Genomic DNA, 48,790 nt, shown 5'->3' with positions numbered 1-48,790 from the left:
TTTGGATCAATACAAACCCTCGTCCCCATAACTGTGACCAGTTATTTCTTCCTGCTGGAATTCATGAGCTGGTGAAGCACGACAGTTATTTGGATATTTCAAAGGTCGTTTGCCATCCATCTTTCGAACTGGATAAGGCTAAGGAATTTTCCTGCCTATCTAAAGAATGCTGCGAAGCCATCATTGAATTTATTGATGCGGGGCTGGAGGTAATGGTACCGAAGCATGCAGCCCTTATTCGTAGCAATCTCATCACCCTGCTCTGAGCCCACCAGCTGGCACGGTTCTGTCCATTGTGTTTCCTTTCGGCATGAAAAAACCGCCTCAAGGGCGGCTAGTATTGAACACTTCTAATAAACTGCATATCTTCAAACCAAAGAAGATAATCAGGGGCGAAGAAACTTGACATCTGTCAGCGTTATAACACCAAATTACAACTACGGTTTGTATGTTGAAGACGCCATAAAATCAGTCCTTGATCAAACAATCACCCCCGATGAGTATTCTGTGGTTGATGACTGCTCAAATGACGGTTCAATTGACGTAATTCAATCTATTGAAGGCAATTTCAACTTTGTCCAGAACGATAAAAACTTAGGCATCGTTGAGAACTTTCGACGCTGTGTCGAGCGGTCTACATCGGATTATGTCTGTTTTATCGGTGCGGACAATTGCGTTGATCCGTCCTATATCGAAAAGCTTAAAGCCGCTCTTGATGCCAATCCGAATGCAGCTGTCGCTTACAGCGATATCGTGATTTTCGGACCACTTTCTAATGATTTATCAAAGAGAGTAGGCGCTAAAGAGATTGAAAGCGCACCAGGAGACCGCCGTTATTATTGGAAGTTTCCTGAACCGACCGACGAAGCATTGAAAAACCTAGAAAAAGAGAATTTCATAAATGGCTCGGCAATGTTTCGCCGCTCCGTCTATGATGAAGTTGGTGGCTACAGGACAACAGGGTCGCCGGAAGATGCTGACTTATTTCTACGAATGATCCAGAAGGGATATGTTGCGGCATATGTACCTGAAGCACTACTCTTCTATCGCCAGCATTCTGCCGAACAAGCCAACACAGTATTGATACATCAAGCCGAAATTCTAGATCTTCAAGAAGCCCTGAAGCAATCCCAAGAGTGGTCCGAGAAGTTACATACTGAATTGAAATCCTCTCAGGAATGGTCTCAGAAGCTGCACGATGAGCTTATATCTTCGAAAGAATGGTCTAATAAACTTCAAACTGATATTGATGATTTGCGCGGTTATGTCCTAAAGCTCGAGGGTGAGATTGCTGCACAGCACAAACCATAATCTTTAGTGATAAATTGAAGGCAGGGTTCATGTATTTTCGAGATCAGACCAAGGCAGAAGTTCGCATACGCATCAGTGAGCGAATTATTGTTGATGGAATTGATATTCCTGCAGGTGATTATGACGGGTTTGAACGACCTGATTACACTTACTTTATGCGAAATTACGTCCTTGTTGGTAAGAAGACTTCAGTTCTGATGGGTGAACCAAATTCCAAAGAGCTTGGGATAAGCCAACATCTTTCATCCGGCGTTGCGACAATAGTTTAATTCATTAGGGCATAGCTGCCTTTATCGATGTGCTCCACAGAGATGCTGCAGCATTCATCCCGGTTACGCTGAAATGAGTGTTGTCAGGATTTCTATTAGTGCCAGTCAGAGTGTCAGTATCGGGACCGGAAAGAATATCTGTTCCATTGACTATCGCAGCTTGAGCCGCTCGCACCGCACTACTCGTTTCGCCAGCGTACAAAGATCCCTTAGCAATGACCCAAGGTGCAGAAACACCCAGATTTGTCACCTTGCCGATCAGTTGCCCCATGTTATCCAAATACACTGATTGCGACGTGCCCAATCCGGTATCTGTCTCTCCCTGTTGCCAGAGAATACCGTTGACTGGAATGTTTTTGTTAGTGGCTCGCCGGTGCGCAATGACAATTCTCTCATAGAGCTCATCATTCCATTGCTTAACACTTGTCGCGCCGATGCCAACAGGAATGAGAATTACACGATCCTTGTATCCCTGATTTATCATCTGATCAGCCATACGAAAAAACAAGTTTCCAACTTCACCAGCATATCCGTTTTCCGTGCCCAACAGTGGATCGGCGCACTGGTAAACTCCTCCATCGTCTACAAAAATATGATCGAGTTTACTTGGATTTGATGGTGAATAGATTTGGCCAGTTCCACCGCAGTTACATGCGTTAGACTGCCCAGCAACGATGTAACAAGCAGTCCTTTCAGTTGGATCAAGGTAAGGTGTTGAGGCTGTCTTGCTTCTTGTTCGGGTTCCCCAACGACCTTTCCAAGAAGGCGGCGAGAACGTTAATTTGTCATCAGCCGATCCGATTGCATTCTTCACAGTGTTACCTCTCCTGACATCCCGTAAACTGCGAAAAAACGCCAAGTTTGCACGGCTGACGCGTTGCCATATTCAAGCGGGTAGAAATTATGGAAGCCAAGGCCGACCGTGTCATCGAAGTGCGCTACCGGTGTACCCACTACGGAGGGACCTGCGAATGCAAGAGTTCTCTGCGTGGCATCCTCTGCGTTCACTCGATCCAAGCCTATTGACGCTGTGATCTGAGTATTCGCCACAGTACTGGCAACATCGATAATCAGCCTTATGGACACTGGCGTCCCAGGGAGACCACACATGGCGGCAACTTTGTTGTTGCCATTACTGTTAAAGACGCGAAATGCTGCATCTGAGTACGTCCATGTGGTGTTGTCGCCGCGTAGCAATAATGGCCTTGAGACCTGATTATAAGAATTGTAAAGCCCCCGGATATAGCGACTGTCATTAACAGTGCCTGCAACTGGAGCGCCGCCCGTAGAGCCTACATAGGTTGCTTGGCTGGCTGGGACTGTGACTACTTCACCGGAACTTGGTCCGAACCTCAAAGACAGAGCGGCAGAATTAACCCAGATACCGTTGCGCTGTGAAATTTGGCCTCCACGCACAAACTGACCAGACCACGAATTTCCAAAACCAAGACGAACAGTCGTTCCATCTAGAAATACAAACCAATCAACTTGGGCAAATGCACCGAGTGTAGCAGCGCTTAAAGCGACAGAAAGGCTGTTACCGATGGATTGTATGACGAAGCTTGTGCCATCAAAGAGCGGCACCAGATTTCCTATTGCGGGAACATAATATACCACAGTAGCTGCAGATACATCCGATTGAGGAACGGAGACACCGTTCACTAAAGACAACCTGCCTTGCGGCGACTGAATGGACCCATACGCCAGAATGTTAGCCAAGACGCCGTTCGGGTCTTGGATGCCAAATGTCGCAGGATCGACTAGATCCAGTGCACCAGGTCCGGTAAACATCGGGACAAGCCCCGCAGCCCCAACGAGCGCAGCGAATGCTTCAACATTACCGCTGGATATAAGATCGACCAGATTGCGAACAGCGCCCTGATAACGACTGCCGTCTGGCTGGAAGCGGATGCGAAGAGGTAAGTTCGTTCCCGCCGCGCCAGCTGGGCAAGGTAGAAACAGTGTTCCGCTATTCTGTCCTGTAACAGATGCAATAATCAGCACATGCCCTGATGGGGTGATAATCGCGTCACCAGCCTGAACAGCAGCTGTCTGGAGCGATGCGCCTGTCGTGGTGAAGTTTGCGCTGCTCGCAACAAGCGTCACTGTGCCGATATCATAATCAGGACGAATAGCCATTACGCGCTCCTTTTGGTCTTCTGAGCGGCTTCAAGATCATTGTTTCGCTGTTCGAGCTCTTGGCGGAATGCTTCGCACTGAGTTTCCAGCATTGAGATTTGCATCCGCATACCGGAGATTTCATTGGCGAGAAGCAAGTTGCGGTTCTTGTAGAACTCATTCAGAGCCATCGCCTCGCTTGCTGCCGCCATAGGATCAATCTGGACGTGCGAAGGCTGCGCCGGTTTATCCACCGTCGTGTCGGTCATTTCTGATTTCCTGATTTAAACGAGTACGAAGAAGCGAATTGTTCGCGGTACGCCGTCAATGTTTCGGATGCGACAGGTTGTGTAAGGCTCCCACATCTCAGCACAAAAGGTGTCTCTGCCGGGGAAAGTGCCTTCGGATGATCTCATAACCACATAAGGGATTGCGCCAGTCGGGTTAGCGAAACTGAAGTCTTGGCTTCCGCCGCCTGAGAACGTTACCGAATTTGAATGTATGGGCCGCATCGGCTCCATACCCGGATACATCGTGAGATTTTCCAAGCTGGCGACATCGACATCAAAGCCAGGTTTGGAAACTGTCACGCCATTTGGTGAGAACTTTATTCTCTGAGGCATTACAGCAACCTGTTTTTGTAGATGACGTATTTGATCTTAAGCGTTTGCGAGAAGGTGTATCCTTCACATGAGAACCAAACGGCATTGTTCGATATCGCGCAATTAACCGTTACGGGATATCGAGCTGTATTTACCGAGCTATCCCAAGGGAACATAACGCGGTTGTTCAAACCACCTTCACTGTCGATGCAGACGGTGTAGAAAATGAGTGGCAGATAGCCAAGATCAGGGAAAGTCCGATACAGCGTGTAAAGATATCGTCCGCCTGCGCCACCGCTACCAATGTTTGTCATGACCTCGCCAGTTGGACTGGATCGAGTATGGACGCGCAAGAAGTCATTGTCCGACGAATAGACCATCGGTCCATTACCAGCTTCGGCATCCTGCCCCGGAAGCGCCACACGAAACGATGCTTTCGCGCCTTGAAGCCCGCAGAATATTCTTTTGCTCATGCTTCAAACACGAAAAAGTGGGTGATGTAGTTGTAGAAAGTGTTGGTCTGGAGAGGGATATTGTAAATCGACGCTGTACCGATATTCGCCCGACTAGCACCTTCCACTCCGCCGGAAAGAATGATTGTCTTCGCATTTGCCGGGGGTGCAGGAACTCCGCTTTCTATCTTAAGAAGCTTTGCAGGCTCCTTATCCATATCCATGACCTTTATCCCGACAACCGAAGGGATGTAATTCAACGCTATCGGAAAGTTGACGCTCGATGTGTTGAGAGAGTTGGCGGTAAGATGAAACTTAATCCCGCCTCCATAAAACCAGTCGCTGTCGAACGTCTTCTGGTCATCGGCCAATGAGGGAGAGGCATTCTGCCCCGGCTTACTGGTGATAAGCCGAGGCGGATTACCACTGAGAAAGACACGTTGAGCCATGGTTCCTCACGTATTATCGCTGAAGATCAGCGTCTTGTTTCCAAGGTTGAAGACGACCTGATTGTCGGGAGACCGAATTATTCCGGCTGTGATTTCATTAATGCGCGCCAACATCATTGTTGCTTGCCCACCAATGAAAGCGAACGGCGCTTCACTGTTTGTGCCGTTGGTGAGAATAATCTGGTCTGCATTCATAACGATCCGGCTTTGTCCTCCCGTTAGGGCATCAAGGAACAAAGCAGCCTGTGATGTCGTCCCGTTTCCTGACGCTGCTACACTCAAGCCAATACGAGCAAGAGCACCGGCAGGTGTCGCTTCAACGGTTGTTCGGAATAGACCAGATGCCGAGAAATTGCCCACGGTTGCCGTCAAGCCCGTCACAGCGTTAGCTGTAGCAGTCAAAACGCCGTCCATAGTGGTGACTTTGACCTGTAGAAGATCAACTGCGCCAGCAGTCGCTGTGAGACCAGTGTTGAGATCAGTAACTTCCGCTTCTAAGCTCTCAATCCGGGTAACGATTGCCGATCCGGGACCAATGGCCACCTCAATCGCTTCTGTGTACGAAGCCTTGAGGCCTTGAGCCGTGACCGACATTTCCCGACGAAGCGTTTGCTTGTCGAAGTAGTTGGCACTTTCCTGCTCGCTGGCTTCTGCGCCGATACGGTCAAGCTCTTCCTGAACATAACGGAAGCTGTCACCGATCCACGCTAGATTGCGCTGAACATCTTCATTCAGCTGATCAATCGGTATCGGGTAGATATCCAGCGGTCCAAGCCGGATATCGAACATAGTTACAGGTATCCAGTCCGACCATTCAAAAGGCCTGTTACCGGCATATGTCGCGTAACGAGCGCGGATTTGATACGACTTCGTAGGAAGAAGCAGCATACCCGGCGCAACGAGCATCGATCCAACTGACACTCGTTCTGTCCGGCCGGCGAAGATGACCGACAAATCCCATGCCGTTCTGATCTCGTACATGACAAGATCAACGTCTTCCTGATCACCATCCCATCCAAGCAGAATGGCACACCGTCGATTATTGCCGTTGTCATCCTGTGCAACAGCTGCGACGGCTGAAAAATCAATGATCGGCTGTGGTGTAGGCCGAACAACACCAATCGGTGCGAAGACAGGCGGCGTGTAATCGGTATCCGGGTTCCAGTCGTAATCAGATGGATCGACTTCGGTTAGATCAAGGACGATATCGAGATTTGCTTTGTCGATGGTGCCATCAACCCGCATAAGCTTGTTGACATAGCCATTGCGCGCACTGGTCCACGAGATGATATCTCCCGGCTCAAGCGTCCAATATGCAGGCGGCAGTACGAATGTATGACGGCGCGCACGGCGAGCCTCATTCAATGCAGCCTTCATCAAGCGTTGAACCTGACCGGGACGATAGACAAAATCCATCGGAACATCTGTCAGGAGCCTGCGATTGCCGTCTTCTGCTTCATAAGTCGGGTTATAGAGCGGAGGAGCGGCCTTAGTATTCCAGCCCTCCTTCGGTTCAGGATAAACCGCTGTAATGCCGTTCACTGTCTCGGATAGACCGAAGAACGGAGTAAATGACTGTTCCTCAGTCGAAAGGATTTCATCGTCGGTGAAGTAGGCTATCGGCGCATCCGGTTCACCAACACGGATCTTATAGACACCGGCACTTTCAATCAGTCTCGCATTGCCGCCAGTCAGCAGTTTATCGACAGCATCACCAATAGACGTGTTGACCGCGATTTCGCCGCCAGTGACAAACTGTGGCTCTAGACCGTCTGGGCCTTGCACCTGCAGGCGACACTTGTTGACCTGATAAATCCAGTCAGCGGCGGGTAATCGCGCAGCCGTGACCGTCTGCAGGCCATATAGCCATGTGTTCTGCTCAATGAGCCCACGCAACAGGTTGTAAGCCTGTACTGCGAGAAGGTCATCGCCATCGCCACCCCAGGTTGAAGGGGTACTCCAACGCTGAGTTCCAGAACCGCCAGCCGTCGTATCCTTCGAGATGTCATAGAGCTTGCGGCCCTGTATCTCGAATTTGAACGATGGAAAGCCGGTAAACAGCTCGTTGTAGTATTTTGACGTGACAATCGCGTAAGCGACACCTTTACCAACTCTCTTGTTGGTGTAAGGGCGCTGCGATGACGATACACGGTTGTTTTGATCTCAATCTGATCGACATAACCAATGAAGCGATTGATCGCCGGGGAAACAATCTGCCGCGATACCGGAGAGAACAAGCCGCGGTAAACTTCAACACCGCCCTGTTTCAGATCATAACCGCGAACGATGTTCTGAACGCCCTCACTGATCTGGTTCATGTTCACCGTGATCGTCTGAACCGTCAGATTTGCGACCAGTGGAATATCGCTGATCTGGATCAGTGTTCCCGATCCTTCGAAGTTCCTTGTTTCGGCAAGCCCAGTATTTGGGTTCAGAATAGGCGCATTGACATTACCAACGTCAGACCAGAAGCCATAAGAGAACGGCGCTCCTGTGGCTCTATTCCGCGCTGTGAACCAGATAAAGTCACGCGCAACCAACTCACGCGCTTGGAGCGCTGAGTAATTCTCCATCGAAAGATTGCGCATTGCTATCTGCTCTCAATTGTCTGGAACGTCACCACACCGCGCCCCGTTGAAGCATCAGCAGTGGAGTTGATTGAGCCCGGAATGATTGTCATTCGGCACGATGGACGAACAAGCATCACAGCATCACCGACCACCGTTGTGGGCCAGATGTGAGGCCTGATCTCAATCTCTGCACCTGAGACATTCACGACCTGATGCAGATTGTTGGTGCCGATCTGGATATAATCTCCAACGCTGACGACATAGCCACCCGGCAAACCAGACAGGCCAACTGTGTTTCGGTTCGCGCCGATAGATGCCAACGTGACCGCCGAAACATTCCCCATTCCTGTCCCGTTCGGATAGGCAATCGGGAAGCAACGGCTTTTTGGCCTGCCGAGGAGCTGTTTCAACCCACCTTCAAGAGCCTTCAACCGAGCGCGCCAAGCATCCAATTCATTCGGACGCATGGAGCGGGATTGGTATGAAGCCGTCCAGATTGGTGAGCCGAGATCTTTGACGAAAGTCTGGCCAATCGCGGTTCTGCTCATTTCCTGACGATAGAGAAGGTCAAATTCGACGCTCCAGCCCGGAAAGTCCGCAAGGATGTCATAGGGGTATGTGATGGCCACTTAGCTACCCCTCCAGTTCCGAGTTGATTTTGCATTCCGCATTGTCTGAACAACTCGCCCACTGAACTCGGCTTGCTGTTGGGCAACGACCTGTTCAAGCCTTGCCACTGCGGCGACATCAGCGCCGCGAGCGTCGATCACAGGTGCGAAGGTGAATGAGCCGCCCGTCGAACCTGCCGACCTTCCTTGAAGAGTTGGCATCGAAGGTGCCCGCAATTTGTGATTAGGGATAACCTGTTCACCGCCGCCGAACCGAACCAACTCCGGTCCTTCTTCACCGACTACCGCCAATCCGCGTGGTGCTGAATTGGTGCCTCTGGCAAAGCCCGGTATCAAACTACCCAAGCTACTAAAGATGCCACCGAACATACCGCCGCCGGCCCCACCTGAAGACGGTTTGAACAGCGCATCAAATGCCGCATTGATCAGCATATCGGCGAGTTTATCAAGAATATTGGAGAGTGCTTCACTAAGGCTTTCTGCCCCGCGTATGGCACCTGACATGCTAGATTTAAATGTACTGTAGAACTCGTTAGCGGCCTGCTCTGATCTGTCCTGCTGCTCCTGAACGCGGCGAAGTTCATCCGCTTGGCGCGCATATGCATCAGATACTTGATCAATTTTAGCGCGCTGATCATCCGAAATTTTAATGCCTGAAAGATCAGTCTGACCTTTTTTGATCGCTTCATCTCGCAGCTTCGCAAGTGCCTGCTGTTCCAGTTCCAGCGACATGCGCCGCTTTTCTTGCTCTTGATACGATTTACCAACTAACTGAGTTTCAAGCTGCATTGCGGCTATTCTGTCCTGAATAGCCCTTACATCATCATCGATCTGCTGATCAGCGGTCTTGCTTTGGCTTTTTGCTGCCCCTCCTGTTTTTTTAGCCTTAGTAGCTTTTGTAGGCACAGCAAAATCTGCAAGGGATACGGGCCTCACCGGCTCCGCTGGAGCGGTTGCCACTCGATCGCCCTTGGCCGTGCTTAGAGGTCCGAATGCTTCATTAATACGATTGGCTACGTTTTCAGCAACAGCAGCCTGCTTGTTGAAGTCACTAACTTCGGTTGCAGCATCTTCAAACATCCTGCCGACTTCACGCAGACCGGTTTTTTCACCCAACCACGTTCCGAAGTCAGTAGCAGCGTTGTTAATATTGTTAAGAGCTTCCCCGAACCCATTTGCCCACGAAATTGCTTCGTTGAACGCATTACCAATATCCCTAATTAGTGACGCCAAATCAGCAAAGACCGGCTTCATGCCTTCAGCGACATTGGCATTTTCATTAAATTTTACAGCGGTATCGACCAAGACGTTATAGAGCTTTGTGAACTCGTTAGACAATGTTGGCGTGGTCTTAGACGCCAAATCCTGAATTACCGGAGCGCCTGCCTCAAATGCAGCAAAGAAGGCCTTGGATGAGACTTCTCCGCTTTTTACGAGGTTGGTTAGTGTGGCTACATCGCCACCAGCTTCCTTCAACCCAGCAGCAACAGCACGAAGGACATCGATGGGCTCCCCTGATTTGCCGCTTCGGCCTCCCCCACCTTTTCCTCCGGGGCACCCATCAAGCCGGCCGTCAGAATGGCTCTTGCCAACAGAACGTTCTCCATGGGAGGGCGAGCTTCAACGTATTCGCGAACTAAGGTAAGGGCGGCAGCAGGAGCTAAGCCCCCGCCGATCAGCCCATACCGGATAGTTTCCCGGATATCGTTCATTTTCCACGTACCGCCAACCAGTCGGTCGAGGATAACATAAGGACCGGCGTCACAAGCTTCTTGCAGACTGGCAAGCTGGCCCCATCTCAGAGCGAACGTGTAACTGTCATTCCCGAAGTCCGTTGTTAGGCTTGCATCTCGGCTCATGGGGTTACTGGCGTCCAAGTTTCAGTGACTTCGCCGTCTGACTGCATGGAGACATTAATCGTGACGCGTCCGCCACTCTCAGCACCAAGCTCAAAGCTTTCAAACTTGAACTTGCCCAAATAGACGAGCGTACCAGTTGAGAACTCGATCTCGACCCGAACCGAAACCCCGTCCATATTCTGACGAGCAGCCGACCATGTGGGAATAGCTTCAGCAGCAAGGACGCCTTCGCCGCTGATCTGGGCAGACATTGACTGAATGTCTCGCGCCATCCAGAAGGGTGCATCAGGATCATCGCAATCTGGAATTTCGATTTCATTCAAGTTGTTGGAAAGTGTCAACGACTTCGAAGTAAAGCCGCAAGGCATTGCGAACTCTTCTGGTGTGGCCCCGTCCCCCAGAAGGACTAGGAATTTGCCGAAACGTGCAGTTACTGGTCTTGCCATTGTGGTTGCTCCATAAAAAAAGCCGCCCACAATGGACGGCGTTTAAATGCTTTGATTTTCAGTGTTATGGCTGTTCTACAAACGCCTCGAAGGTCATGGCCCCTTGGCTAGTTAAACCGTCAGGGTCACTGATCATTCGCGTAATTCGGTGTGAGAAGGTCACAAGCGCATTATTCGGAAGCTCGATGCCATCTTTTGGCAAAGCTCCCCTGTCTGACCTCAATTAAGAAGTTCAATTATCACATGCAGATGGCCCTTGCTGGCTCTGCATTGGAGCTTCTGACTGGTCGCCGGATCACTGACCATGTTCTGCTGTTTGTCGAAACAAAGCGCCCATACGCCTACAACATCAAGCCTGTTGACGCTCAGTATGTTTGGATTGGTGCGCGGCAGAACCGTGCGGCTCTCGATATTCTGGCTGAATGCCTGAGAACCAAGTTTTGGCCGACCTATTACGGCAGCGGGTACACCGCATCACCATCCGATTACTTTGAAAAGCAGATCGAAAATGAACCTTCGATCCCTGCCGAGGCAGCATAATCATGAAAATTGAACGCGCAGTACGCGAAAAGACATTCACACTCACGTCGATTGCTGGCCCATCAGGATCAGGAAAGACATATAGCGCCCTGCTCTATGCGCGTGGTCTTGTCGGTCAAGAGGGAAAGATCGGCTTTATCGATACGGAGAATAAGCGTTCGCGCTTCTATGCGGACGTTGCAGGCGGCTTTGATGTGATTGACCTCGACCCGCCGTTTACTTCGTCACGATACATTCAGGCAATCAAGGCTTTTGAAAAGGCTGGCTACACTGCGATTATCATCGACAGTATTTCCCATGAATGGGAAGGTATCCGGTCTACAACCACAAATGAATGATGATACCAATTTCGATGAAATGGAGGCTGCAATAGATGCGCGTCTCGCTCAAAGGCGTTCACAGGGTAAAAAAGCTTCTCGCTAACGGCGATGAGCAATCTTACTATTACGCTTGGCGCGGCGGTCCACTGCTTAGAGGGGAAGATGGGAAAATCCTATCCCCCTCTGACAAGGAATTTCATGCAGTGTATAGCGAAGCCTGTAAGCAGCTCACATCAGGCAAGAAACAGACGCTGGCATTCCTGATCAAAGAGTTTTCTACAGCGTCAGAGTTCACCAGAAAATCCGATAAGACCCGCAAAGATTATATCCGATACCTCAAGGAGATAGAGGATGTATTCGGTGATTTGTCATTTGCATATCTGGAAAATCCACGCGCACGAGGCAAATTCAAGCAGTGGCGCGATACAATGGTAGACCGACCACGAACGGCTGATTATGCATGGTCTGTGCTAAGCCGTGTCCTATCATTCTCAAAAGACCGTGGGCACATCTCTGTAAACGTCTGTGAACGTGGCGGCAGGCTGTATAAGTCTGACCGGGCAGAGAAGATCTGGACGCCAGATGTTATCGCCCGTTTTATCCGGGTAGCATCGAAAGAATTGCAGCTTGCGTTGATGATGGGCCTGTGGACCGGGCAGAGACAAGGCGACCTGCTGCGGGTTAGCTGGCCTGCCTATGACGGCAAGACACTACGGATCAAGCAAAGCAAAACCGGAGCACGTGTGACTATCCCTGTAGGCCAGCCGCTTAAGGCACTCCTGGGAGATGGGGAAAAGAGCTTTGACACGATACTGATAAACTCACGTGGCAAGGCTTGGACAGAAGATGGTTTTAGAACATCGTGGGGAAAGGCATGTGCCAAAGCGGGGATCGATGATTTGAACTTTCACGATCTGAGAGGCACAGCAGTGACAAGACTGGCGCTTGCCGGGTGCAATACAAGCCAGATAGCGGCCATTACCGGCCACAGTCAAAAGGACGCTGAAGCAATACTTGATGCACACTATCTGGGTGGAAAAATTGAGCTTGCAGAAATCGCTATTTCCAAGCTAGAACAGTTTACAAACGGTTTGTAAGTCCTTGTTTTTGCTAGAGCGATTTTGTGACCAGTTTAGAAAAAGGTCTAATAAAATCAATATAAAACATAGGTCTCTTAATCAGCGGGTCGTAGGTTCGATCCCTACATCACCCACCATTTTCTCCTCTTCTTTCAAAGAGTTACCGCTGATTACATGATGGCTGGACGATCCCGCCTACATTTGTTGCACCGGCATTTAACGCTCTTTTTACTCCCAAATAACATCAATCATAAATAGCGGCGGCCATGCATAATTAAGCATGGCGAAACCGGCACGGTGGGATTATGAGTTGCCCATGACCCCCAAAAGCCTTGGTTACACATTTACACTTGTTGCCGTCGCCATTTTCGCTGCGCAGGACGGTATCTCGAAGTATCTTGGATCACATTACTCGCCGATCTTTATCACGATGGTGCGGTACTGGGCTTTCGCCGTGTTCGTGATTTTGCTTGCCACACGGTCTGGGGGCATGGCCCGCGCAGCATCAACGAAGAAACCTGCATTGCAGATTTTTCGCGGCGTACTCCTCGCAACAGAAATTGTTGTCTTCGTATTTGGCCTCAGCAGGGTCGGCATGGCGATGGCGCAATCAATCTTCCAGGTTGGCCCTCTGCTCGTCACAATGCTCTCCGTGCCCTTCCTTGGCGAAAAAGTGGGTTGGCGTCGCTGGACCGCTATTGTCGTCGGACTGTTCGGCGTTCTGCTCATTATTGACCCGACGCACGTCTATTTCGACTGGAACCTGCTGTTCCCGCTAACTGCGACAACAATGTTTGCCATTTACGTCATCGCAACGCGTGCGGTCAGCAAATATGACAGCGCGATGACCAGCTTCTTCTATACGGGCATCGGTGGCGCGGTCGTTCTCACAGCCGTTGGTCTGTTTCATTTGGAATCGATTGCCCCGCACGATTGGCCGTGGATGGCAGCGCTCTGCGCCTGTGGTATTGCAAGCCATTACTGCCTCATTCGTGCCTACGACATTCTCGAAGCCGGTGAAGTACAACCGCTCACATATTTGCAGCTCGTTATCGGCGCTTTCATTGCTGTCCTTGTGTTCCAGGAGCAACTAACCTGGAATGTAGTCACTGGCGCGGGCATCGTTGTCGCTGCTGGCCTCTTCTCAATGTTCAGAGAAAGATACCTCGCAAAGAAGCCATCATAACATTACCGATTATTAATTGGCTTGTTCATATCAGGTTCACCTAATATGGCCGACATTACTCACACGCCAATTAGCGGCGCCCTTGTATAGAGTGATGGAGTCAAAACACTATGAAATCGAAGACATTGTATATTGCCGTAATTGCATCGGCATTGCTTTCAGCCCCTGCTTTCGCACAGGACAAATCGAGCGACAATACAGACAAGTCAGCGACGGATACTTCCATTACGCAAACCGATGGAGCCAAGGGCAAACGCGGCCCGATTGATCTTGAAAAGTTTTCTCGCATGGATGAATTGAAAGCCGCTGATACCAATGGCGACGGTGTACTCTCTCGCGATGAAATCGAAGCGCTTGCGCTTAAGCGCATGGTGAGCCGCGCTGCTGATCGTATGGAGCGCCGTCTCGACGTGAAAGGCGATGGTAAAATAACGCTGGAGGCGATTGAGAAGCAACGTCAGAAAGAATTCGCAGCACTCGATCGCAACGAAGACGGCAAACTTGATCGCCAAGAACTACGTGCTGGTAAGAAATTCCACCACAACGGTCCAAAGGGTCCGCACCACGGTGGTAAAGGCAAGATGGAACACCATCAGTCAAAGCCGCAAAACTAATACTGTTCATCACGAAAAAGCCCCGCATTGCGGGGCTTTTTTGTTAAGAGCGAATAACGCCCTTCTTAAAAATGATATTGCCATAGAGGCGCTTCTCGCCTGAGCGAATGACTGCATAGGCAGCACTCGCCCGGTCATAGAATGCGAAACGCTCAATCTGATCGACAGCAATCTTGCGTCCTTCAGCCTTCTCAATGGCGGCTTCAAACTCACCGAAAATCGCAGGGGTTTCATTCGGCGCCGCCATCACAGCCGCTGGCTTGTCAACAAAGTCGTCGAGCGGCAGCAGTGAGAGCACAGCTTCTGCAACATCAGTCGCACTGATGCCCGGAAAGTCCAGCACCTGCACGCCAGAAGCCTGTGCAGGGTAATTGGCGTCAACAATAACCAAATCGTCGCCATGGCCCATATCGGCAAGCACTTCGAGAAGTGATCCGGTGAGCAATGGATTTATGTTTTTAAGCATTAGGTGAATCCGAATGATGGAGGTTGGACACCGTCACCCTATAGCATCGATCTAAAAATCGGAATCGCTTTTTGGAAAAGCACGGTTCATTGATTTAAAACGATAGAGCGCCAATCTGATTCATTAAGATCGGCGCTCTAAAAGCGGCATTAGCGATTTAAAATCAAATAAGGGACAAACCCTTATTCGGCTTTCGCCTCGATATCGACCTTGTCGAGCATTGAGAGTGGATCCTGTGACGCAGCCACCATTTCCAACGCTCCAATACCCTTTTCGGACTTGGACTTGATTGTCAGTTCAAAAACATTCGGCTTCGCGATGAAAGTCGAGAATGCGGTGATCGCATCCTGAAGCTTCGGCTGATCGGCCGCAAGCTCCTGCAGAACGGCACTGGCGATCAGCGTCAGTGTACTGCGCGCTTCATCGACAGTCATATCGTTTTCATCGGCATAGAACTGAAGACCCTTGGCAATGATGCCCTGCTCTTCGATCTTCAGCTTAACTTCACGTGCCTTAAGGCCCAGAAGCGCAACCTGTGCCAGCACCTTGTCACCGGAGAAGAACTCCTTGGTGAAACCACCCATCAGACCGGACATGGACACCTTACCCATATCCTTACCGCTGACCGAAAGGTCTTTGATGACGAGGCTTTGGTTCGCTTCATCCCAATTGGCTTCCAGATTGGAAGAAATATTAACACGGTCATAGCCGAGCTTGCGCAGCTGCTGATACATTTCCTCGTGGCTGTTCGCAGGAACGGGCAAAGACATATCTTCATAAGCAACACGGATATCCGTAGGAATACCATTGAACGGCTTGTTCAAGGCCAGCTCATAGCTCTTCATACTGAACTTGATGCGCTCAGGCAGACCGCTAGCTGGCGGCGTTGCTGTTGTGTCCTGATCTTCATCAACATCAACGTCGTCGTTGCTGTCGCCCGGAAGATCGGCGTCGACACCCTTGACGACCATCGTGCCGAATTCAGGCAGCATCGTCGTAAACGGGAAATTTTCCATTTCCTCGTCGCTCAAGCCTGCAAACTTTGTCACTGCTTCTGCCGAAGGCGCCCAGTTGAAGCCCTTGAGCGAAAATTCGTCCAGCTTCACGAAGTCAGTGCCGTTACCAGCCGAGAAGCCGTTCAGCGACATGTCGAGCTTCTTATTATCGAAGGACATCGCCATCTTGTCGATTTTGCCTTCGCCCTTTTCCGGATCGCCCGGCTGGATCTTCATTCCGAGTAACTCGACATCGCCCTTGCCGATCGTGTCGAAGAGACCGATCAGACGCATGAAGAATTCTTTACGCTCTTCCTGCGAAAGAGACTCAATGTCCTTGGCTGCTTCCAGTTTCTGCAGTGTCTCGGTGAACGGCTCCGCAGGCAGGCGCATGGTAAAACCATTGCTGCGAACTTCATCATAGCTGAAGTTCGACTGCGAGCCCTTTACGACAATATTCTTTGCCGAGAAAGGACCATAAACAGGCTTGGCTTCCGTGTCGTTTGGACCAGCTTTTTCGGTATAAAGACGCGCTATGAACACGCCATCGATATCCTTGCCTTCGGAAGCACCGATTGTGCCAGCCATACGCTCTTCATTGATCGTACCATTTTCGTCAGGCAGCGAAAGGTCAAGATCGAAGGTCGCGCCGGTTGAAGAATAGCGCGCGACATGACCGTGAACGATGTCTTCCAGAGTGACATCCTTATAAGACGTCTTCTGTTCCTTATCGTTCAGCATCTGAACAATGTTGATTTCCGGCACGGTCATACGCTTGGCCGAAACGCGTCCCACGCGCTCGGCGAGGTTCAGTTCGCCATTACCGAAGGTGTCGCGCAACATCTGGATATCGAAATTCGCATCGTCAACACGGACGCTAGGCAGCGAAATCTTGAACTGCGCGATCTGTGTATTGATGCCCTTGGCATCCAGCATGCCATTCAGAAACAGCACTTTTGGACGGCCTTCAATCGAAGCGATTGTTACATTGGCCCCGTCCTTCAGCGGCAGGACCACATCGGTCAGATGAATGCGACCGAGAAAGTCGGCAGAAACCGAAGCAGCCTTGCCACCACGTCTTTCAAGCTGAGCGTTGATAGTTTTCTCGAGGGTAATCTTATATCCGACCGCACCTGCTGCGGCGATGGCGATAACTGCTACAGCTGCCCAAAGCGCTTTGCGTCCGCCTTTGCGTTTTCCGCTCGTTGCCTGCTCCACGATTTCTCATCCTTTTAGCGCAATTTCAACGGTATCTAAGGATTGATTGGTTAATCACAAGAATTTGTAAGAGCAAGCATGATCACAAGAGATTTGAGTTTTTTGACCGTCAGGTGCAAAAATCCTGCACATTTATGAAGGATTTTTGCACAGAATAGTCTGGCAAGAATATCAAAGCGGCGTTTGAGGGTGCGGTGACGAATCGTATGCGCCCCAGATCGACTGATCGAAGTTGACGATAGCGCCAGTCATCAATCCAGACTCTTCAGATGCCAGGAACGCAATCGCGCGGGCAACTTCCGCGGGGTCGATCAAACGACCAAACGGCTGGGCCTTAACCGCGTCATCAAGCCAATTGGCGGGTGCGCCATGAAACTCACGCTGGATACGATCTTCGCCATCCGACGCCATCCAGCCGATATTGAGACTGTTGACGCGGATACGGTTGCGCAATACCGAATAAGCGACATTGCGGGTCAAAGTATCTAGCGCACCTTTGGAAGCGCAGTAGGCCGCAATGAACGGCTGTCCGCCCATGGAAGACATAGAGGATATATTGACAATCGCGCCTTCAACCTTGTCCCGACGGAAGAGCTTGATTGCCTCCTGAATAAGGAAGAACGGCGCACGCGTGTTGACAGCAAAAAGTCGATCAAACAATTCAGGAGTGGTATCGAGTATATCACCGCGATCCGTCAGCCCGGCCGCATTGACAAGAATATCGATACTGCCAAACGACCGATCGGCTGCGGCAATTACTTTGCGGCAATCCTCAACCTTCTCGAGATCAGCCTGAACAAAGACGGCCTTCGCACCCAGCGTTTCCAGAGCATCAGACTGGGCCTTGCCCTTCTCGGTTGAACGCCCGCAGATCACGATGCCCTTTGCACCCCTTTCCGCGAAAAGTCGCGCCGTGGCCGCACCAAGTCCCTGAGTGCCGCCGGTGATGACAGCAACCTTGCCGGTCAATTGTCCGCTCATTGTTAACTCCAATAACTGGCTTAAACACGTCCACCAAGTGCTGACGACAGATCGGCCAGTTCCTGACCGCCCGCCATCAAACTTTGCAACTCATCCATATCAACATCGCTTCTAGTGCGTGTTCCAAGCGTGGCGCCGCGATTGAGCACTGTGAACTTGTCACCGACAGCATGAGCATGGCGCACATTATGGGTGATAAAGATGACGCCGAGCCCACGCTCGCGAACGAGATTGATATATTTCAGCACCATAGCAGTCTGGCGCACACCAAGAGCGGAAGTCGGCTCATCGAGAATCAGCACCTTAGCGCCAAAATAAACCGCACGCGCAATCGCCACACATTGCCGCTCACCGCCTGAAAGCGTTCCTACCGCTTGCTGCGGATCGCGCACATCGATGCCGATCTTCTTCATCTCTTCGCGTGTAACATCTTCTGCGAACTGTGCGTCGAACCAGCGAAGCGGCCCAATACCCTTGGTCGGTTCGCGACCGAGAAAGAAATTCCGCATTACCGACATCAGTGGGATCATGGCAAGATCCTGATAGACCGTTGCAATACCATGATCGAGCGCATCACGGGGACTGTTGAAAGTCACCTGTTTGCCTTCAACGAAGAACTCGCCGCTGGTGGGTTTATGAACTCCTGAAAGCGTCTTGATCAGTGTCGATTTGCCCGCGCCGTTATCACCAAGCAGACAATGCACCTGCCCCGGTTCGACGCTGAGCGATACACCATTCAATGCAATAACCGGGCCGAAATGTTTGACAAGATTACGAACTTCAATGATCGGGGTTGTCATGACTTGCCTTCCCTATCAGCGCAGTTTGAGGAAAAGTAGGAATGGTTTTCCGTTCGAAACTGCGTGAATGCTAAAACCTACCGCTCGCCTGTGGCGCGCTTACGGATGAAGTTGTTGAAGAGAACGGCAATCAGCAGCATTCCGCCGAGGAATACCAGATACCAGTCCTGATCAATGGTCGTGTAAGTCAGGCCAATCAACACCATGCCGAAGATGATGGAGCCAAAGAACGCGCCAATGGCCGAACCGTAACCACCGGTCAGCAAACAGCCACCGATAACTGCTGCGATAATCGCCTCGAATTCTTTCTGAAAGCCGCGTCGTGCATCCGTTGATCCGGCATCAAGAACAGTCAGGATTGCGACCAATGCCGCAGCCATCGCCGTGCACATAAACAGGATCGTCTTCACGCGACGGATCGGCACACCGGAATTACGCGCCGCCAAGGCGTCACCGCCCGATGCGAAAATCCAGTTGCCGAAGCGGGTGCGAACCAAAACATAGGTGGCCAATAAAGCGACGCCAATAAACCAAAGTACTTCTACAGGCACGCCTTTGACAGTTGGCTGACCATTAGGAAATTTCGCAATCAGGTCTTTTTCGGCAAGCCATGCGAACAGGCCCTGAAAAGCATCGCCAGAAAACAATCCGGCAAGATAGCTGGTGCCGACTGCTTCTTTCACACCGCGCAACTGTGTTGCGCCGCCCGTCGCCCATTTGAGGCCGACCAGTGAAAGGCCGCGCAGAATAAAGAGAAATGCCAGCGTTACGATGAAGGACGGCAGTCCGGTTTTGAGAACGATCTGCGCATTGACAGCTCCGATAAGAGCCGCAAATACCAGCGTCAGGATGATCGCGATCACAAGTGGCACCTGCAAGACAACAAGTGCTGCGGCAAATATCAGGCCCGCGAAAGCAATCATCGATCCGATGGAAAGATCGAACTCGCCGCCGATCATGAGAAGTGCCGCGGCGACGGCAAGAATGCCGAGCTGTGAAGCAGGCGCCATGAAATTCATGATACCTGCTGCCGTAAACATCGCTGGATTGGCTGTCGATAGGAAGAAGATCGTGATGAGCACAAGCCCGGACACAGCACCCAATTCAGGCCGGCTCAACATTCGCTGCAGCGGACTGGCATTCTTCAGCCGTTCGTCATGCTGTGCAGCGGTGATTGCCGGGTCATTTGTGGCTGCCTGAGCGGGCTGCTCTGATGAAGTTGGCTCACTCATGCTTTCCTCCTTCAAGCGCATCCATGAAAATACGCATTAAAACAATTCGCAAGTGGTCTGCATGATTCAGACATTTGTCCCACGCCTGTATCCAAGAGATGCAAATGTCGGATTCTGACCACGAGAGCATCATTTTGATTCAATCTGCGAGATATGCACTCCAGCCCATGCTGTACGACGGCCGCGAGTTTCTGAGAATGACTATCCATTCCCGCCCATTTTCATGGGCGGGTGAGTTGTTTTGAATTTATGCCTTGTTTAGCGGATGCCCTTGGCAGACAGCTCAACGACCTGCTTGGCCTTGTCCTTAGTGATCAGGTTCGGACCAGAAGGCACGTTGCCACCTGGCATCAGGCCATATTTTGCATTGAGTGCAAGGAATGCGACCGGAAGATATCCCTGCAGGAACTGTTGCTGATCGATAGCGAAATCCGCTTTGCCGCTTTCAACCGCTTCAAGGAAACCAGCCGACATATCGAAAGTCGCGACGTGAATACCTTCGCGTCCGCTTTCCGAAGCTGCCTTCACCGCCGGTTCACCAGCAAGTGTCGCGTTGAGGGTCAAGATCGTATCAACAGCCGTATCGGATGCGAGTGCTGCACGGACCTTGGATTCGTTTTCAGTCGGATCAGCCGAGGTTGGCAGGACGGTCACATCGCCAAAGCCTTCTTTGAAGCCTGCGCAACGCTGATCAAGGGAAACGTTACCGACTTCCTGATTGACGCAAATGCCCTTCTTGCCGCCAGCCTTTTTAAGTGCCTCACCGGCAACCTTGCCCGCATCGTACTCATCCTGACCCACGTGCAGCAACGCGCCGAGTTTCTTGGACGCGTCAGACCCAGAATTCATCGAAATGACCGGAATACCCGCAGCAACCGCACGTTCAATCGACGGCCCAAGCGCATCCGCGTCAGGGATCGAAACAACAATGCCCTGCGGATTCTGATTGATTGCAGCATCGATCAGCTGCGCCATCTGCACCATGTCGAAGGTTTCAGGCGCGCGATAATCCACCTTTGCGCCTGTATCTTTCGCAGCTTCAGCAACACCATTTTTTACAACCGACCAAAATGGATCAGATGCCTGACCGTGGCTTACGACCACAATGCTGACATCCTGTGCTTGCGCTGCGAAAGACGCAGCCATCAGTGCAACACCAGCAACTGCCGACTTTAAAAGAGATTTCATGTTCACTCCTCCCTGCCCGGCACTCCCCGCCGGTTTGTTAATTTATCTGTACCTTGATCAAAGCTAATTCCGGGGCTGCCTCCACGCATTTGATCCCGGCAATTTCGATCTGACCTTCGCTCTTTAATAGAATGAAACATTCATTAGAAATTTCTCGTGGAATTATAATTCCATTTCTGTTAGCTCATGTCAATCACATAAGCTGCTGTCGAAATACATCCTGAAAAGTAGGAAACCGTTTTCTGAATTTTGCTCTGGGAGGAGAAAATGACTGTTGTAACGGGTCTGATCGGATCGGGCTTCATGGGAAAGACCCATGCTCTTGCCCTGGCGAATGTAAACCGGATTTTCGACCTTCCCTTAACAGTTGAACTGCACACGTTGGCCGATGTTGATGACAAAATAGCCAACCGTGCTGCCCGTCAACTCGGCTTTGCGCATTCGACAGGAAACTGGCACGACCTGATCGCCCACCCGGCCATCAATATGGTCGACATCACCACACCAAACCGCTTTCACAAGGAAATGGCGCTCGCGGCAATTCAAGCTGGTAAGCATGTCTATTGCGAAAAACCTCTCGCGCCCACAGCCGCAGAATGTCTTGAAATGACATTGGCCGCAGAGCGCAAAGGCGTCAAAACCGCTGTCGGCTTCAACTATCTCAAGAACCCAATGATCAAGCTTGCGAAAGACATCATCGACAGTGGTGAAATCGGAGAAATCAGAAATTTCCGCGGCATCCACGCCGAAGACTTCATGGCAGATCACCGCATTCCATGGTCCTGGCGGCTTGATCCGGCAGGTGGTGGCGGCGCACTTGCGGATATAGGCAGTCATATCATTGCAGCCGCGCGCTATCTTGTCGGGCCCATTACCGATGTGATGGGCAAAAGCGTTACCGCGATCGCTGAACGCGCCGACCAAGCCAATCCTTCACAAATGAAAGCGGTGGAAGTCGATGACATCTGCCATGCCTTCGTGTCTTTCGAAAACGGCGCGACGGGCACGCTCGAAGCCAATTGGGTGGCGAGTGGCCGCAAAATGCAGCACGACTTCGAAATATCAGGTTCCAAAGGCTCTATCTACTTCTCGCAGGAACGCTTCAACGAGCTCGATCTGTTTCTTTTCTCAGACAAAAAGGACCGACAGGGTTTCCGCAAGATTTTCGCCGGACCCGATCATGAACCCTATGGCGCTTTCTGCGTGGCTGGCGGACACCAGATTGGCTTCAATGATCTAAAGACAATTGAAGTGCGCGACTTTCTGTTGAGCATCGCGGGTCAGAATACCGGCCATGCGGATTTTCGCGAAGGTTATGAGGTGCAAAAAACCATCGAAGGCATCTATGCTTCCAGCCTCGAACGGCAGTGGAAGACGGTATGAACTACCGGAGACGTTTGCGCGTATGTAGGATGAATTCGCCGTCGATCTTCATCAGTTGCGCGTCAATTCCATAGACATCTCTAAGAAGCGCCGATGTGAGCACATCCTCCGGCGTGCCATCCGCAATCAGCCTGCCATCATCAAGCACAATCAGCCGGGTGCAATATTTCGCGGCCAAACCAAGATCGTGAAGTGAGGCAATCACCGTTCTATTCTCTTGAGCAAGTCCGGCAAACAATTCCATCAGTTCAAGTTGATGTGCCGGATCGAGGCCCGCTACTGGCTCGTCGGCCAGAATGATCGATGTATCCTGTGCCAGCACACGCGCAATCAAGACCCGCGCTCTTTCCCCGCCCGACAACTCGTTGGCAGGACGAGAGGCAAGCTCAGCCACACCCATGCGTTTCATTGCGGTTTCAACGACGGTTTCATCAGTGTGGTCAAACCCGGCAAAGGCCGGTTTCAGCGCCGAGCGCCCAAGCGACACCAGCGTTTTGACTGTGACCGGCCAGGCAACATCACGCTCCTGCGGCAGATAAGCAATGATTTTGGCGCGATCAGCCACCTGCATTCGTCTGAGGTCAGAGCCATCAAGCAGAATGTTACCTGTTGATGACGTCAGCCCCAGAATCGCACGTAAAAGCGTGGTCTTCCCTGCACCATTCGGACCGATAAGACCAATTAGCTCGCCCTCACCTGCTTCAAACCCAACGGCTTCAAGCACAGGCTTGCGCCCAAGCGACACATCAAGATTGTCGATGGAGAGAACGCTCATACCAGCCGCCTCCGATATTTGAAGACCAGCCAAAGGAAGAAGGGAGCGCCGATAATGGCCGTCAGCACACCAAGTTTCAATTCGCGTCCTGGCATGATGATCCTCACCAGCACGTCGGCTGCGAGCAGCAATGCGGCACCGCCAAAGGCACTCGCAACAAGCAGGCGCGACGGTCGAGCACCGACCAACGGGCGCAGAATATGCGGCACCACCAGCCCAACGAAACCGATAGCACCTGCGACCGCCGTTGATGCTCCAACTGCAGCGGCGGTTCCAACCACAGCCAAGACCTGAACGCGGGAAAGATTGACGCCCATGCTTGCGGCAGCATCCGAACCCAATGTGAGACTATCGAGCGCACGGCCCAACGAGAACAACATCACCCAGCCAATCAGAATGAAGGGGGCAGCAAGCCAAACATGGGTCATGGATCGATCAGCAAGTGAGCCGAGCATCCAGAATACAATCTCCATCGCGGCAAAAGGATTGGGTGAAAGATTGAGCGCTAAAGCTGTCATCGCACCCGCAAGGCTGGTCACGGCAACGCCAGCGAGAATGACGGCAAGTGTTCCCGCATGGCGTCCGGCAAGCGCTTTCACAAGAAAGACCGATGCAAAAGCACCAACTAATGCCAGCAAAGGCAGCGCCAGCGGGAAAACCTGCGACAGCCCTGTATAAATTGCAATCACCGCACCAAGCGACGCAGAAGAACTCACGCCAAGAAGCCCCGGTTCCGCCAACGGATTACGCAGATAACCCTGAAGAGCAGCTCCTGAAAGGCCGAGCGAAGCGCCAATCAGAAGAGCGAGCAACGCACGTGGCAGACGGATTTCGCGCATAACCAACACGATGACATCGCCCTGCCCGGCAAATAGCGCCTGAACACTATCACCAATGCTGATCGATGCCGGTCCAACCAACAGCGAAAGCGCGAACAACACCAGCACCAACATGCCAAGTACAAACAGCAGAAGATAAAAGCGACTTGATTCAGTCACGCGCAGCCTCCGCGAGTTTCGCCACAGCCTCAACGCTGAACGGCCCGCCACACACTGTCAGATTGTCGTTGAGTGCCACTGTTCGTATATATCCTTCCAGCGCGCGCAATGCGGGATGCTCGAAATTCTCGAAAGCCAGAGCTGGTGGTCGACCGCGTGATCCGCGCACCAGAATATCAGGCCTTTCCATAATCAGCATTTCGAGCGGCAGCATGGCCGAGCCGCGAACACCGGCTTTGTCGGCGATATTATCAAGCCCGGCCAGACGGATCGCCTCATCAATCAGCGTACCGCGCCCTGACGTATAGCTGTTCGCATAATAAAGCGCGACGGTGCGCTTATGTTCGGGCCGTTGGATTACTGAGAGTGCCGCGTCCATCGCAGCAATTTGTTGATCTGCTTCTTCTTTGCGCCCCAACAATTCACCCATTCGCTTCATATGTGCCCTGATATCTTCAAAGGAACGTGCAGGCGCAAACTCCTCAACCCGCACGCCGAGTTCACGCAGCAGTCCAACTGTAGCCCGCGAAGAGAACGTGCCCGCCAGCACCAGATCAGGCTTCATGAGAAAGACCTCTTCCGCCTGTCCATGATTAATCGGAAGCTGCTTTGCCTTCTCGATCATCACCGACAAAAGCGGGTCTCGCGACAAGTATGAAACCGACTGCAACTGCGTGCGATCAGCCAGCAGCAACGCCAGCTGATCGGTACAGACATTGATCGATACCACCCGCTTAGGGATTTCCTGCGCTTGCGCTGAATGAAACACAGCGAGAAACAGGCATGCCGCAAGGCAAAGCCTGATTTTCCATAATCCTTGCTGCAGTTTCATACTGTGCGTCTCATCAGAAATTCCGCGTCAGCCCGACATTGAAGCTGCGCCCCGGCGCATTATAGCCAGAGGTGGTCTGGTAATCCTTGTCGAAAATATTCTCTACAGAGAGTTTGAGCTGAGATTGCTTGTCGATTTCATACAACGCGATGAAGTCAGCCGTCACATAAGGATCAAGCTTGTTGGTATTCGCAGCGCTGGTATAGCGCGAGCCGCCATAACGCATCCTTGCCGTCAGATCGAGCTTCTCAATCGGCTTGAAGTTCACCTCTGCCGTCGCTTTCACCCGTTCGCGATAGGCCAGATCATTATCGGTATCTTCGTCTATCGGGCGTTTCAGATCGATGGCGCCTTTGACGCCCCAGCTATCGTTAAAGCGATGTGCGAGTGTCGCCTCAAAACCCGTAACCTGCGCACGCGCAATATTATAGGGCAGATAGGAAGGTGCTGTGCTTAAGATCGCATCGCGCAGCCATGTTTGATAAAAAGCCATATCAAGGCTTGTGTTGGCGCTGGCCTGCCAGTTGAGGCCAATCTCGTAGGAGCGCGATTTTTCCGGTTGCAAATCGGCATTGGCAAAGCCGGGATAATAAAGCTCATTGAAGGTAGGAGCACGGAAGCCCGTTCCAAACGACGAACGCAACACGAGATCAGGCAGGATTTCGTAACTCCCACCGAGATTATACGTCACAACGTCGCCAAACTGCTCATTGTAGTCATAGCGCACGCCGCCATCAAAACGCAGCGCATCATATTCAAGCGAATATTGGCCGAACACCGCTGCCAGATTGCGGCTTGTCTCGGCATAAGCAGTCGTTGCATCCACCTCTTCGCGATAAGCCTCAACACCACCCGTCACCACATGCGAGACATTACCGGTATCGAACTGCTTTTCTGTGGAGGCAAATACCCCATAGCGTTTTGTTTCAAAGCGGTCTGAGCCACTGACGCCCTTGCGGAAATTCCTACTGTGATCGAGGCCTGAGCTGAATTCAATCGTCGAGGACCAGTCTGAACTGTGATCGACCCGCGCGCCAAGCTTGCCGCTAAAGGCGGTTGTGTAAGCTTCGTTGGCCGACGGCGCTTTTGCATCATATTGATTGCGTCCTCGGCTCAGAAGACCATCGGCATAAATCTTGCCCCAGTCAAAATCCTTCGACAGCGCGAAGTTGAACGATCCCTGCAGGAAACCATCACGATCAGGCTCATAACCAAAAGCTTCGGGAGTCGTGAAATTATAGCCCTGCGTGCCGGTCACTGCCGCACCAAAGGCATAATCAATACCATCTTTGCTGCGCCCTTGCAGAGAGCCGGATACATAACCGCCCCATGGGTGCGTTACACCTGTTGTCACGCTTCCGCAGAAAGAGCGCTCGCCACACGCTCCGCCCTGCTTGGTGATAATGTTGATGACGCCGCCCATCGCATCGGCACCGTATTGCGAGGAATGCGCGCCTTTGGCGATCTCGATACGATCAATTGAGCTCAACGGAATATTGGAAAGCGCAGTCGCCCCGGTGGTCGCCGAAGCTGTTCGCACGCCATTCACCAGAACGACTGTCTGTTTCGATGACATGCCCCGAATATAGAGATTGGAAGACGATCCCTGTCCGCCATTTGTGGTGATCGAAATGCCCGGATAATATTGCAGCAGCGATTGGAGATCCGGTGAAGCAGAGCGCTCAATCTCGGCCTTATCAATCACCGTGACGGAAGACGTTGAACGCTGCAACGATGTCGCGCGGCGCAGCGGCGTTACAACAATCATGTCGAGCACGACGCCATCCTGTGCATTTAAGTTTGTCTGTGCGATAGCATCCAACGGCACCGCCACCAGAATGGTCGATGCGAGATATGCAGATAATCGGAGAATATGCATTAATTTCTACTTCCTGCGCGCAAGCTTTGCTTCACCGCAGGTGTCAGAAATCAGGGCGCAAGCTCCCTGTCTTTGTCCCACGGCAACATTTCACAATGTCACCGCTACGGACGGCCGCGACTGAACACCCCTCGTGTCAGCCATGGGTGACTGGATACGGCAGGTCTCCTGACTTCCGGGTCTTCATCGGTCCTCCGCCTTCCCGAACACGAATGCTCAGTGGCTATAATCGTAAGATACGATCATAGGAGGATGACTCTCCGGTTACAGTTGCGGGGGCAGTCTCGGCATCAGCAATTTAATGCTTCACCGTGTTCCCTTTTCATCCACCCTCTCGGGCAGAACCGTTTCCTGAAGCGAGCGATAGCAAGGGGAAGGAAGATTATCAACTGCAACAATGTGCCCCATCTGAATCACATTCGGAACGAAGTGATTCAGATTGTTGAATTGCAAAGGTTTTCCTATCTCAAGAAATCGCGGAAGCGACGCAGCGCAAAGAAGAAAAGTACACTGCCAATTACAATCATTGCCAGCAATTGCGGCCACACAACACTGAGCCCTGCACCACGAAACAGCACCGATTGTGCCAGCATCACAAAATGCGTATTGGGTGCTGCCAACATAATGTTCTGGATGATTTCTGGCATGCTCTCGCGCGGCGTCGTGCCACCCGATAGCACTTGCAGCGGCAGCAGAACCAACATCAACAAAAGGCCGAACTGCGGCATGGAACCGGCAATCGTTGCGAGAAAAATACCAAGACTGGTGGTCGCAAAAAGCTGCAATGCAGCCCCTGCCAGAAACAGCGTCAGTGAACCGTTGATCGGCACCGCCAAGATACCCTGAACCACCACGATCAGCGAAAAGGCCGTAGCGACCAACACCACCATCCCCATCGACCATACCTTGGAGACCATGATCTCAAGCGGCGTTACCGGCATCACCAACAGATGCTCGATGGTGCCATGCTCGCGCTCACGGATAAGGGCTGCACCCGTCAGAATAATTGAGAGCATCGTTACCGACGAGATCACGTTGGTGATCGCGCCAAACCAGCCCTTGTTCAAGTCCTGATTGAACCTCGCACGCAAATTGAGGCCAACGGGCGTTTGCGTGTCTTCGCGATAGCGATTGAGAAACTCTGTCACTTCGCTCGACACAATCGACTGCACATATCCACCGCCAGTAAAGGCCTGGCTCATGCGCGTTGCATCGACGTTTAGCTGGATTGTTGGCGAACGTCCAGCGAGCAGATCACGCTGGAAGTTCGGCGGAATATCGAGTGCGAATGTATCAAGACCTGCATCCATGCGCTTATCCATCTCGTGAGACGAGATAAGTTTTGGCGGCACGAAATATGGCGGATAAAACGCGGTCGTGATCCGACCTGAAACCGGCGACTGATCTTCATCAACAATGGCGATAGCCGCATTGTTGAGGTTTTCAGGCATAGCCCTCGCCGCCGTATAGATTGCGAGCGTGAAGGCATAGACGATGAGAAGCAGAAGCATCGGATCACGCGCTAATCCGCGCAGTTCCTTCACACCAAGCTGGAAAATATTGGAAATCCGCATCTCAGCCCGCCTGTTTCTTGAGGAGAACAATGCCGAGAACAGTAAGCACCGGAATCGCAATCAGCAGCGGCAGGAACGATCCCGCCAGATCGGAAAAATCGAGAGCCTTTGAGAAAGTCCCGCGCGAGATCGTCACGAAATAAGTTGTCGGATAAATCTTCCCGATAAAAGCACCCGCCCCTTGCAGCGACGATACGGGGTCGATAATGCCCGAATATTGCACAGCAGGAATGAGCGTCAGCAATGCTGTGCCGAAAATCGCTGCAATCTGGCTATTGATAAAGGTCGATATCACTAAGCCCATGCCAGTCGTGATGATGACATAGAGCAGCGCTGCTGTGGCATAGGTCAGGAAGCTTCCGGTAAATGGCACGCGGAAGATGAAGACCGCAAAGGCTGTCAGCATCAAAAAATTGAGGAAGGCCAGCGCGATATAGGGCAACTGCTTGCCAAGCAGAAACTCGAATTTCGTGACTGGCGTCACATAGAAATTGATGATCGAACCGAGTTCCTTCTCGCGCACCACGCTCAACACCGCGAGCATGGCCGGGATCATCAAAAGGAGAAGCGGAATAACTGCCGGAACCATAGCCACAAGGCTCTGCACATCCGGATTATAGCGATAGCGAATTTCGAGATTGAAATTGCCAACGGTAGCAGCGTTTCCATAAAGCTCGCGCGCCTTTTGCGTTATCCAGTTGGCGTGCATGCCCTGTACATAACCACGTACGGTTTCTGCACGCGTCGGCATCGCACCATCAATCCAGGCCCCCACCTCAACCGGACGACCACGCGCGACATTGCTGCCAAAGTTCGGCGGGATTTCAATCGCCAGGCTGATCTCGCCTTCACGCATCCGTCGGTCAAGATCGTCATAGTCGGTAATTGGTGGCTTTTCCGTGAAATAGCGCGAACCGGCAAGCTGCTGGGTATAATCCCGGCTGATCGTGGTGTCATCGCGATCAAGAACCGCAAATGTCAGGTCTTCGACGTCAAGATTAATACCATAGCCGATGACGAACATAAGAATGACAGTACCAAGAATGGCTAATGTCGCACGGATCGGATCGCGCTTGAGCTCCAGCGCTTCGCGCCTAGAAAATGCGAGCATCCGCCGAGGATTAGGCAACCAGCTTGATGAAGGCTTTGGATTCTTCACCGGCTTCTTTTCGGGTATTGGATCAGATTTTTCCTGATTACTCTTCTGCGGCGCAGTCTCGCCTATCGCTTCTTCGAGATAGGCAATAAAGGCATCTTCAAGCGTTGCCGAACTGCGACTTTCTGTGATCGCCTTTGGCGTGTCACTGATCAGCACCTTACCCGCATGCATCAGCGAAATGCGGTCGCAAAGCTCGGCTTCATTCATGAAATGGGTCGAGACAAAGATCGTCACATTATCCTTGCGCGAAAGATCGGCAAGTATCTGCCAAAATGCATCACGCGCAACGGGATCAACGCCCGATGTCGGCTCATCGAGAATGAGAATATCAGGCGAATGAATGAGTGCTACAGCCAGAGACAGGCGCTGGCGAATGCCAAGCGGCATAGACTCTGGAAGCTCATCCATAACCCCAGCCAAATCAAAACGTTGCGCGAGTTCCTTGATTCTGCGCTGGGTGTCTTTCGCATTCATTCCAAAGAGCTTTGCGTGCAGCTCCAGGTTCTGATGCACTGTCAATTCTGAATAAAGCGAAAAGGCTTGCGACATATAACCGACACGACGGCGTATATCGATATCCTTGGGATCGACCTCGCGTCCAAACAACCGCGCTGTGCCTTCACTCGCTGGCAAAAGTCCGGTCAGCACTTTCATGGTCGTAGATTTGCCACAGCCATTAGAGCCGAGAAAGCCGAAAATCTCACCGCGCGGAATGCGGAAGCTCACATTATCGACAGCGGTAAAATTGCCAAACCGCACGGTGACATGCTCAGCTTCGATGGCGATATCACTATCTGCCTCCGCATTGCGCGGCGGCATGACAACTTCCTTGTGCCCTTCCCGCAGCTCTTGCGGCAACAGCGCGATAAAGGCCGCATCAAGATTAGGAGTGTTGGTTTGTTCAAGCAATTCCTGCGGTGTGCCGGTCGCAAGAATTGCGCCATCATTCATCGCCACAAGCCAATCGAAGCGCTCGGCCTCTTCCATATAAGCCGTTGCCACAATGACGCTCATGCCCGGACGATCTTTGCGAATATCGTCGATCAGCTCCCAGAACTGACGTCGTGACAAAGGATCGACACCAGTTGTCGGTTCATCAAGGATCAGCAAATCGGGATCGTGGATCAGCGAACAGCAAAGACTGGTTTTCTGCTTCATACCGCCTGAAAGCTTTCCCGCCGGGCGATCCGCAAAGGGTGACATCCCCGTTCGAGCCAAAAGATCGGCTATACGGCGTTCGCGTTCATGCTTGTCATGGCCAAATAAGCGACCAAAAAACTCGATATTCTCGAACACCGAAAGTGTCGGATAAAGGTTCTTGCCCAGCCCCTGAGGCATGTAAGCGATACGCGGAAAAACCGACTCACGATGGCGCTTGTTGGAGATATCGCCACCCAGCACATCAATCTTTCCCTGTTGCATGGCGCGTGCACCAGCGACCAGTGAAAGAAGGCTCGATTTGCCGACACCATCGGGGCCGATCAGGCCGACCATACAGCCTGCTGGAACATCGAGCGAGATACTGTGAAGCGCGACAGCCGATCCATAGGAAAGCCCCACGCCTTCGGCGCGGACGACAAAGCCAGCGTCGCCCACGTCAGCCTTCATCGGAGCCGCACTCATTTTACGGTTTCCGCGAGGTTCTTCGGCCATTCAGCATTCGCATCAAGCTTGACGTAAGCCATTCCTGGCAGGCCAGTTTTTACCTGCTGGATGTATTTTTGCAGCAAATCCTGCGGGATCTTTGCCTTGACGCGGAACATGAGCTTCTGGCGCTCTTCTTCCGTTTCAACCGACTTCGGCGTGAACTGCGCAACATCAGCAACAAAGCTGATCGTCGCCGGGATCACATATTGAGGTGCCGCATCGAGCACTATGCGCGCATCTGCCCCAATAGCTACACGACCAGCCTGCGCAGTCGGCAGGAAGAACGTCATATAGACATCGCTGACATCGACCAGATTAAGCACGCGACCACCGGCTGACAGCACCTCGCCCGGTTGCGCAACGCGATATTGTACGCGGCCCGGCTTTGGCGAACGCAAGGTGGCATCGTTGATATCCGTGTCGATTGTCGCGATGGCTGCCTTTGCAGCCTCAACCGCGGCTTCAGCATCGACCACCTGCGCCTTGGCAGCACTGATCGCGGCTGCGGTTGCCGCAAGTTGGGCTTTGGCGGCACCAACAGCAGCTTCTGCACCTTGAGCGGTTGCGCGGTCATCATCGAGCACCTGCTGGGAAACAGTGCGCGATTCCGAAAGCTGCTGTGAACGAACAAGTCGTCGTTGGGCAGCATCCAATTGCGCTTCGCGTTGCGCGACGGTTGCTTCCGCAGCAGTTTGTTCGGCTTCACGCTGGGCGACGAGACTTTTAGCTGTATCAATGCTTATTTCAGCACGGCGCAGTTGTGCTTCTGCCTGTTTGCGCTGACTTTCAAGCTGAGCCGTATCCATCCGGGCAAGAATGGCATTCGCTTCAACGAATTGACCTTCATCGGCTAGGATTTCGCGGATGCGTCCTGGGCTTTTGGTCGAAACGTCGATCTCAACAGCTTCAATACGTCCATTCCCGCCTGCAATACCATCCGGCAAACCGGGATCGCTCAATGTCTTCCAGGCATAGTAGCCTCCGACGGCCAAAGCCACGACCACACCGGTTACGATCCACTGCTTGCGATTAAATCCCATGCCGAAATATCCTCTGCGTCATCATCTTGCGGACCCGCACAGCTAAATTATGCGGCAAATGATTTTATTAAATCAGACTGAGTTCAGTATTTTCACTGAGGCGAGATCGCCTTGATTAAAATCAACTATACTCAAATGCATCGCAGTTTCATGCGATAAATAACAATAAATATAAGAAAGTTCGCGGGTGCCGATTTAGTGAGATGGAGGGCAATGCTGACAGCACCCGCTGACTGTCGACAGTACAACATTGCAAAAGATCGCGCTGGTGCGCTCGACAGATCCCTAAACAACTTGAGATTTAATTCGGAAAGTTTAGCCGGGACGTCGCTTTAGGTTGGGCCTCGACGTCCCGGGCCGTCAGTTCTGGTGGAACCTGACAACGAGCGATCATTAGCACCCGGTCATGACTGCTTTCTTTGATCTAAATCAATTAGATAATAATTATATGCAATCACACCCACTATTTTGGTGAGCGGCACTTACCCCAGCTCTTCTTTAGATAGGACGACACGCTTTTAAGCTTGGGATCAGACAAAAAGCCCTGCCGAAACAGAATACTGCCTTTGACCTCTGGGATCGCGTCATTGATATCGAGTTGGCGTTTGATTTCGTCCACGCCATTGCCGGCACCCCATTCAGGCTCAGACTTCGCAGAAGTACCCGCGCGATAAAGCGCCATGCCGATATAAAGATCGGTCTTTGTGCCCTTGACGGTATCCGCCCACCATTTCACGATAGGGCCATAGGGCACATCTTTACGCCCTGACGACCAATAGACCTGCGGCGCAATATAGTCGATCAGGCCGTCTCTCACCCAGGCGCGTGTATCGGCAAAATCACCATCATAGTTGGTTTTGCCCGCCCGCGTCGGCGAACCTCGAGGATCATCGATCTGATTGCGCCAGACGCCGCCGGGGCTGATACCAAAGCGGACATGTGGCTTGATCGTTTTGATCTTGTGCGAAATTTCCTGCACCAGCGTATAGGTATTGTAGCGCCGCCAGTCATGTTTGCTGGAGAACCGCGTCCCAAAACGTTTGAATGTTTTGTCGTCTTTGAGCGGTGAGCCTTGCGTTTCGTAATAGAAATAGTCATCGAACTGTATGCCATCGACATCATATTTCTGAACGACTTCGGCCGTGATATTCGTCACCCACTGGCGCACATCCGGAATACCCGGATCAAGCACATAACGATCCGCAGATATAGCCACCCAGCCTGGATTGGTTTTATAGACGCTGGGCGGAGAATCGCCGGCAGAGTTTTTCAGTTCTTTCCGCGTTGCTGGTCGCACATCCATCGAAACGCGATAAGGATTGAGCCATGCATGCAGCTCGATCCCGCGCTTATGCGCTTCCGCAATTGCAAAGCGAAGTGGATCGAAGCCCGGATCTTTTCCGAGCGTACCCGTGAGATAAGACGACCACGGCAGATACTCCGATTTATAGAAAGCATCGGCAGCAGGAGAGACCTGAAAAATCATGGCATTGATGCCATGCTCCGACGCCTCATCAAACATCCGCACCAGCTCTTTTTTCTGACGCTTTACCCGTTCGGAATCATCTTCAATGAGAGTGGAAGCCCGCGACGGCCAATCGAGATTAAGAACAGTTGCAACCCAGCTCGCATGAAACGTATCGCAATCAAGTGGCATGGATTACAGAATTCCCGTTCTATACGTGTAGTGAGGCCATATTCGGTTTGATATGATCAATTCACTACCTATTTTAAATTTGCATAAAGTCAAAGCGAGGGCACGATGTATAAGAATATCCTGATCACAACTGATGGTTCGGAATTTGCGGAACGCGGTCTCATTCATGGTTTTGATACCGCGAAGGCCATGGGTAGCAAGGTAACCGTGATTACGGTGACCGCTCCCTATTCAATTTCCGGACTTCCTGGTGGTTTTACGGATAGCCCCGAATTCATCGAACGATTTGAAGAAGAGTGGAATGATTACGCCGATAAGGCGCTCTCTCGTGCACGCGAGCTCGCGGTCGAAGCGGGCGTTGAAATCCATACTTTGCACGTCGTTGCTCATCATCCTGCAACATCCATCATCGAAACGACCAAAGAGCTGCGTAACGATCTGATCGTCATGGCGTCCCATGGCCGTCGCGGGTTGAAAGGCATGTTGCTTGGAAGCCAGACCTATGAGGTCGTAACGCGCAGCTCAATTCCTGTTCTGGTCGTGCGCTAAAACTCAGCTTGCCTGATGACCGGTGGCGCTTTCAATATCAACGCGGAAAAAGACGGGGTCCAACTTGCGCTGCTCTCCGCCACCGGTGATGGTTTTAGTATAGGCAGGCTCCCACCATGTCGGCTCGTTGGCCATCATATTGACGATGGCCGCCTTCTCTTCTTCGCGGATGATTTCCCGATAATGCCCGTTCACCACCACGCTGCGCCATTGGGTGCGCGAAACAATATGATCGAAGAGAATGCAGACAGCTGCATTCTTCCGCATTGCCTCGGTCTTCTGCCCGTCAGTTGTGAATGAGTAAAGCGAGCCCCCACTGAACCGAAACCCGAGGGGCACAACGTAAGGCCGGTTATCGAGAACATAACCCAGCCGCCCAACCTGCGTATGCTGGATCATATCGCGGATATCAAGTTCCGACATTTCTTTGATTATCATGGCAGGCGTCCCTCGTTCGGCTAATCCATCGATAGATTACTATAGGGTAGCGATTGGGCTTTGACTGCAATCAAAACTAGATATTCAGACGAATAAGCGTCCTTCGGCAATCTTAACTGCCGTCCCGCCAATGCGCGCGCCGGTTAATGCGCCTTTGGTAACATCTAGCTCAAGGCGAATGCGCGATGGACGCCCCATCTCCATGCCCTGTTCGATCCACCATTGCGAACTGCCGTCAACCGGCTTGTCCTTGGCCAAAATCATCCCGGCAAAAGCAGCAGCTGCGGAACCTGTCGCCGGATCTTCATAAACATTCGCGCCCGTCACGAACATGCGCGCATGATAATTGCTATCGAACAAAATTGTCTCGCGACAATAAACATAAATCGGCAGCGGGCGCTCCGCGACATGTGGCAGGCTTTCGCTAACATAAACCGGGTCGATCGAAACTTTAGCAGCAGCGATCAGATTATGTACCGGAACCAGAAGATAAGGCGTGCCTGCACTCCAGACAGCAGGCACATGATTCTCGAAACCGATTTCATGTGTGCCCAGTCCGATTGCGGCGGCGGCTTCCTCTTTCTCAATCTTTATATCAAGCTTTTCCGGCAGGCGTGGCAGATCAAATTCGGCAAAGGCGCTATTCTCACCCAGAATAACGCCGCAGCGAACTACACCGACCTTTTCTTCCAGTGTTACCAGGCGATCAGACTCATCGCCCGTTTTGCGATGTCGCGCTAGTGATACGGCAGCGCCCACTGTTGGATGTCCGGCAAAGGGAAGTTCGTAGTCCGGCGTGAAAATACGCACTGCAGCTTCATGAACCGGATTTTCGGGTGGAAAGATGAAGACCGTTTCGGACAAATTGAATTCGCGCGCAATGGCCTGCATGCGCGCATCAGTCAGCCCCTCACTGTCGTGAACAACAGCCAATGGATTTCCAGCCAGAGCCTTATCGGCGAAAACGTCGAAAATCTCGTAATAACGGCCGGCACTGGCAGCTTCGGTCATCTTTAAATTCTCCCTCACATCGGTCGATGATAGTCCGCGAGCATAGCCAATTTCGCCGCCCTGTCATCTGTCAGAACCAACCTCACTGTTGATTATTAAAATGCCAATCAGCAAATGCTCGAACATAGGACGGCGTCGCCTCCCCCATGGCACCTGATCGCGTCACGGGAATGATTTCAGCAAGCTCTGGTTCAGCCTGCTTGGCGATATTATCTTTAATCCGTTTCAGCAATTCAGCGGTAGGCACATCAAAATAATAACGCCGGAAAAGCGCAATGCTACCATCGGCGGTAACAAGATGGGTTTTCGACTCGACCTTCGCATAGCCAAGCTCCATCCCAGTCTCTTCAAAGACTTCGCGTGCCATGTTGGTTTCATAATTGACTCTGTCACCGACAATATCGTGGTCGTCGATAGAACCGGCGGGAAAGTAAATGCGACCTGCCACGGCGTTATGTGCGCTCATGCGCGCAGCAATCAGATGCCCCTCGGCAGAGACCATGATGCCAACACCAAAAATATGCCAAGGCTTTTCGGTTACAAGATCACCGCGCCAATACATCAGCGTTGCAAAACTGGTACGTCTGAAACTCGCTTTAAAAACCCGATCATCAAGATGCGCTTCAGGCGCCAGATAAATCTCGCCATCGAACAGCCTTGGGTTGGCAGCAACCGCCTTTCTCCAGTTTTCAGCAATGGCAGGCTTGTTGTGCTCGGTATAAAAAAGAGGATCAGGCAGAACCCTGACATCGACACGATCAATTTCATAGATCGTGTTTTCTTTCACCTGCTGCATCAGTTGCCTCATTTTCAAACGATGTTCAACGTCACGGCCACGGGACAATGATCGCTGGCCTTGGGCCGGTCCCATCCGGCGCGCGGATAGCGTTCAACATCTTGTCCTGGCGGGAAAATGGTGCGCCATGGCTGTCCACGCCGAATAATCTGTGGAATGGCACTCTCGTTCTTGTTCGCAAATGACGGCGAGGCCAGAATGTAATCGAGCTGGCAAAGGTGCCGTTCTTGCGGCCCACGTGTGTGATAGAGCGTCCAGCGATCCATGACCGGGCGGCGTTCAACCAAATTGACGGCAAAGCCATCAGTGAGCAGCGTATCGAGCGCGCTAACTTCTTCCGTAAATGGAGTAAACTGGTACCCATTCCACTCATCACCATCGATGACGATCCGTTCGCGATAATCGTTGAAATCGCCACAGATGAGCCAGCGCTTATCAGCCGTCTGCCCCACCCCGAACTTGTCTTCGATAATCCGCCTGATCGCAAGCGTTTCGGCCTGTCGTACAGGCAATGATGCCGTTCGCCCATCGAAACCGTTGCGCGCGCCGCCCATAGATTTCAGATGGACCACAAACAATGACAAAGGCTTGCCACCAATTCGCATATCGAGATTGAGACAATCGCGCTTGAAGATGCGGTCGTGCGGTTCCAGCCCCAGTTCGGCCAGCACCGGCTGGTAAAGTTCCAGATCATTATAGGTCAGATGTGCGTGGCTCGTGACTTGAGTGATCTCGATGGGTTGACCATCGCGCGTGGTGTCGCGCGCCATAACCGCCACATCAATACCGCGACTGTCATTGCCGTCAATTAGATATTTGTTGCGGTAGCCCTGGCCAATCATCTTGAAAAGATAGCCATATTCAAAGGCATTGAGTGCCGCGAGATTATCGACTTCCTGCAGACAGAGGATATCGGCTCGAGCTTCAGCAATAGCCAATGCCGTCATCTGGCGCGTATCATCTGCATGGGCGACGGCACGCGCCTGCTCCAGCAAACGGTATTGCGTTTCATCGCCAATTTCGAACAATTTGAGCGAACGGTCCTGATGCAATTCATTGCGAAAGCCGGAAAAATCAAACCGGCGCATCAGATTTTCGACATTAAATGTGGCTATCGTAAACATGCCTGCGCAATCTCGCGACTTGCGTTATGATTGGCAAGAACTTCTTTTCCAAATCTGGCGATCTTGATGATTTTCTGCCGAACAATCCCCATATGAAAAGAAGCAATAAGGATGGAATACGATGATGGGTAAGATTTGGCGTGTGGCGCTTTGTTCGGGCCTGTTTGCAGCGAGCCTTATCGGCAACGCTGCGGCGATTGAACTGCGGAAAACACCCTATCTACCGTCCTTACAGCCCAGCAAGCCGCCGATCATGGGATCTATGCCGCGCTCGTATCAGCCAAAAGCCGGCTCGAGTAAATGTTATGGCGTGGGCTGTCGCGACAGTGGCAATTATATTTCGCGCGAAGGCATCCCGATCTATAAGAATGGCGACCCTCTTCAGGTGCGTCCGTCCAACCGCAAGCCGGTGACGACGTTCGGGCCCAGCAGCAACCACATCCAGTGGTGCTCGAACCGCTATCGCAGCTATCGTACCTCCGACAATACCTACCAGCCGCTGGCAGGACCGCGTTCAGGCTGTAACTCGCCATTTCAATAAAACAAAAAGGCCGGAGAAAACTCCGGCCTTGTTGTACTTACTAGGCAGCTTCCGATTTGGAATGCGTGCGGATCAGACGACCGAGGCGCATGATGCCCTCATCGATCATTTCGTCATTTGCACAAGAATAGCTCAGACGCAGCGTGTTCGCGCCAGTACCATCGGCAAAGAATGCTTTGCCGGGAACGAAAGCCACTTTTTCGCTTTCAATCGACGCTGCGAGCAATGCCGCGCCATCCATCCCCTTGGGCAACGTGACCCAGATGAACATGCCGCCTTCTGGCTTGGTCCAGTCAGTGCCTTCCGGCATATATTTGGCCAATGCTTCCAGCATCTTGTCACGGCGATGTTTGTAAACACCATGAAGCTTCGCAACCTGCTTGTCGAAGCCACGCGACGCCACATGGTAAATAGCAATCTGGTTGATCGTCGACGAATGCAGATCAGCGGCCTGCTTCATCAAGACCAGCTTGCGGATGACCGACTGTGAGGCGACCACATAGCCAACGCGCAAGCCCGGTGCCAGCGTCTTGGAGAAAGAACCGCAGTAGATGGTGCGGGTCTTTTCAATGTCGCCACCATTACGCGCAATATCGAGCGAAAGGATCGGCGAAATCGCTTCTCCATTGTAACGCAAATACTGGTAGGCAGCGTCTTCGATGATCGGAACATTGAGTTCATCCGCATCGGCCAACAGCTTTTCGCGGCCTGTGAGATTAACGGTCTCACCGGTCGGATTGCTGAAATCTGCTGAGAGATAAGCAAACTTGACCTGACCGCCTGCCTTTTCAGCCATCTGCTGATAGGACGCAGGCGTGCGGTTGCCATTCATCGAAAGAATATCATAGGTCGGCTCATAGGCATTGAAAGCCTGCAGCGCGCCAAGATAGGTCGGGGCTGTCACCAATGCCGTGTCATTTGGCGAGATGAACAGCTTGCCGAGGTAATCGAGCGCCTGCTGCGAACCGGATGTGATGAAAACATTGTCCTCGGTGCAAGGAATGCCGATTTTGGCAAGCTCGCTCACCAGCCATGTGCGCAGCGGCTTATATCCTTCCGACACAGAATATTGCAGCGCTGCATTGGCTTCAGGGCCGCCAAAGATATCCTTATAGGCGGTCTGGAATTCGTCATGCGGGAACAATGCAGGATCGGGGATGCCGCCAGCAAAGGAAATAATATCCGGGCGTTCCAGCAATTTCAGAAGTTCACGGATTTCCGAAGCGCGCATACGTTTCGAGCGCGTTGCAAATACAGTTTCCCAGTCCAGCACGGGAAATCTCCTCAATTCGTTTGAAGGCAAAGCCTCCTCAAACTTCACCAGATAAAGGTGAAGCGATAGCGCAAATTTCAGCCGACGAGAACACCTCTTTCCATGCTCACATGGAATAAAGATATTCAGAATTGTTTTGGCTTAACCGCGCACAAAACATAAATCCTCTAGCCATTTGACGATCTTTTCGTGCGCAACACTTCGCGCCAAGAAATTCAAATGTCTTTCATGTGCTAAAGGGGCGTAAGAAACGCCCCTTTTTTTAATCTGATCTTAGAACGCTCGAAATCTAATGAGATTCAGACTTCTGGCCGACTCAATGACCAAAACCTGAATGCCTCAGATTTTTAGTTACGTTCTTTGTCGACCAGCTTGTTCTTGCCAATCCATGGCATCATGCCACGGAGTTTTGCGCCAACTTCTTCGATCTGGTGAGCATCGTTCATGCGACGGATACCCTTGAAGCGAGCTGCACCAGCCTTGTATTCCTGCATCCAATCGGACGTGAACTTACCGGTCTGAATGTCGTGCAGAACGCGCTTCATTTCTGCCTTGGTTTCAGCAGTGATGATACGAGGACCAGATACGTATTCGCCCCACTCAGCAGTGTTGGAGATCGAATAGTTCATGTTGGCGATACCGCCTTCATAGATCAGGTCAACGATCAGCTTCACTTCGTGCAAGCACTCGAAGTACGCCATTTCTGGCGCATAACCAGCTTCCACAAGGGTTTCAAAGCCAGCGCGGATCAGTTCAACCAGACCGCCGCAAAGAACAACCTGCTCACCGAAAAGATCGGTTTCGCACTCTTCCTTGAAGGTGGTTTCGATAACGCCCGAACGACCGCCGCCAACGCCCGAAGCATAGGACAGAGCCAGATCATGTGCATTGCCCGAAGCATCCTGATGGATAGCGATCAGGCAAGGAACGCCGCCGCCCTTCTGGTATTCGCCGCGAACGGTGTGGCCCGGGCCCTTTGGCGCGATCATCACAACGTCGGTTGTCTTCTTAGGCTCGATCAAACCGTAGTGAACATTGAGGCCGTGTGCGAAAGCAATCGCGGCACCGTCACGCAGGTTGTTGTGGATGTGTTCCTTATAGATTTCAGCCTGCAATTCGTCAGGCGTCGCCATCATCAGAAGGTCGCCCCACTTGGCAGCATCTGCAACGCTGAGAACTTCAAAGCCATCAGCCTCAGCTTTTTTTACAGTCGGGGAATCGAGGCGCAGCGCAATACGCACATTCTTGGCACCAGAATCCTTGAGGTTAAGCGCATGGGCGCGACCCTGGCTGCCATAGCCGACGATAACGACGTTCTTCGACTTGATCAGGTTAACGTCTGCATCGCGATCGTAATATACGCGCATTTCCATATTCCCTTCATTCAGATTGTTTTTCAGATTGCTCTGTGGCCTTCTCTCGTCGGCCGTTGGTTTATGCCCCGTAAAGAGCGAAAAACTGCTTTGTGGCGCGCCGGGCGTCCCGGATAACCACTTCGTCAGTCAGTTCCAGCCGGTCGCCAAGCAGCAACCGGATCTGCATGTCCCGGACGACAACTCCGAAAAACGCACGAAATGCTTCGTCAATATCGTCAAAAGCCAGAAGCTTTGCTTCCTGTCCCATTTCGAGGATCGGCTTGAGACGCTTCGCCATCGCAACCGGGCCGTTGGCGAGAACGATGTCCCCCAAGGCCGACTTACCCGATGCCGTATGGCTCACAGCCAGACGGTTCAATGCGATAGATGTCGGACCCGACAGCACAAGCAGCCAGTCACGCGCAAAATGTTCAAGGCTGGAGAACAACGATTCCGCATCAAGTTTCTCGCGCGCCACAGGCACAACACGAACCTTCGATGCCTGCCAGCGCACCATTGCTGTGAGCAGACCGTCACGATCACCAAACCATTTATAGAGGCTTTCCTTGGAGCAATTAGCGGCACGCGCAATGCTCGCCGTTGTCAAAGCGCGGTCCCCACCTTCGACAAGAAGGCGTAACGCCTGCTCCAGAACATCGTTCTGACGCGGCGAAAAAGACGGCTGCTTCTGAGCCTGCAATTCGTCGCTTTTATCAGTCACGGATCAATCCCTCCACCTTGTACCGTACGGTACGGTTCCGTTTATTAATCCTTGCTTGAGAGGCCGTCAAGCAGGATTTTTCACGATGAACGAAGATTTTAGAAATGTGATCCCCGTGTTGCGGCGAGCACTTTGTCAGCAACAGGAAAGAAGCCAACAAATTCAAAAAGAAAGGGCGCCTTCCGGAATCAAATTCTCAGAAGACGCCCTTTGAAATTTAAGAAGAGTGCGGCTCGCAGTCTTAAAGATTTACCTGCGTTCCAATCTCCACTACGCGGCCCGTTGGAATCTGGAAGTATTCCGTCGCATCAGATGCAGTACGGGCAAGCAGGATAAAGAGCTTATCCTGCCATAGCGGCAAACCAGAATGTGCCGACGCCTTCAACCAACGGCGAGACAAGAAGAATGATGTCGTCATGATATCAAACTTCCAGCCAAGCTTGCGACACAGGCCGAGCGCGCGCGGAATATTAGGTTGCTGCATATAGCCAAACGTCAACGTCACCTGCATGAAACGCTCATTATATTGCGAAACACGCGCGCGATCGGCGCTCGAAACCCAAGGCTTGGAAGCTGTGACGACCGTCAGGATGACGTTGTTTTGATGCAAAACCTTATAGTGCTTGAGGCTATGCATTAGCGCTGTTGGCGCACTCTTTGGATCGCCCGTTAAAAATACCGCCGTTCCTGGAACGATGGTCGGTGGACGTTTGTTCATCTGCTCAACAATGAGATCAAGCGGCACTTCAGCCTTGCGGGTTTTCTGGAACAAGTGGCGAGTACCGCGCACCCAAGTCCACATGATGATGACCAGAATGAGCGCAAAGGTAATCGATGCCCAGCCGCCTTCATGCACCTTGATGATATTGGCGCTGAAGAACATGATATCGATGACGAGAAAGCCCAGGATCAACGGCAGCGCACGGCTCACGCGCCAATTCCAGATGCGCGTCATGACAAAATAGAGCAGCCCTGTCGTGACCAGCATATTGCCGGTTACAGCGATACCGTAAGCGGACGCGAGATTATTGGACTTCTCAAAGCCAAGCACCAGAATGATAACAGTCAAGCCCAGCAGGAGATTGACGCGCGGAATATAGATCTGCCCGTGCAGCTTCTCCGAAGTATGCTGGATTTCGAGACGGGGCAGAATGTTGAGCTGAACGGCCTGACGAGCCACCGAAAACGCACCGCTGATAACCGCCTGACTGGCGATTACGGTTGCAGCAGTTGCCAGCAACACCATTGGCCAGAGCGCAAATTCTGGCATCATCTGAAAGAATGGTAATGCTGCAGCTTCGCCATGCGAAAGCACGAAGGCCGCCTGCCCGAAATAGTTGAGCAGCAGGCATGGGAACACGATCCACAGCCAAGCCCGCACAATCGGCTTGCGTCCGAAATGCCCCAAGTCTGCATAAAGCGCCTCGGCACCAGTCATGGCAAGGAAGACCGCGCCAACCGTAATGAACGCCACGCCAGGGCTGACCACGAGAAACCGCAGCGCGTAATAAGGATTGAGCGCCGCCATCACTGTGGGGTCGTCAAAAATATGCCAAAGACCGGACGCACCAAGCGCCAGAAACCAGACTGCCATGATCGGACCAAAAACGATGGCGACCTTGCCTGTCCCGTACTTCTGAATGGAGAATAGAACAACGAGAATAACCACAGTGATGGGAACCACAAACGGCGTCATGTGAGGTGCAACAATCTGCACGCCTTCCACTGCGGAAAGCACCGAAATCGCAGGCGTGATGACGGCATCGCCAAAAAACAGCGCTGCTCCGCAAATACCGGCAGCCAGAATGACGTCGGGCCGCCCTTTCAAGGCAGCCCGTACCAAAGCCATCAGAGAGAGAATGCCGCCTTCGCCATTATTGTCGGCGCGCAGCACGAAAATCACATATTTGACCGTAACAACGAGCAAAAGCGCCCAGAAGATGAGAGAAACAACACCAAGAATGTCACTTCTGGAGAGAAACCCATCCGAGGTTGCCGCATGTAGTGCTTCACGAAAAGCGTAGATCGGACTTGTGCCGATATCGCCATAGACAACGCCCAGCGCGCCAAGGACGAGCGTCTTCATGCTATCGTGAGAGTGGTCGTTTTCTTCGGAAACCATTGCGCTTTCAGGAGAAACACCAACCGGCAGCGTGTTCTGAGAACCCGACAGTGCATCTCCTGCGACTGACGTGTTCTTATCTGGTTGCTCGCTGCTCATATGCAGACACCTCGCAAGGTCGTAAGTATCGGGATGGAATATCAGAGCGTGTGAGAATTAAACAAACCGTCCACAGCTAGGGAATACACGATAGCTGTAAAAAGTTCCCACACCAATTGGCGATCAGCCATATGTTTGACGTGTCAAAGTTAAACTCTTTATAGAAAAGTAATCTGCACCGGCACACTGGCGCGGAACACGAACTGCGGAAAACTTCATGTATGCTTCCCTCAAACGATCCAGCGCGCCCCCAGCGCATGTATATCAGGCGGGCGGTCTATATCTTGTCGCGCCCGCGCACAAATGCAGATTTCGCAAGGCTTCGCTCCGAGCCATGCGCTCAATGCACTGCCTACCCGGCCAGTGGATTGAATTTGACGTTTGAATCCCGACCAACACAAATGCTGTTTCAAACGTCAAATTCGCAAAGACCACTAGATTCAAATACTTGCTAGTGGCCTTTTTGATTCTGACATTTGTTTAACGCCTGCCTCAAGGGATGCAAATGTCGGAATCAGACCGCTAATGCACCTATATAACGGCTAACAGTGACAGGCATGCCGTACATCAAAGCATCTGCCGTGAGTCCATGACCGATAGAAACTTCACTAAGCTGCGGCACATGTTTGACCAGCGCGGGCAGGTTTTCAACTGTCAGATCATGCCCTGCATTGATTGCAAGCCCAAGTGCCGAGGCAGCAGCTGCTGCCTTACCAAGACGGCTCAGCTCTCGTGCTGCAGCCGCTGGATCGTCATAAGTCGCACCATATGGGCCGGTATAAAGTTCAATTCGGTCTGCACCGATGGCCTTTGCCTTGTCATAGCCAAGCGGGTCAGGGTCAGCAAATAGAGAAACGCGCATACCGTTTGACTTCAAACGCTGGATGATTGGGGAAAGAAAATCAGCTTTGGTCTCGAAGTCCCAACCATGGTCAGACGTCGCCTGCATCGGATCATCGGGAACCAATGTCACTTGCTCTGGCTGATGCTTTTCCACGAGTTCAAGAAAGGCTTCCGTGGGAAAACCTTCAATATTAAACTCAGCCTGCGGATATTCATCGTCGATCAAAGCACGAATATCGCCAAGATCGGAAAAACGGATATGTCGCTGATCAGGGCGCGGATGCACGGTCAACCCAGCTGCTCCGGCAGCAAGGGCAGCGCGCCCCAGCCCGGTGACACTTGGCCAGGGTAGATCACGCCGGTTACGCAACATGGCTATTGCGTTGAGATTGACGGACAGTTTTGCAGGCATAGAGCTTCGCCCCCTCAAATCAGGATATGGCTTTATATCGCCTGCCGGTAAAAAATGTGAGTGTTTTCCGGTCGCACCCTGCACGCAATCCCCAACAGCTGTCATTGCTGTATTTTTCGCAAGCCCCCCGCAACTTTTGCGCGTCCAAAAGCGTTTGAACATGAGAAATAAAGCATTTCCAGCAAAAGTGTGAAGCGGTTTTGCGACGGATAATGCGTAAAAACAAATAATTGGAGCAGTTTCAACGATCCGGTCTTCTGGAAACACTCCAAATCATGACGTCAGGTCAAACAAAACATTCAGGAAGTGGAGGTTATCGATGCGCAATGAAGACATTCCTGCCATTCGACGCATTCCCACCAGTCGTGAAGATGTATTTGCCTTCGCAATTGAGGGACATCTCAATGATGCGGCACTTGAGAACCTCTATGGCCTTCTCGATGCCGCCTATGAAGGGCATGACGAAATCGACCTTCTCATCCGACTAACCGGCTATGAAGGGGTCGATTGGGGCTCAGCATTCTCCGAAAGCATGCTGTCCATGCGCGCAAAATCGCTAAGACATCTGCGCCGTTACGCGATCGTCGGCGGACCATTGTGGATACAAGCCAGCGTCACACTCATGCAGCCATTTCTCTCAATAGAAATGCGAACATTTGAAGCCGAAGACGAGCCAGAAGCCTGGAAATGGCTCGATGCGGAAGCCAATGAGCCGTGATTACTTGACGATAGTCAGCTGCTCGGCTGCGCGGGTGATGGCGGTGTAAAGCCAACGCTCGCGCGTATCACGAAAGGCGTAGCTTTCGTCGAAAAGCACGACATTGTCCCATTGCGAACCCTGCGCCTTATGCACAGTCAACGCATAGCCATAATCGAAATCGTCAAAGCGCTTCTTCGTCTGCCAGGGAATTTCGGCATCCGGGTCCTCAAACTGGGCCTTGAGAAGCTTAATCTTGGCAACGCCACGATCTTCATCTTCTGGCGAAACCAGCAGGTTGATACCAGGCTTCACCGTCTCCTTGGATGAAGTCATCACCTTCCAGAGCGATCCATTCAACAGTCCCTTGGCCGGATCGTTGCGCAAGCAAACCAACTTGTCGCCAGCCTGCGGATATTCGGCAGTAAAGCCTTTCAGCTCGCGTAACCGCTGATTATAGCGCTTGCGGGTGCGGTTGGTGCCGACAAGCACCTGATCGGCAGAAAGAACCAAATCCTGATTGACTTCCGACTTGGAAATGACCTTTGCCCGTCCCTCATCGCAATAATTGAGTTCCCTGCCCTCGCGCACATCGAGCGCCATGCGAATGATCGGGTTGTCACGTGCCTGACGGTGAATTTCAGTCAGCAGGAAATCCGGGTCATGCTCCGTAAAGAACCCACCACCAGAAATCGGAGGCAGCTGTCCTGGATCACCCAGCACCAGAATAGGCGTGCCAAAGGTCATCAGATCGCGACCGAGCTGTTCGTCAACCATTGAGCACTCATCCACAACGATAAGTGCGGCCTTGGCAACAGGGCTTTGGCGGTTGAGTGAAAAGGTCGGTGATATCGAGGTCTTGCCCGTGGTTTCATCTTCCACGGCTTCTTCACCACGCGGGCGATAGATCAGCGAATGAAGCGTGCGCGCATTGTTCGCGCCCTTTGAGCGGAGAACCTGCGCGGCTTTGCCGGTGAATGCCGCAAACTGCACATCACCGTCGACATGTTCGGCAAAATAACGCGCGAGCGTCGTCTTACCCGTACCTGCATAGCCAAACAGCCTGAAGATCGGGGAGCGCCCTTCCTTCAGCCACTTTCCGACGGCCTTCAAGGCCTGATCCTGCTCCGGTGAAAACTGCATCCGTTGTTCAGACAGGATTCGCCGCACAAGAGCAAGCGCGAAGGAGAACAAACCAGCATCAAAACTTTGACATTACCCGGTTTCGCGTAAATCTGGATTACATCAATACATCCTAATAAATATCAAATTTAATCTATGCTACCAAGTAATATTAAGGTGTAAAAATGAAATTGAATCAATTTTCACTATAATTTAATTATTAGAATCAAATAGTATTTATATAAAGGAGTATAGCCATGATGCTTGTTGTTTTTGCAACTTTGGCACTTTCATTGATTTTCGCGTGGTTCGGACGTCAGTCCGTCGCAATCTTCCTTGTTATCGTTTGCCTCGCATTAGGCGTTAAACAATTTCTCTGGGAAATATACAGCCCTGATTACGGATTCCGAATGCCTTGGCTCCAGACACAGGTCATTGAGCAACTTCAGCTGCATCAGCTCGCATATGACTTGACGCCAATCACACAAGTGCATGGAGAAGCAGCATGAGCACTTTCAGATTAGATCATGATATTGCTGACGCTAAACTGCCTGCAGCGCTTCTTTATATTTATCTTCTCGGGATGATGGCGGTCGTTGCAGCTATTCTTACCGCAGCAATGATACTTCAATATGCCAATGGCGAAATACCGTGCCCGCTATGCCTTCTGCAACGCGTTGCCATGTTTGGTGTCTGCTTTGGCATCATCCTGCAGTTCCGTCACGGCTTCTCGTATCGCAATACTGGCCTGAGCATGATTTTCTCGCTGTTCCTGCTGATTGTATCGGTGCGTCAGACATTACTCGACATCTATCCACGTCCTGGGCATGAATATATCGGCAGCGCGGTCTTCGGACTTCATATGCCAGTTTGGTCGGTTCTTATTGCGGTGGCACTTTTGATTGCTTTTGCTTTTCAGCTCATTGTCTGGGGCAGCAATGTTCAATGGCAACAGAAGCCTTTGGCAGCATTTCCACTGCTTCGCACTCTTGCGACTGTACTCAGTCTTTATGTAATCGCGATTGGTGTAATCAATTTTATTTCGGTCGGCGTTCAGTGTGGTGTGAACGAATGCCACACTTTTGGCTACGCACTTCTCAAATAGGAAAAAGACAGCGGCTACAGCATAATTCCTTCAACTTGAATCAGTTTAAGGTAAAATTATGCTGTAAATATAGAGTGTTAGAGCGACCCTCGTGCGCCCAAGAGGGGCACAGCGCTCTAGAGCATGTCGCAGCTAAATGGCTTCATTTAGCGTTCGCGAACATGTGACAATTAAGAGAACCTAGAGCGAGCGTTGTGGGTGCGATTAAGCGCAACACGCTCTAGGCTCCAAACCCAATTAAACATTTGATCAAATTACTTCTTCATGATTCACTCTCCTGATAACGGGAGTTTTGGAGCATGGCAGGAGAATTC

50 protein-coding genes and 1 riboswitch are annotated in these 48,790 nt (G+C 51.8%); of the genes, 14 read left to right on the top strand and 36 right to left on the bottom strand.

The genetic code is table 11. From position 1 onward, the window contains the following. The 3 genes from OIV19_RS20755 to OIV19_RS20745 all read left to right on the top strand — a co-directional run. Positions 1-266 (top strand): hypothetical protein (locus OIV19_RS20755; RefSeq protein WP_264233558.1); only part of this gene is annotated, 266 nt, incomplete at its 5' end. Between the two features lie 136 nt (positions 267-402). Next, positions 403-1,311 (top strand): glycosyltransferase, encoded by a 909-nt coding sequence (locus OIV19_RS20750; protein ID WP_264233556.1) that lies wholly within the window; start codon positions 403-405, stop codon positions 1,309-1,311. Positions 1,312-1,340: 29 nt separating this feature from the next. Further along, positions 1,341-1,580, top strand: a complete 240-nt coding sequence (locus OIV19_RS20745) for a hypothetical protein (RefSeq protein WP_264233555.1) — start codon at positions 1,341-1,343, stop codon at positions 1,578-1,580. 4 nt (positions 1,581-1,584) lie between these two features. Here the strand turns inward: OIV19_RS20745 and OIV19_RS20740 are convergent, their stop codons facing one another. From OIV19_RS20740 to OIV19_RS20685, 12 genes are read right to left on the bottom strand one after another with little or no spacing between them, the layout of a single operon-like run. Then, entirely contained in the window at positions 1,585-2,394 is an 810-nt protein-coding gene (locus tag OIV19_RS20740; protein ID WP_264233553.1) for a sialate O-acetylesterase, read from the bottom strand. Then, positions 2,391-3,719: a hypothetical protein gene (locus tag OIV19_RS20735; RefSeq protein WP_264233551.1), complete on the bottom strand. Its 1,329-nt coding sequence runs from the start codon at positions 3,717-3,719 to the stop codon at positions 2,391-2,393. Before OIV19_RS20735 ends, OIV19_RS20740 begins: the two co-directional genes overlap by 4 nt. Then, positions 3,719-3,967, bottom strand: coding sequence for a hypothetical protein (locus OIV19_RS20730; RefSeq protein ID WP_264233549.1), 249 nt, complete (start codon positions 3,965-3,967; stop codon positions 3,719-3,721). The genes OIV19_RS20735 and OIV19_RS20730 overlap by 1 nt, the downstream gene beginning before the upstream one ends. Before the next feature lie 15 nt (positions 3,968-3,982). Then, positions 3,983-4,321: a hypothetical protein gene (locus OIV19_RS20725; protein ID WP_264233548.1), complete on the bottom strand. Its 339-nt coding sequence runs from the start codon at positions 4,319-4,321 to the stop codon at positions 3,983-3,985. Beyond that, positions 4,321-4,773, bottom strand: coding sequence for a hypothetical protein (locus tag OIV19_RS20720; RefSeq protein WP_264233546.1), 453 nt, complete (start codon positions 4,771-4,773; stop codon positions 4,321-4,323). The genes OIV19_RS20725 and OIV19_RS20720 overlap by 1 nt, the downstream gene beginning before the upstream one ends. Then, positions 4,770-5,201, bottom strand: coding sequence for a hypothetical protein (locus OIV19_RS20715; protein WP_264233544.1), 432 nt, complete (start codon positions 5,199-5,201; stop codon positions 4,770-4,772). Before OIV19_RS20715 ends, OIV19_RS20720 begins: the two co-directional genes overlap by 4 nt. 6 nt (positions 5,202-5,207) lie before the next feature. Next, positions 5,208-6,986 (bottom strand): phage tail protein, encoded by a 1,779-nt coding sequence (locus OIV19_RS20710; protein ID WP_264233561.1) that lies wholly within the window; start codon positions 6,984-6,986, stop codon positions 5,208-5,210. After that, complete coding sequence (locus tag OIV19_RS20705) at positions 6,965-7,789, bottom strand: hypothetical protein (RefSeq protein ID WP_264233542.1); 825 nt, start codon at positions 7,787-7,789, stop codon at positions 6,965-6,967. Before OIV19_RS20705 ends, OIV19_RS20710 begins: the two co-directional genes overlap by 22 nt. Before the next feature lie 2 nt (positions 7,790-7,791). After that, a complete protein-coding gene (locus OIV19_RS20700; protein WP_264233539.1) occupies positions 7,792-8,400 on the bottom strand; it encodes a hypothetical protein in 609 nt (202 codons plus the stop codon). Then, on the bottom strand, positions 8,401-9,876 hold the full coding sequence (locus OIV19_RS20695) for a hypothetical protein (RefSeq protein ID WP_264233538.1): 1,476 nt from the start codon (positions 9,874-9,876) through the stop codon (positions 8,401-8,403). Continuing rightward, entirely contained in the window at positions 9,873-10,259 is a 387-nt protein-coding gene (locus OIV19_RS20690; RefSeq protein WP_264233536.1) for a gene transfer agent family protein, read from the bottom strand. The genes OIV19_RS20695 and OIV19_RS20690 overlap by 4 nt, the downstream gene beginning before the upstream one ends. Beyond that, positions 10,256-10,705, bottom strand: a complete 450-nt coding sequence (locus OIV19_RS20685; RefSeq protein ID WP_264233534.1) for a phage tail tube protein — start codon at positions 10,703-10,705, stop codon at positions 10,256-10,258. The genes OIV19_RS20690 and OIV19_RS20685 overlap by 4 nt, the downstream gene beginning before the upstream one ends. Positions 10,706-10,948: 243 nt before the next feature. Between OIV19_RS20685 and OIV19_RS20680 the strand changes: the two genes are divergently transcribed. From OIV19_RS20680 to OIV19_RS20660, 5 genes are all read left to right on the top strand, one after another. Next, positions 10,949-11,245 carry a hypothetical protein gene (locus tag OIV19_RS20680; RefSeq protein WP_319637626.1) on the top strand — a complete coding sequence of 99 codons (297 nt, stop codon included), beginning with the start codon at positions 10,949-10,951 and terminating at the stop codon, positions 11,243-11,245. Between the two features lie 2 nt (positions 11,246-11,247). Then, a complete protein-coding gene (locus OIV19_RS20675) occupies positions 11,248-11,583 on the top strand; it encodes an AAA family ATPase (RefSeq protein WP_264233529.1) in 336 nt (111 codons plus the stop codon). Positions 11,584-11,618: 35 nt separating this feature from the next. Continuing rightward, positions 11,619-12,662, top strand: coding sequence for a tyrosine-type recombinase/integrase (locus OIV19_RS20670; protein WP_264233524.1), 1,044 nt, complete (start codon positions 11,619-11,621; stop codon positions 12,660-12,662). Between the two features lie 298 nt (positions 12,663-12,960). Next, complete coding sequence (locus OIV19_RS20665) at positions 12,961-13,830, top strand: DMT family transporter (RefSeq protein WP_264233522.1); 870 nt, start codon at positions 12,961-12,963, stop codon at positions 13,828-13,830. A 110-nt stretch (positions 13,831-13,940) separates the two neighbouring features. After that, a complete protein-coding gene (locus OIV19_RS20660; RefSeq protein WP_151093788.1) occupies positions 13,941-14,444 on the top strand; it encodes an EF-hand domain-containing protein in 504 nt (167 codons plus the stop codon). A 43-nt stretch (positions 14,445-14,487) separates the two neighbouring features. Here the strand turns inward: OIV19_RS20660 and OIV19_RS20655 are convergent, their stop codons facing one another. The 6 genes from OIV19_RS20655 to OIV19_RS20630 form a co-directional block, all read right to left on the bottom strand. Then, positions 14,488-14,910, bottom strand: coding sequence for an RbsD/FucU family protein (locus OIV19_RS20655; RefSeq protein ID WP_264233519.1), 423 nt, complete (start codon positions 14,908-14,910; stop codon positions 14,488-14,490). A 182-nt stretch (positions 14,911-15,092) separates the two neighbouring features. Beyond that, entirely contained in the window at positions 15,093-17,123 is a 2,031-nt protein-coding gene (locus tag OIV19_RS20650) for an aq_1923 C-terminal domain (protein WP_264233517.1), read from the bottom strand. A gap of 171 nt (positions 17,124-17,294) precedes the next feature. Continuing rightward, positions 17,295-18,104 (bottom strand): SDR family oxidoreductase, encoded by an 810-nt coding sequence (locus tag OIV19_RS20645; protein ID WP_095446902.1) that lies wholly within the window; start codon positions 18,102-18,104, stop codon positions 17,295-17,297. Positions 18,105-18,124: 20 nt separating this feature from the next. After that, positions 18,125-18,904, bottom strand: a complete 780-nt coding sequence (locus tag OIV19_RS20640) for an ATP-binding cassette domain-containing protein (protein ID WP_095446903.1) — start codon at positions 18,902-18,904, stop codon at positions 18,125-18,127. A 77-nt stretch (positions 18,905-18,981) separates the two neighbouring features. Beyond that, positions 18,982-20,136, bottom strand: coding sequence for an ABC transporter permease (locus OIV19_RS20635; RefSeq protein ID WP_264233514.1), 1,155 nt, complete (start codon positions 20,134-20,136; stop codon positions 18,982-18,984). Between the two features lie 258 nt (positions 20,137-20,394). Beyond that, the gene (locus tag OIV19_RS20630; protein ID WP_095446904.1) at positions 20,395-21,324 is read right to left on the bottom strand and encodes a sugar ABC transporter substrate-binding protein; all 930 of its coding nucleotides are present in this window, start codon (positions 21,322-21,324) and stop codon (positions 20,395-20,397) included. 267 nt (positions 21,325-21,591) lie between these two features. Here OIV19_RS20630 and OIV19_RS20625 point away from each other — a divergent pair, with 267 nt between their 5' ends. Next, complete coding sequence (locus OIV19_RS20625; RefSeq protein ID WP_264233511.1) at positions 21,592-22,707, top strand: Gfo/Idh/MocA family protein; 1,116 nt, start codon at positions 21,592-21,594, stop codon at positions 22,705-22,707. A 1-nt stretch (position 22,708) separates the two neighbouring features. On the opposite strand, the gene OIV19_RS20620 is transcribed toward OIV19_RS20625, so the two are convergent. From OIV19_RS20620 to OIV19_RS20585, 8 genes are all read right to left on the bottom strand, one after another. Next, the gene (locus OIV19_RS20620) at positions 22,709-23,482 is read right to left on the bottom strand and encodes an ABC transporter ATP-binding protein (RefSeq protein ID WP_264233508.1); all 774 of its coding nucleotides are present in this window, start codon (positions 23,480-23,482) and stop codon (positions 22,709-22,711) included. Further along, positions 23,479-24,480 (bottom strand): FecCD family ABC transporter permease, encoded by a 1,002-nt coding sequence (locus tag OIV19_RS20615; RefSeq protein ID WP_095446907.1) that lies wholly within the window; start codon positions 24,478-24,480, stop codon positions 23,479-23,481. Before OIV19_RS20615 ends, OIV19_RS20620 begins: the two co-directional genes overlap by 4 nt. Next, positions 24,473-25,312: an ABC transporter substrate-binding protein gene (locus OIV19_RS20610; RefSeq protein ID WP_264233506.1), complete on the bottom strand. Its 840-nt coding sequence runs from the start codon at positions 25,310-25,312 to the stop codon at positions 24,473-24,475. Before OIV19_RS20610 ends, OIV19_RS20615 begins: the two co-directional genes overlap by 8 nt. A 13-nt stretch (positions 25,313-25,325) precedes the next feature. Continuing rightward, positions 25,326-27,191 carry a TonB-dependent receptor domain-containing protein gene (locus tag OIV19_RS20605; RefSeq protein ID WP_264233504.1) on the bottom strand — a complete coding sequence of 622 codons (1,866 nt, stop codon included), beginning with the start codon at positions 27,189-27,191 and terminating at the stop codon, positions 25,326-25,328. A 141-nt stretch (positions 27,192-27,332) separates the two neighbouring features. Further along, positions 27,333-27,555, bottom strand: a riboswitch (cobalamin riboswitch). Positions 27,556-27,652: 97 nt separating this feature from the next. Beyond that, positions 27,653-28,765, bottom strand: a complete 1,113-nt coding sequence (locus tag OIV19_RS20600; RefSeq protein WP_264233502.1) for an ABC transporter permease — start codon at positions 28,763-28,765, stop codon at positions 27,653-27,655. A 1-nt stretch (position 28,766) separates the two neighbouring features. Further along, the gene (rbbA, locus tag OIV19_RS20595) at positions 28,767-31,547 is read right to left on the bottom strand and encodes a ribosome-associated ATPase/putative transporter RbbA (protein ID WP_264233500.1); all 2,781 of its coding nucleotides are present in this window, start codon (positions 31,545-31,547) and stop codon (positions 28,767-28,769) included. Continuing rightward, complete coding sequence (locus tag OIV19_RS20590; RefSeq protein WP_095446912.1) at positions 31,544-32,611, bottom strand: HlyD family secretion protein; 1,068 nt, start codon at positions 32,609-32,611, stop codon at positions 31,544-31,546. The genes rbbA and OIV19_RS20590 overlap by 4 nt, the downstream gene beginning before the upstream one ends. A 463-nt stretch (positions 32,612-33,074) precedes the next feature. Continuing rightward, positions 33,075-34,268 (bottom strand): glycoside hydrolase family 10-like protein, encoded by a 1,194-nt coding sequence (locus tag OIV19_RS20585; RefSeq protein WP_264233498.1) that lies wholly within the window; start codon positions 34,266-34,268, stop codon positions 33,075-33,077. Between the two features lie 105 nt (positions 34,269-34,373). Here OIV19_RS20585 and OIV19_RS20580 point away from each other — a divergent pair, with 105 nt between their 5' ends. After that, positions 34,374-34,817, top strand: coding sequence for a universal stress protein (locus tag OIV19_RS20580; RefSeq protein ID WP_095446914.1), 444 nt, complete (start codon positions 34,374-34,376; stop codon positions 34,815-34,817). A 3-nt stretch (positions 34,818-34,820) separates the two neighbouring features. Here OIV19_RS20580 and OIV19_RS20575 read toward each other — a convergent pair whose 3' ends face one another. The 4 genes from OIV19_RS20575 to OIV19_RS20560 all read right to left on the bottom strand — a co-directional run bounded on the left by OIV19_RS20575 (position 34,821) and on the right by OIV19_RS20560 (position 38,186). Beyond that, a complete protein-coding gene (locus OIV19_RS20575) occupies positions 34,821-35,255 on the bottom strand; it encodes a pyridoxamine 5'-phosphate oxidase family protein (protein ID WP_095446915.1) in 435 nt (144 codons plus the stop codon). A gap of 84 nt (positions 35,256-35,339) precedes the next feature. Then, the gene (locus OIV19_RS20570) at positions 35,340-36,266 is read right to left on the bottom strand and encodes a PhzF family phenazine biosynthesis protein (protein ID WP_095446916.1); all 927 of its coding nucleotides are present in this window, start codon (positions 36,264-36,266) and stop codon (positions 35,340-35,342) included. A gap of 82 nt (positions 36,267-36,348) precedes the next feature. Then, entirely contained in the window at positions 36,349-37,062 is a 714-nt protein-coding gene (locus OIV19_RS20565; protein WP_264233495.1) for an NUDIX hydrolase, read from the bottom strand. 14 nt (positions 37,063-37,076) lie between these two features. Next, positions 37,077-38,186: an endonuclease/exonuclease/phosphatase family protein gene (locus OIV19_RS20560; protein WP_264233493.1), complete on the bottom strand. Its 1,110-nt coding sequence runs from the start codon at positions 38,184-38,186 to the stop codon at positions 37,077-37,079. A 121-nt stretch (positions 38,187-38,307) separates the two neighbouring features. Between OIV19_RS20560 and OIV19_RS20555 the strand changes: the two genes are divergently transcribed. Further along, on the top strand, positions 38,308-38,727 hold the full coding sequence (locus tag OIV19_RS20555) for a BA14K family protein (RefSeq protein WP_095446919.1): 420 nt from the start codon (positions 38,308-38,310) through the stop codon (positions 38,725-38,727). A gap of 40 nt (positions 38,728-38,767) precedes the next feature. Here the strand turns inward: OIV19_RS20555 and OIV19_RS20550 are convergent, their stop codons facing one another. The 5 genes from OIV19_RS20550 to OIV19_RS20530 form a co-directional block, all read right to left on the bottom strand. Next, entirely contained in the window at positions 38,768-40,000 is a 1,233-nt protein-coding gene (locus OIV19_RS20550; RefSeq protein WP_264233491.1) for an aminotransferase-like domain-containing protein, read from the bottom strand. Between the two features lie 347 nt (positions 40,001-40,347). Further along, on the bottom strand, positions 40,348-41,367 hold the full coding sequence (gene ilvC / locus OIV19_RS20545; protein ID WP_134154970.1) for a ketol-acid reductoisomerase: 1,020 nt from the start codon (positions 41,365-41,367) through the stop codon (positions 40,348-40,350). Between the two features lie 67 nt (positions 41,368-41,434). Continuing rightward, the gene (locus OIV19_RS20540; protein ID WP_264233488.1) at positions 41,435-42,076 is read right to left on the bottom strand and encodes a TetR/AcrR family transcriptional regulator; all 642 of its coding nucleotides are present in this window, start codon (positions 42,074-42,076) and stop codon (positions 41,435-41,437) included. A 241-nt stretch (positions 42,077-42,317) separates the two neighbouring features. After that, positions 42,318-44,198: a potassium transporter Kup gene (locus tag OIV19_RS20535; protein ID WP_167388311.1), complete on the bottom strand. Its 1,881-nt coding sequence runs from the start codon at positions 44,196-44,198 to the stop codon at positions 42,318-42,320. A gap of 613 nt (positions 44,199-44,811) precedes the next feature. Continuing rightward, positions 44,812-45,552, bottom strand: coding sequence for a pyridoxine 5'-phosphate synthase (locus OIV19_RS20530; protein ID WP_095447924.1), 741 nt, complete (start codon positions 45,550-45,552; stop codon positions 44,812-44,814). 319 nt (positions 45,553-45,871) lie between these two features. Between OIV19_RS20530 and OIV19_RS20525 the strand changes: the two genes are divergently transcribed. Continuing rightward, positions 45,872-46,270, top strand: a complete 399-nt coding sequence (locus OIV19_RS20525) for a SpoIIAA family protein (RefSeq protein ID WP_264233486.1) — start codon at positions 45,872-45,874, stop codon at positions 46,268-46,270. On the opposite strand, the gene OIV19_RS20520 is transcribed toward OIV19_RS20525, so the two are convergent. Further along, positions 46,271-47,392: an ATP-dependent DNA helicase gene (locus OIV19_RS20520; RefSeq protein WP_264233484.1), complete on the bottom strand. Its 1,122-nt coding sequence runs from the start codon at positions 47,390-47,392 to the stop codon at positions 46,271-46,273. It abuts the gene before it with no gap. A gap of 236 nt (positions 47,393-47,628) precedes the next feature. Here OIV19_RS20520 and OIV19_RS20515 point away from each other — a divergent pair, with 236 nt between their 5' ends. After that, on the top strand, positions 47,629-47,880 hold the full coding sequence (locus OIV19_RS20515; protein WP_264233482.1) for a hypothetical protein: 252 nt from the start codon (positions 47,629-47,631) through the stop codon (positions 47,878-47,880). After that, complete coding sequence (locus OIV19_RS20510) at positions 47,877-48,476, top strand: disulfide bond formation protein B (protein ID WP_264233480.1); 600 nt, start codon at positions 47,877-47,879, stop codon at positions 48,474-48,476. The genes OIV19_RS20515 and OIV19_RS20510 overlap by 4 nt, the downstream gene beginning before the upstream one ends. Positions 48,477-48,790 lie beyond the last annotated feature (314 nt).

It is taken from the genome of Brucella sp. HL-2, assembly GCF_025846885.2.
In the GTDB taxonomy this organism is placed as follows: Bacteria; Pseudomonadota; Alphaproteobacteria; order Rhizobiales; family Rhizobiaceae; genus Brucella; species Brucella quorumnocens.
Note: the sequence above shows the minus strand (reverse complement) of the source record. Positions and strands in the feature narration are given on the sequence as shown.

Coding starts and splice junctions, on each gene's coding strand:
- OIV19_RS20745 (WP_264233555.1), top strand. CDS start 1,341: ATGTATTTTCGAGATCAGACCAAGGCAGAAGTTCGCATACGCATCAGT.
- OIV19_RS20735 (WP_264233551.1), bottom strand. CDS start 3,719: ATGGCTATTCGTCCTGATTATGATATCGGCACAGTGACGCTTGTTGCG.
- OIV19_RS20730 (WP_264233549.1), bottom strand. CDS start 3,967: ATGACCGACACGACGGTGGATAAACCGGCGCAGCCTTCGCACGTCCAG.
- OIV19_RS20725 (WP_264233548.1), bottom strand. CDS start 4,321: ATGCCTCAGAGAATAAAGTTCTCACCAAATGGCGTGACAGTTTCCAAA.
- OIV19_RS20720 (WP_264233546.1), bottom strand. CDS start 4,773: ATGAGCAAAAGAATATTCTGCGGGCTTCAAGGCGCGAAAGCATCGTTT.
- OIV19_RS20715 (WP_264233544.1), bottom strand. CDS start 5,201: ATGGCTCAACGTGTCTTTCTCAGTGGTAATCCGCCTCGGCTTATCACC.
- OIV19_RS20705 (WP_264233542.1), bottom strand. CDS start 7,789: ATGCGCAATCTTTCGATGGAGAATTACTCAGCGCTCCAAGCGCGTGAG.
- OIV19_RS20690 (WP_264233536.1), bottom strand. CDS start 10,259: ATGAGCCGAGATGCAAGCCTAACAACGGACTTCGGGAATGACAGTTAC.
- OIV19_RS20685 (WP_264233534.1), bottom strand. CDS start 10,705: ATGGCAAGACCAGTAACTGCACGTTTCGGCAAATTCCTAGTCCTTCTG.
- OIV19_RS20680 (WP_319637626.1), top strand. CDS start 10,949: ATGCAGATGGCCCTTGCTGGCTCTGCATTGGAGCTTCTGACTGGTCGC.
- OIV19_RS20675 (WP_264233529.1), top strand. CDS start 11,248: ATGAAAATTGAACGCGCAGTACGCGAAAAGACATTCACACTCACGTCG.
- OIV19_RS20670 (WP_264233524.1), top strand. CDS start 11,619: ATGCGCGTCTCGCTCAAAGGCGTTCACAGGGTAAAAAAGCTTCTCGCT.
- OIV19_RS20665 (WP_264233522.1), top strand. CDS start 12,961: ATGACCCCCAAAAGCCTTGGTTACACATTTACACTTGTTGCCGTCGCC.
- OIV19_RS20660 (WP_151093788.1), top strand. CDS start 13,941: ATGAAATCGAAGACATTGTATATTGCCGTAATTGCATCGGCATTGCTT.
- OIV19_RS20655 (WP_264233519.1), bottom strand. CDS start 14,910: ATGCTTAAAAACATAAATCCATTGCTCACCGGATCACTTCTCGAAGTG.
- OIV19_RS20645 (WP_095446902.1), bottom strand. CDS start 18,104: ATGAGCGGACAATTGACCGGCAAGGTTGCTGTCATCACCGGCGGCACT.
- OIV19_RS20640 (WP_095446903.1), bottom strand. CDS start 18,904: ATGACAACCCCGATCATTGAAGTTCGTAATCTTGTCAAACATTTCGGC.
- OIV19_RS20635 (WP_264233514.1), bottom strand. CDS start 20,136: ATGAGTGAGCCAACTTCATCAGAGCAGCCCGCTCAGGCAGCCACAAAT.
- OIV19_RS20630 (WP_095446904.1), bottom strand. CDS start 21,324: ATGAAATCTCTTTTAAAGTCGGCAGTTGCTGGTGTTGCACTGATGGCT.
- OIV19_RS20625 (WP_264233511.1), top strand. CDS start 21,592: ATGACTGTTGTAACGGGTCTGATCGGATCGGGCTTCATGGGAAAGACC.
- OIV19_RS20620 (WP_264233508.1), bottom strand. CDS start 23,482: ATGAGCGTTCTCTCCATCGACAATCTTGATGTGTCGCTTGGGCGCAAG.
- OIV19_RS20610 (WP_264233506.1), bottom strand. CDS start 25,312: ATGAAACTGCAGCAAGGATTATGGAAAATCAGGCTTTGCCTTGCGGCA.
- OIV19_RS20605 (WP_264233504.1), bottom strand. CDS start 27,191: ATGCATATTCTCCGATTATCTGCATATCTCGCATCGACCATTCTGGTG.
- OIV19_RS20600 (WP_264233502.1), bottom strand. CDS start 28,765: ATGCGGATTTCCAATATTTTCCAGCTTGGTGTGAAGGAACTGCGCGGA.
- rbbA (WP_264233500.1), bottom strand. CDS start 31,547: ATGAGTGCGGCTCCGATGAAGGCTGACGTGGGCGACGCTGGCTTTGTC.
- OIV19_RS20590 (WP_095446912.1), bottom strand. CDS start 32,611: ATGGGATTTAATCGCAAGCAGTGGATCGTAACCGGTGTGGTCGTGGCT.
- OIV19_RS20585 (WP_264233498.1), bottom strand. CDS start 34,268: ATGCCACTTGATTGCGATACGTTTCATGCGAGCTGGGTTGCAACTGTT.
- OIV19_RS20580 (WP_095446914.1), top strand. CDS start 34,374: ATGTATAAGAATATCCTGATCACAACTGATGGTTCGGAATTTGCGGAA.
- OIV19_RS20575 (WP_095446915.1), bottom strand. CDS start 35,255: ATGATAATCAAAGAAATGTCGGAACTTGATATCCGCGATATGATCCAG.
- OIV19_RS20570 (WP_095446916.1), bottom strand. CDS start 36,266: ATGACCGAAGCTGCCAGTGCCGGCCGTTATTACGAGATTTTCGACGTT.
- OIV19_RS20565 (WP_264233495.1), bottom strand. CDS start 37,062: ATGCAGCAGGTGAAAGAAAACACGATCTATGAAATTGATCGTGTCGAT.
- OIV19_RS20560 (WP_264233493.1), bottom strand. CDS start 38,186: ATGTTTACGATAGCCACATTTAATGTCGAAAATCTGATGCGCCGGTTT.
- OIV19_RS20555 (WP_095446919.1), top strand. CDS start 38,308: ATGATGGGTAAGATTTGGCGTGTGGCGCTTTGTTCGGGCCTGTTTGCA.
- ilvC (WP_134154970.1), bottom strand. CDS start 41,367: ATGCGCGTATATTACGATCGCGATGCAGACGTTAACCTGATCAAGTCG.
- OIV19_RS20535 (WP_167388311.1), bottom strand. CDS start 44,198: ATGGTTTCCGAAGAAAACGACCACTCTCACGATAGCATGAAGACGCTC.
- OIV19_RS20530 (WP_095447924.1), bottom strand. CDS start 45,552: ATGCCTGCAAAACTGTCCGTCAATCTCAACGCAATAGCCATGTTGCGT.
- OIV19_RS20525 (WP_264233486.1), top strand. CDS start 45,872: ATGCGCAATGAAGACATTCCTGCCATTCGACGCATTCCCACCAGTCGT.
- OIV19_RS20520 (WP_264233484.1), bottom strand. CDS start 47,392: ATGCAGTTTTCACCGGAGCAGGATCAGGCCTTGAAGGCCGTCGGAAAG.
- OIV19_RS20515 (WP_264233482.1), top strand. CDS start 47,629: ATGATGCTTGTTGTTTTTGCAACTTTGGCACTTTCATTGATTTTCGCG.
- OIV19_RS20510 (WP_264233480.1), top strand. CDS start 47,877: ATGAGCACTTTCAGATTAGATCATGATATTGCTGACGCTAAACTGCCT.